Origin of the sequence: uncultured Selenomonas sp. (assembly GCA_905372355.1) — a bacterium.
In the GTDB taxonomy this organism is placed as follows: domain Bacteria; phylum Bacillota; class Negativicutes; order Selenomonadales; family Selenomonadaceae; genus Selenomonas.
The window spans coordinates 1-56,011 of record CAJPOT010000006.1; the positions used below are offsets into that span (position 1 = coordinate 1).

56 protein-coding genes, 1 other RNA gene, 1 pseudogene and 1 riboswitch are annotated in these 56,011 nt (G+C 55.1%); of the genes and pseudogenes, 24 read left to right on the forward strand and 34 right to left on the reverse strand.

Translation table 11 applies throughout. From position 1 onward, the window contains the following. Positions 1-243 precede the first annotated feature (243 nt). Positions 244-690, forward strand: a complete 447-nt coding sequence (locus QZ177_RS05125; RefSeq protein ID WP_294175750.1) for a hypothetical protein — start codon at positions 244-246, stop codon at positions 688-690. Next, positions 650-1,357 (forward strand): nucleotidyl transferase AbiEii/AbiGii toxin family protein, encoded by a 708-nt coding sequence (locus tag QZ177_RS05130; RefSeq protein ID WP_294175751.1) that lies wholly within the window; start codon positions 650-652, stop codon positions 1,355-1,357. The genes QZ177_RS05125 and QZ177_RS05130 overlap by 41 nt, the downstream gene beginning before the upstream one ends. Before the next feature lie 258 nt (positions 1,358-1,615). Here QZ177_RS05130 and alr read toward each other — a convergent pair whose 3' ends face one another. The 4 genes from alr to QZ177_RS05150 all read right to left on the reverse strand — a co-directional run bounded on the left by alr (position 1,616) and on the right by QZ177_RS05150 (position 5,136). Continuing rightward, complete coding sequence (gene alr, locus QZ177_RS05135; RefSeq protein ID WP_294175752.1) at positions 1,616-2,734, reverse strand: alanine racemase; 1,119 nt, start codon at positions 2,732-2,734, stop codon at positions 1,616-1,618. Between the two features lie 50 nt (positions 2,735-2,784). Next, the gene (gene serS / locus QZ177_RS05140) at positions 2,785-4,062 is read right to left on the reverse strand and encodes a serine--tRNA ligase (RefSeq protein ID WP_294175753.1); all 1,278 of its coding nucleotides are present in this window, start codon (positions 4,060-4,062) and stop codon (positions 2,785-2,787) included. Between the two features lie 158 nt (positions 4,063-4,220). After that, complete coding sequence (locus QZ177_RS05145) at positions 4,221-4,637, reverse strand: universal stress protein (RefSeq protein ID WP_006192601.1); 417 nt, start codon at positions 4,635-4,637, stop codon at positions 4,221-4,223. 61 nt (positions 4,638-4,698) lie between these two features. Next, positions 4,699-5,136, reverse strand: a complete 438-nt coding sequence (locus QZ177_RS05150) for a universal stress protein (RefSeq protein ID WP_009645881.1) — start codon at positions 5,134-5,136, stop codon at positions 4,699-4,701. 279 nt (positions 5,137-5,415) lie between these two features. On the opposite strand from QZ177_RS05150, the gene ilvA reads away from it, so the two are divergent. Together ilvA and QZ177_RS05160 are read left to right on the forward strand one after the other, a co-directional pair. After that, entirely contained in the window at positions 5,416-6,663 is a 1,248-nt protein-coding gene (gene ilvA / locus QZ177_RS05155) for a threonine ammonia-lyase (RefSeq protein ID WP_294175768.1), read from the forward strand. Between the two features lie 42 nt (positions 6,664-6,705). After that, positions 6,706-7,458, forward strand: a complete 753-nt coding sequence (locus tag QZ177_RS05160) for a sulfite exporter TauE/SafE family protein (RefSeq protein ID WP_294175770.1) — start codon at positions 6,706-6,708, stop codon at positions 7,456-7,458. A 58-nt stretch (positions 7,459-7,516) separates the two neighbouring features. On the opposite strand, the gene QZ177_RS05165 is transcribed toward QZ177_RS05160, so the two are convergent. The 7 genes from QZ177_RS05165 to QZ177_RS05195 form a co-directional block, all read right to left on the reverse strand. Beyond that, on the reverse strand, positions 7,517-7,903 hold the full coding sequence (locus QZ177_RS05165; protein ID WP_009645875.1) for a desulfoferrodoxin family protein: 387 nt from the start codon (positions 7,901-7,903) through the stop codon (positions 7,517-7,519). 79 nt (positions 7,904-7,982) lie between these two features. After that, positions 7,983-8,342 carry a cupin domain-containing protein gene (locus QZ177_RS05170; protein WP_006192606.1) on the reverse strand — a complete coding sequence of 120 codons (360 nt, stop codon included), beginning with the start codon at positions 8,340-8,342 and terminating at the stop codon, positions 7,983-7,985. A gap of 85 nt (positions 8,343-8,427) precedes the next feature. Beyond that, positions 8,428-8,787, reverse strand: coding sequence for a cupin domain-containing protein (locus QZ177_RS05175; protein WP_006192606.1), 360 nt, complete (start codon positions 8,785-8,787; stop codon positions 8,428-8,430). 106 nt (positions 8,788-8,893) lie between these two features. Beyond that, a complete protein-coding gene (locus tag QZ177_RS05180; protein WP_294175777.1) occupies positions 8,894-9,928 on the reverse strand; it encodes a M23 family metallopeptidase in 1,035 nt (344 codons plus the stop codon). 436 nt (positions 9,929-10,364) lie between these two features. Continuing rightward, entirely contained in the window at positions 10,365-10,877 is a 513-nt protein-coding gene (locus tag QZ177_RS05185; protein ID WP_294175779.1) for a DUF4446 family protein, read from the reverse strand. Between the two features lie 103 nt (positions 10,878-10,980). Beyond that, complete coding sequence (locus QZ177_RS05190; RefSeq protein WP_294175957.1) at positions 10,981-11,862, reverse strand: ParB/RepB/Spo0J family partition protein; 882 nt, start codon at positions 11,860-11,862, stop codon at positions 10,981-10,983. Positions 11,863-12,103: 241 nt separating this feature from the next. After that, positions 12,104-12,880 carry an AAA family ATPase gene (locus tag QZ177_RS05195; RefSeq protein WP_294175781.1) on the reverse strand — a complete coding sequence of 259 codons (777 nt, stop codon included), beginning with the start codon at positions 12,878-12,880 and terminating at the stop codon, positions 12,104-12,106. 107 nt (positions 12,881-12,987) lie between these two features. Between QZ177_RS05195 and QZ177_RS05200 the strand changes: the two genes are divergently transcribed. Next, positions 12,988-13,680, forward strand: coding sequence for a methionine synthase (locus tag QZ177_RS05200; RefSeq protein WP_294175782.1), 693 nt, complete (start codon positions 12,988-12,990; stop codon positions 13,678-13,680). An 83-nt stretch (positions 13,681-13,763) separates the two neighbouring features. Then, a complete protein-coding gene (locus QZ177_RS05205) occupies positions 13,764-16,136 on the forward strand; it encodes a homocysteine S-methyltransferase family protein (protein WP_294175784.1) in 2,373 nt (790 codons plus the stop codon). A gap of 144 nt (positions 16,137-16,280) precedes the next feature. Here QZ177_RS05205 and pfkA read toward each other — a convergent pair whose 3' ends face one another. Next, the gene (gene pfkA, locus QZ177_RS05210) at positions 16,281-17,243 is read right to left on the reverse strand and encodes a 6-phosphofructokinase (RefSeq protein ID WP_009645374.1); all 963 of its coding nucleotides are present in this window, start codon (positions 17,241-17,243) and stop codon (positions 16,281-16,283) included. Between the two features lie 134 nt (positions 17,244-17,377). Continuing rightward, positions 17,378-17,454, forward strand: a riboswitch (ZMP/ZTP riboswitch). A gap of 63 nt (positions 17,455-17,517) precedes the next feature. On the opposite strand from pfkA, the gene QZ177_RS05215 reads away from it, so the two are divergent. Beyond that, complete coding sequence (locus QZ177_RS05215) at positions 17,518-18,690, forward strand: phosphoribosylaminoimidazolecarboxamide formyltransferase (protein ID WP_294175786.1); 1,173 nt, start codon at positions 17,518-17,520, stop codon at positions 18,688-18,690. Between the two features lie 160 nt (positions 18,691-18,850). Here the strand turns inward: QZ177_RS05215 and QZ177_RS05220 are convergent, their stop codons facing one another. The 9 genes from QZ177_RS05220 to rpmH all read right to left on the reverse strand — a co-directional run bounded on the left by QZ177_RS05220 (position 18,851) and on the right by rpmH (position 26,434). Then, on the reverse strand, positions 18,851-19,756 hold the full coding sequence (locus QZ177_RS05220; RefSeq protein WP_294175788.1) for a head-tail adaptor protein: 906 nt from the start codon (positions 19,754-19,756) through the stop codon (positions 18,851-18,853). Between the two features lie 105 nt (positions 19,757-19,861). Continuing rightward, positions 19,862-20,578, reverse strand: a complete 717-nt coding sequence (gene rsmG / locus QZ177_RS05225) for a 16S rRNA (guanine(527)-N(7))-methyltransferase RsmG (RefSeq protein WP_294175790.1) — start codon at positions 20,576-20,578, stop codon at positions 19,862-19,864. Next, the gene (gene mnmG, locus QZ177_RS05230; protein ID WP_294175792.1) at positions 20,571-22,457 is read right to left on the reverse strand and encodes a tRNA uridine-5-carboxymethylaminomethyl(34) synthesis enzyme MnmG; all 1,887 of its coding nucleotides are present in this window, start codon (positions 22,455-22,457) and stop codon (positions 20,571-20,573) included. Before mnmG ends, rsmG begins: the two co-directional genes overlap by 8 nt. Before the next feature lie 11 nt (positions 22,458-22,468). Further along, positions 22,469-23,848, reverse strand: coding sequence for a tRNA uridine-5-carboxymethylaminomethyl(34) synthesis GTPase MnmE (mnmE, locus tag QZ177_RS05235; RefSeq protein WP_294175793.1), 1,380 nt, complete (start codon positions 23,846-23,848; stop codon positions 22,469-22,471). Between the two features lie 65 nt (positions 23,849-23,913). Further along, positions 23,914-24,939, reverse strand: coding sequence for an RNA-binding cell elongation regulator Jag/EloR (gene jag / locus QZ177_RS05240; RefSeq protein WP_294175795.1), 1,026 nt, complete (start codon positions 24,937-24,939; stop codon positions 23,914-23,916). Position 24,940: 1 nt separating this feature from the next. Beyond that, positions 24,941-25,609, reverse strand: coding sequence for a YidC/Oxa1 family membrane protein insertase (locus tag QZ177_RS05245; protein WP_264917879.1), 669 nt, complete (start codon positions 25,607-25,609; stop codon positions 24,941-24,943). Positions 25,610-25,629: 20 nt separating this feature from the next. Further along, positions 25,630-25,839, reverse strand: a complete 210-nt coding sequence (gene yidD, locus QZ177_RS05250; protein ID WP_009645307.1) for a membrane protein insertion efficiency factor YidD — start codon at positions 25,837-25,839, stop codon at positions 25,630-25,632. After that, positions 25,836-26,222, reverse strand: coding sequence for a ribonuclease P protein component (gene rnpA / locus QZ177_RS05255; protein WP_009645415.1), 387 nt, complete (start codon positions 26,220-26,222; stop codon positions 25,836-25,838). The genes yidD and rnpA overlap by 4 nt, the downstream gene beginning before the upstream one ends. Before the next feature lie 77 nt (positions 26,223-26,299). Beyond that, positions 26,300-26,434 (reverse strand): 50S ribosomal protein L34, encoded by a 135-nt coding sequence (gene rpmH / locus QZ177_RS05260; RefSeq protein ID WP_006192627.1) that lies wholly within the window; start codon positions 26,432-26,434, stop codon positions 26,300-26,302. A gap of 534 nt (positions 26,435-26,968) precedes the next feature. On the opposite strand from rpmH, the gene dnaA reads away from it, so the two are divergent. The 7 genes from dnaA to QZ177_RS05295 all read left to right on the forward strand — a co-directional run bounded on the left by dnaA (position 26,969) and on the right by QZ177_RS05295 (position 35,677). After that, positions 26,969-28,435, forward strand: a complete 1,467-nt coding sequence (gene dnaA / locus QZ177_RS05265) for a chromosomal replication initiator protein DnaA (protein ID WP_294175799.1) — start codon at positions 26,969-26,971, stop codon at positions 28,433-28,435. Positions 28,436-28,724: 289 nt separating this feature from the next. Further along, positions 28,725-29,837 carry a DNA polymerase III subunit beta gene (gene dnaN / locus QZ177_RS05270; RefSeq protein ID WP_009645285.1) on the forward strand — a complete coding sequence of 371 codons (1,113 nt, stop codon included), beginning with the start codon at positions 28,725-28,727 and terminating at the stop codon, positions 29,835-29,837. Positions 29,838-29,843: 6 nt separating this feature from the next. Beyond that, positions 29,844-30,953, forward strand: a complete 1,110-nt coding sequence (gene recF, locus QZ177_RS05275) for a DNA replication/repair protein RecF (protein WP_265070627.1) — start codon at positions 29,844-29,846, stop codon at positions 30,951-30,953. Positions 30,954-31,017: 64 nt separating this feature from the next. Beyond that, entirely contained in the window at positions 31,018-32,013 is a 996-nt protein-coding gene (locus QZ177_RS05280; RefSeq protein ID WP_294175807.1) for a DciA family protein, read from the forward strand. Beyond that, positions 31,991-32,257, forward strand: coding sequence for an extracellular matrix regulator RemB (gene remB, locus QZ177_RS05285; RefSeq protein ID WP_009645271.1), 267 nt, complete (start codon positions 31,991-31,993; stop codon positions 32,255-32,257). The genes QZ177_RS05280 and remB overlap by 23 nt, the downstream gene beginning before the upstream one ends. 187 nt (positions 32,258-32,444) lie before the next feature. Beyond that, the gene (gene gyrB / locus QZ177_RS05290; protein WP_232208171.1) at positions 32,445-34,364 is read left to right on the forward strand and encodes a DNA topoisomerase (ATP-hydrolyzing) subunit B; all 1,920 of its coding nucleotides are present in this window, start codon (positions 32,445-32,447) and stop codon (positions 34,362-34,364) included. 98 nt (positions 34,365-34,462) lie between these two features. Next, positions 34,463-35,677 carry an ATP-binding protein gene (locus tag QZ177_RS05295; protein WP_294175809.1) on the forward strand — a complete coding sequence of 405 codons (1,215 nt, stop codon included), beginning with the start codon at positions 34,463-34,465 and terminating at the stop codon, positions 35,675-35,677. 62 nt (positions 35,678-35,739) lie between these two features. Here the strand turns inward: QZ177_RS05295 and dhaM are convergent, their stop codons facing one another. The 8 genes from dhaM to QZ177_RS05335 all read right to left on the reverse strand — a co-directional run bounded on the left by dhaM (position 35,740) and on the right by QZ177_RS05335 (position 40,845). Beyond that, positions 35,740-36,126 (reverse strand): dihydroxyacetone kinase phosphoryl donor subunit DhaM, encoded by a 387-nt coding sequence (gene dhaM / locus QZ177_RS05300; protein WP_294175813.1) that lies wholly within the window; start codon positions 36,124-36,126, stop codon positions 35,740-35,742. Between the two features lie 13 nt (positions 36,127-36,139). Then, positions 36,140-36,760: a dihydroxyacetone kinase subunit DhaL gene (dhaL, locus tag QZ177_RS05305; RefSeq protein ID WP_009645315.1), complete on the reverse strand. Its 621-nt coding sequence runs from the start codon at positions 36,758-36,760 to the stop codon at positions 36,140-36,142. Positions 36,761-36,807: 47 nt separating this feature from the next. Next, on the reverse strand, positions 36,808-37,797 hold the full coding sequence (dhaK, locus tag QZ177_RS05310) for a dihydroxyacetone kinase subunit DhaK (protein ID WP_294175815.1): 990 nt from the start codon (positions 37,795-37,797) through the stop codon (positions 36,808-36,810). Positions 37,798-37,857: 60 nt separating this feature from the next. After that, complete coding sequence (locus tag QZ177_RS05315; RefSeq protein WP_294175817.1) at positions 37,858-39,369, reverse strand: phosphomannomutase/phosphoglucomutase; 1,512 nt, start codon at positions 39,367-39,369, stop codon at positions 37,858-37,860. 81 nt (positions 39,370-39,450) lie between these two features. Beyond that, on the reverse strand, positions 39,451-40,110 hold the full coding sequence (locus tag QZ177_RS05320; RefSeq protein ID WP_294175819.1) for an SIS domain-containing protein: 660 nt from the start codon (positions 40,108-40,110) through the stop codon (positions 39,451-39,453). A 15-nt stretch (positions 40,111-40,125) separates the two neighbouring features. Continuing rightward, complete coding sequence (locus tag QZ177_RS05325; RefSeq protein WP_294175821.1) at positions 40,126-40,449, reverse strand: hypothetical protein; 324 nt, start codon at positions 40,447-40,449, stop codon at positions 40,126-40,128. Between the two features lie 91 nt (positions 40,450-40,540). Then, complete coding sequence (locus tag QZ177_RS05330; protein WP_265070636.1) at positions 40,541-40,699, reverse strand: aminoglycoside phosphotransferase; 159 nt, start codon at positions 40,697-40,699, stop codon at positions 40,541-40,543. Beyond that, entirely contained in the window at positions 40,696-40,845 is a 150-nt protein-coding gene (locus tag QZ177_RS05335) for a hypothetical protein (protein WP_009645340.1), read from the reverse strand. The genes QZ177_RS05330 and QZ177_RS05335 overlap by 4 nt, the downstream gene beginning before the upstream one ends. Before the next feature lie 306 nt (positions 40,846-41,151). On the opposite strand from QZ177_RS05335, the gene ffs reads away from it, so the two are divergent. The 7 genes from ffs (at position 41,152) to QZ177_RS05370 (ending at position 47,333) form a co-directional block, all read left to right on the forward strand. Then, positions 41,152-41,356: signal recognition particle sRNA large type (ffs, locus tag QZ177_RS05340), an RNA gene on the forward strand. Between the two features lie 85 nt (positions 41,357-41,441). Beyond that, positions 41,442-43,436, forward strand: a complete 1,995-nt coding sequence (gene dnaX, locus QZ177_RS05345; RefSeq protein WP_294175827.1) for a DNA polymerase III subunit gamma/tau — start codon at positions 41,442-41,444, stop codon at positions 43,434-43,436. A gap of 74 nt (positions 43,437-43,510) precedes the next feature. Beyond that, positions 43,511-43,846 (forward strand): YbaB/EbfC family nucleoid-associated protein, encoded by a 336-nt coding sequence (locus tag QZ177_RS05350; protein WP_006192646.1) that lies wholly within the window; start codon positions 43,511-43,513, stop codon positions 43,844-43,846. A gap of 1 nt (position 43,847) precedes the next feature. After that, on the forward strand, positions 43,848-44,453 hold the full coding sequence (gene recR, locus QZ177_RS05355; protein ID WP_006192647.1) for a recombination mediator RecR: 606 nt from the start codon (positions 43,848-43,850) through the stop codon (positions 44,451-44,453). Position 44,454: 1 nt separating this feature from the next. After that, positions 44,455-44,697 carry a pro-sigmaK processing inhibitor BofA family protein gene (locus QZ177_RS05360; protein ID WP_006192648.1) on the forward strand — a complete coding sequence of 81 codons (243 nt, stop codon included), beginning with the start codon at positions 44,455-44,457 and terminating at the stop codon, positions 44,695-44,697. An 81-nt stretch (positions 44,698-44,778) separates the two neighbouring features. Beyond that, positions 44,779-45,951, forward strand: a complete 1,173-nt coding sequence (locus QZ177_RS05365) for an MFS transporter (RefSeq protein WP_294175831.1) — start codon at positions 44,779-44,781, stop codon at positions 45,949-45,951. A gap of 65 nt (positions 45,952-46,016) precedes the next feature. Then, complete coding sequence (locus QZ177_RS05370) at positions 46,017-47,333, forward strand: hypothetical protein (RefSeq protein WP_294175832.1); 1,317 nt, start codon at positions 46,017-46,019, stop codon at positions 47,331-47,333. A gap of 154 nt (positions 47,334-47,487) precedes the next feature. On the opposite strand, the gene QZ177_RS05375 is transcribed toward QZ177_RS05370, so the two are convergent. The 3 genes from QZ177_RS05375 to QZ177_RS05385 form a co-directional block, all read right to left on the reverse strand. After that, positions 47,488-48,327 carry a menaquinone biosynthesis protein gene (locus QZ177_RS05375; protein ID WP_294175833.1) on the reverse strand — a complete coding sequence of 280 codons (840 nt, stop codon included), beginning with the start codon at positions 48,325-48,327 and terminating at the stop codon, positions 47,488-47,490. Positions 48,328-48,368: 41 nt separating this feature from the next. After that, on the reverse strand, positions 48,369-49,160 hold the full coding sequence (gene thiD, locus QZ177_RS05380) for a bifunctional hydroxymethylpyrimidine kinase/phosphomethylpyrimidine kinase (protein WP_037369555.1): 792 nt from the start codon (positions 49,158-49,160) through the stop codon (positions 48,369-48,371). A gap of 86 nt (positions 49,161-49,246) precedes the next feature. After that, positions 49,247-49,960: a hypothetical protein gene (locus QZ177_RS05385; RefSeq protein WP_009645344.1), complete on the reverse strand. Its 714-nt coding sequence runs from the start codon at positions 49,958-49,960 to the stop codon at positions 49,247-49,249. Between the two features lie 297 nt (positions 49,961-50,257). Between QZ177_RS05385 and QZ177_RS05390 the strand changes: the two genes are divergently transcribed. From QZ177_RS05390 to QZ177_RS05400, 3 genes are all read left to right on the forward strand, one after another. Then, the gene (locus QZ177_RS05390; RefSeq protein ID WP_232208168.1) at positions 50,258-51,976 is read left to right on the forward strand and encodes a diguanylate cyclase; all 1,719 of its coding nucleotides are present in this window, start codon (positions 50,258-50,260) and stop codon (positions 51,974-51,976) included. Between the two features lie 183 nt (positions 51,977-52,159). Continuing rightward, a complete protein-coding gene (locus QZ177_RS05395; protein WP_009645363.1) occupies positions 52,160-53,572 on the forward strand; it encodes an amino acid permease in 1,413 nt (470 codons plus the stop codon). 135 nt (positions 53,573-53,707) lie between these two features. Next, positions 53,708-54,826 (forward strand): 5-methyltetrahydropteroyltriglutamate--homocysteine S-methyltransferase, encoded by a 1,119-nt coding sequence (locus QZ177_RS05400; RefSeq protein ID WP_294175840.1) that lies wholly within the window; start codon positions 53,708-53,710, stop codon positions 54,824-54,826. A 329-nt stretch (positions 54,827-55,155) separates the two neighbouring features. Here QZ177_RS05400 and QZ177_RS05405 read toward each other — a convergent pair whose 3' ends face one another. Together QZ177_RS05405 and QZ177_RS05410 are read right to left on the reverse strand one after the other, a co-directional pair. Beyond that, a complete protein-coding gene (locus QZ177_RS05405) occupies positions 55,156-55,575 on the reverse strand; it encodes a hypothetical protein (RefSeq protein ID WP_294175841.1) in 420 nt (139 codons plus the stop codon). A 32-nt stretch (positions 55,576-55,607) separates the two neighbouring features. Next, a pseudogene (locus tag QZ177_RS05410) lies at positions 55,608-55,982 on the reverse strand (CtkA family protein); the annotation flags it as partial. Between the last annotated feature and the right edge of the window lie 29 nt (positions 55,983-56,011).

A 56,011-nucleotide genomic window follows, 5' to 3' on the forward strand; every position in this document is an offset into this window, starting at 1 on the left:
GTTACCCAATCAGTCTGCGCCCTTCGGGCTTGACTTCTTGGACTTTCATAGTAAAGCCTCACTTCTTGGTACAATAGAAATACAATCTTTCTTTAGCAGAACGATGCGACAATTAAACTTGCAATCTTTCCATCCCCTTCTGTACAATCGAATGCCCAAAAGGCAACGAAGATGCTATAATATGAACAAGAAGAGAAGATATAGCACGCGCAGGGTCGCCCGCCATAGGAAAGGAGCGTTGTCATGAAATACATATCGGGGCTTCATGCGCTCAACATTCCGTGCCGTTTGGAAACGAGCGGCGATTGGCATACGCTGTCTTTGTCATGGGAAACCATTCCCTTATGGAATACGGAGAAATCGCCGTTTGGCACAGAAGGGATCGAACGGCATCAAAGTCTTATGGGCAAAAAAGGGACTTTCTACATTGCCAACCACATCCGAGCCTGCCTTGATCTGCTCTTGGCAGGAGACTTCTCCAATTTGCAAGGTATGCGCCGCGATTATATCTGCACGGATATTTATGACGCAGATATTTTTGCCGCTGTTTGGAAACTGCACAAGACAGCGCACTGGGCAGACATCGACCGATTCATGGAAAAAGAGTATCGAATGAAGTGGATTCTTTTCAGAAAGGAGCAAGAGGCGAATGAATACCGCACGAATGCGTCATATAGAAATCATGCGTAATTTCTTGACAGAACTCAACAAGGAAACCGATACGTTCATCTTGAAAGGCGGGACGAGCCTTCTTCTTGCTTATGGACTGGATCGTTTTTCCGAGGATATTGACTTGGATGGAGAGAAACGGCGTCTCAAGGGATTCATCGAGAGTTATTCCCAAAAGCATGGATTTTCTTTCCGTATCGCCAAGAATACGCCGACCGTCGAGCGATTCATGCTGGCATATGATCCATCCATACAGAAACCATTAAAAATCGAAATCTCCTATCGCAGCCGCAGCATTCCCGCGAATACGCATCATCGCGTGAACGGAATAGAAGTCTACACAATCGACCGAATTTGCCAGTTGAAAACAGGCGCGTACCAGGGACGGGATAAGATCCGCGATCTCTACGACATCTGCTTCATTTGCGATCGATACTTTGAGGACTTGTCGGAGTCTGCAAAGGAGCAGCTGAAGGACGCTTTGACCTATAAAGGCTTTGATTATTTTGATTATGTCACTTCCACGCAGGACGATGCACTGATCGATAAGGACACATTGGCAGGACTTTATTTGAAGATGTTTGAAAAGCTGGATCTTCTCTATTCGGAGGAAGAGGCGAAAACTCTTTCTGCAAAGGAAACAGATGCAGAAAAAGAGGACGATGAACAAGAGGAATGGAGTCGCTGATACCGACGGACAGAGGATCTCATGCCGCAGTTCTTTTCAGAAAGCGCTCCGATGCCGCAAAACCGCTTTATCTCGTGGGATAAGGCGGTTTTTCTGCTGTCGGGCGAGAAACCGCCTTATTTCAAGGGATGCAGCGGCTTCTTTCGCCTTTTCCGTGCCCTACACGTCAAGCCGATGCGTGATGTGGCTCTTTGTCAAACAAAAACGGCGTCCCATTTCAAGCGAAACGGGACGCCGCTGAATATATGTCCTGAAAGCTCAGATATAGACGCGCGGCACGCGCGATGCGATGAGACATGGGATCTCGTAGTTGATCGTGCCGATCCAATCGGCAACATCGTCGGCACTCAGCGTCGCCGAGCCGAAGAGCGTGACTTCCGTTCCTTCGGCGACTCCTTCGACGTCCGTGACGTCGATCATGCACTGATCCATGCAGATGCGCCCGACGACGGGAGCGGTCTTGCCGAGGATTTCGACGTGCGCCTTGTCCGAGAGAGCGCGGATGTAGCCGTCAGCATAGCCGAGGGGGAGCGTCGCGATGCGGCTCTTTCGCTTGGCGCACCAGGTGCAGCCGTAACCGATGGCAAAGCCTTCGGGCACGTTCTTGCGAAACAGCACGCGCGCCTTGAGCGCCATCGCGGGGCGAAGCGGCGACTTCTCGCGTACGTCGCGAGCGACTTCTTCGCTCGGGTACATGCCGTACTGGATGATGCCCGCACGCACCATGTCGAGATGCGCTTCGGGCATTTGGAGGATCGCCGCGCTCTCGGCGATATGGCGCAGCTTCAGATGAACGCCCGCCTCTTCTATGGCTTCTGCGGCACGTAGGAAGAGCGCAAGCTGTCCTCTTGCGTGCGCCTTGTCTCGAACGTCTGCCATGGCGAAGTGGGAGAACGCGCCTTCCAGCTCGATATTCGGCAGGGCAGCGATGTCACGCGCGAGTGCAGGAGCTTCTTCGCTCGTACAGCCGATGCGCCCCATGCCCGTGTCGATGGCGAGGTGCAGCTTCGCCGTCTTTTCCTGACGCATGGCTTCGGTGGAAATGGCTTTGGCGAGCGCGAGATTCGCGACGGTCTGCGTCACATCGAGGGCGACAGCTTCGGCGGCTTCAAGAGGGTCGATGAGTCCGAGGACGAGAAGCGGCGTCCCAATCCCCGCGCGGCGAAGCTCGGCAGCTTCCGAGAGCGTGGCAACGGCGAGGTACGCCGCGCCCGCCGCGATCGCCTCCTTCGCGACGGTGAGAGCGCCATGCCCGTAAGCGTTCGCCTTGACGACGGCGCAGAGTTTTGCGCCGCCACAGAGCGCCTCGCCGATCACGCGGTAATTGTGCCGGATCGCTTCGAGACTGATTTCAGTCCAGACGGCACGCTTGCTCATGGGAAAGCCCCCTTCGCTTTGATGGGCGTGATTTTCGCATACGTTTACTTTCACGGCTTTTCGATGACTTCCACGCCGCCCATGTAGGGGACGAGCGCCTTGGGCACGCGCACGGAGCCGTCTTCCTGCTGATAGTTTTCGAGGATCGCCGCGACCGTGCGCCCGACGGCAAGCCCCGAGCCGTTGAGCGTGTGGCAGAACTCGGGCTTCGCCTTCGGCTCGCGGCGGAACTTGATGTTCGCGCGGCGCGCCTGATAGTCGAGGCAATTCGAGCACGAGGAGATCTCGCGGTAGGTGTTCTGTGCGGGCATCCAGACTTCGATGTCGTATGTCTTTGCCGACGTGAAGCTCATGTCGCCCGTGCAAAGGAGCACGACGTGATAGGGAATCTCCAAAATACGCAGCACGTCTTCCGCCGCATCGACCATGCTTTCGAGCTCGTCCCACGATTCTTCGGGCTTCGTGAACTTGATCAGCTCGACCTTGTTGAACTGGTGCTGGCGGATGAGGCCGCGCGTGTCGCGCCCCGCGCTGCCGGCTTCTGCGCGGAAGCATGCCGTGTAGCTCGTGTAGCGCTCGGGCAGTTTCCTGCCGTCGAGGATTTCGTCGCGGTGATAGTTCGTCGTCGGCACTTCCGCCGTCGGCACGAGGTAGTAGTCGAGGCCTTCGAGCTTGAACATGTCCTCGGCGAATTTCGGCAGCTGTCCCGTGCCGATCATGCTCGCCTCGTTCGCGATGTAGGGCGCGAGCATTTCCGTGTAGCCGTGCTTCGTCGCGTGCAGATCCATCATGAAATTGATGCAGGCGCGTTCGAGCCGCGCACCGAGTCCCTTGTAGAAGGTGAAGCGTGCGCCCGTGACCTTCGCCGCACGCTCGGCGTCGAGGATGTCGAGATCGGCGCCGAGATCCCAGTGCGCCTTCGGCTCGAAGGTGAACTTTCGCGGCTCGCCCCAGCGGCGCACTTCGGGGTTCTCCGTGTCGTCCTTGCCGACGGGCACGTCGTCCTTCGGCATGTTCGGGATATTCAGGAGGATGGTGTGCAGCTCGTCTTCCACCTCGCGCGTCCGAGCGTCGAGATCGGCAATCTTTTTGCCGACCTCGCGCATTTCGGCAGAGATCGCCGTGACGTCCTCGCCCTGCTTCTTCTTCGCGCCGATCTCCTTCGACACGCTGTTGCGCCGCGCTTTGAGTTCTTCCGCCTCCTGCAGGAGCGTGCGGCGCTTCTCCTCAAGCTCCTTGAAGCCGCTCAGTTTCAGCGGGTTACAGCGCTTTTCGAGCATCGCCTGCACCTCGTCGATATGATCCCTGACAAATTTGATGTCCAGCATGTCGAATCCTCCCATTGGCAGAAAATATCTGCCACAAATCGTTTTATCTTCGTATTATAGCACAGGCGGGGCGCTTACGGCAAAGTTCCTATGACGACAAAAGGAGCTATGGGGAAAATACTTTCGCATTTCCCCACAGCCCCTTGGAAAATCAGCCGCTATTTGACGACGAGCACAGGGCACTTCGCCTGCTCGACGATGTACTGGCTCACGCTGCCGAGAAGCACGCCCTTGACAACACCGAGGCCGCGGCTTCCCATGACGATGAGATCCGTGCCGCTGTGCTCCGCGAAATCGAGGATGGCGACGGCGGGCGAACCCGTCTCCGAGAACGCTTCCTTCTTGATGCCCGACGGCACCATCTGCATGGCGCGATCGAGAATCACGTTGCCCGCCTTCGTGACCGCTTCAAGCACCACGTCGGACAAGCAGGCATTGATCGCGAGCTGGTTGATATTCGCGATGTAGAGGAAGTTCAGCTTCGCCTCGCAAACCTCCGCGAGCTTGATCGCCTCCGCTACGGCGCGATCCGAGCCTTCCGAACCGTCAATGGGGACGAGAATGTTCTTCAACATGGTATAAACCCTCCTTCTACCAATAGCCTTTGTCAAAGCTGCGCCATGCGCCGCCCTTGACTCATTTGGCAATGAGGACGGCGCATTTCGCCTCCTCCATGACCTCCTGGCTCACGCTGCCCAGCAGGAAACCTGTGACAGGAGAAAGCCCCCGGCCACCCATGATGATGAGATCGTGCCCGTTTGCCGCCGCGAATTCCACAATCTTGCGGGACGGCATGCCGACCACCACATGACTCTCGGCATCCAAGCCCGCGGGCAATTCCTTCCGCGCTTCTTCCAAGACCTCCTCGGCGGAAGATACGCCTTTCGCCATCACGCTCAAAGGAAGCCACGACGGATGATCGGGGTCGCCGTCGGTCTCCCTCTCGAAATAGGACACGAAGAGGATGTCGATATGCGCTCCGACCGGCTCTGCGAGCTTCACCGCCATCTCCAACGCCTTCTTGGAATGCAGCGAGCCGTCCACCGGCACGAGGAACTTCATCTTATCCTTCACCTTGGCACCTCCTTCCACCATGGTCTGTCTTTCTACCTGTATAGTTCGTGAAAGAGAAGGAAAATCCTCTCCCTTTTTAGAAATTTTTTGGAAATTTTTCGTTGATTTTCGCTGATTTTCCTCTACACTCCAAAGCAAAAACCTGCCAATCGCACCCTTCGCGTGATATAATAGAAACGCAGACAAACGCGCTGATCCGGGGGAATGCGTTGCATGAAACGCCCTTGCCCTTGACCATGCGCAGAACATGCGATTGAGCATGAATCTAGGAGGAATTCCATGAAGAAGAACTCACCGGCGAACGATATTTCCGCCATCCTGCAGGAAACGACCATTGCCGGCGTATATGAGGCGGCACGCACCCTGGACGGCGTGACGAAGAAAACGCAGCTCCTCGACAGCCCCTTTTTTTCCGCATTGAGCCAAAACGACGTCTATCTGAAGCCCGAGAATCTTCAGAACACCGGCTCGTTCAAGGTGCGCGGCGCCTACAACAAGATCGCTCATCTGACGGATGAGGAACGCTCCAAGGGCGTCATCACCTCGTCCGCCGGCAATCACGCGCAGGGCGTCGCGCTCGCTGCCCAGCGACTCGGCGTCAAAGCCGTCATCTGTATGCCCGCTACGACGCCTCTCCTCAAGGTCGAGGCGACGCGCTCCTACGGCGCTGAAGTCGTGCTTGCAGGCGACACCTTCGATGACGCCTACAAGCGCTCGCTCGAACTGCAGGCGGAGAAGGGCTATGTTTACGTCCATCCATTCAACGACCGCGACGTGCTCTTGGGGCAGGGAACGACGGCGCTCGAAATCATCGACGAACTCAAGGACGTAGACGCCATCCTCGTGCCCATCGGCGGCGGCGGCTTCGCCTCGGGCGTGGCTTTCGCGACGAAGTCCGTGCGCCCCGAGGTCAAAGTCATCGGCGTCGAGCCTATGGGCGCCGCCTGCATGGCCGCCTCCTTCAGCCGAGGGCACGTCTCGACGCTGCCCTCTGTCGAGACGGTCGCCGACGGATGCGCCGTGAAGACGCCGGGCGACCTGACCTTTGCCTTCTGCCGCAAGTATCTCGACGACATCATCACCGTCTCCGAGATGGAGATCATGAGCGCCCTGCTCTTCCTCATCGAAAAGCACAAGCTCATCGCCGAAGGCGCGGGCGTCCTCTCGCTCGCGGCGCTCACACGGCTGCCCTTCCAAGGCAAGAAGGTCGTGTCCATCCTCTCGGGCGGCAACATCGACATCTCGACCATATCGGCGCTCATCAGCAAGTCCCTCATCGCGCGCGGCCGCATCTTCTGCTTCGCCGTGCAGCTGCCCGACAAGCCCGGCCAGCTCCTCAAAGTGGCAGAAATCGTCGCGCGTGAGCACGCCAACGTCATCAAACTCGTCCACAACCAGGCGAGCGTCACCGACAGCTTCCAGCAGGTGCAGCTCGAAGTCACCGTGGAGACGCACAACCGCGAGCATATCGAAAGACTGACCGCCGCCTTGGAAAAAGAGGGGCTGCCCGTCACAAAGATCTATTGACGCAGCTCCTGTGCGTGTAGCTTATAAAGGAGACTTTGCCTTATGGAAAATTACCTTGCGGCGCTCGCGACCCATACAGGCCCCCTGCTCGCCATCTTTTTCGCCGCCTTCCTGCAGGCGATCACGGGTTTCGGACTCGTCATCGTGGCGGCGCCCCTCTTGATGTTCTTCTACGATCCGAAGATCGTCGTGCCCGTCATGCTGCTTCTCGCATGTTCAGGCAATACCGTGCAGGCCTATTTGATGCGCAAGAAGGCGAACCTTCCTCTGATCGGTCACCTCGTGATCGGCGTCGTGCTCGGCATCCCCATCGGTTTTTTCGTCTTCGACTATGTGTCGAGCGACACCTTGAAGGTCTGGATCAGCACCGTCGTCTTCCTCTCGCTCCTCATCATGCAGATCTCCCATCGTCACATCCCGGAATCAAGGCGCAACACGATCATCACGGGCATGTGCTCGGGCTTCTCCTCCATGACGACGGGCATGGCGGGACCGCCGTTCCTCATCTACCTCGCCTACACGAAAATGAGCGCCGAAACCTTCCGCGCCACATGCTTCGTCTTCTTCCTTTGCTGCAACTCAACGTCGCTCATCGGCTACCTGATCGGCGGACACCCGCTGACGTCTGCCGTCCACGAGTTCATCTACCTCCTTCCCGCCCTCGCCGCAGGACTTTCCCTCGGGCACGCGCTCGCGCGCTTCATCCCCACGAGCCTCTTGCGCCGCTTGATCTTCTTCGTCCTCTATGCCACTTGCATTTACACGATCTGGAGCGTCGTATCGAAGGGGTGGTAGTCAAACGAAAAAAGAGCCGAGTTTTGACTCGACTCTTTTTTTGTTTACAGCTCAGAAATCAGAGATCTGCTTTCCAAAGGCCGTGCAAATTGCAGTACTCGTAGACCGCGACCGGCTCATCTCCCTCGGCGAGGAAGAAGACCGCCTCGGGCTTGTCCTCAGGCGTCAGATGACAGATCTGCGCTCCCTTCTTCGTCTCAAGGTGAATCCACGAGATCAGATGCTCAGGCGTCATCGGATGCGCGACCGATCCGACGACGACCGTGACCTTACGCGCCGCCTTGTCATACGTCGCTACGGGCACATGCTTCTCCTGCGCCGCATCCGTCGTATTCGCCTTCAGTTCCTTCAGATCCTCGCCGCAGCAAGACAGCTTGCCGCCGCCGTCATGAATCAGACCGACGATGTCTCCAGACTCCTTGCAAATGAAAAATCTCTTTGCCACAATATCTCCTCCTTCAAGATAAAAAATCCTGTTTATATTGTAGCATATCTCATCTTCTACGGCTATATTTTTCTTGCATTCACAATTCCTTGTATCCAGGCGGTACTGGTGCGACGATGCTCACGAAGATGAAATCTTCCTCGCCCGTATTGCGCAGGCCGTGACACGTTCCCTTCCCCGTGATGATGAGGTCGCCTTTCTCGACGGGAACCTCCTTGCCAAGCTCCGGAAAGAATATACCCTTCCCCTGGATACAGACCCAGAAGTCATCACCAGCCGGATGCTCATGCGCCTTGACCTCCTGTCCAGGCTTCACAAGCCAGACCGAACCGCTCGTCGAATCCGTTGTATAGAAGACCGTCTTTGTCGCCTTGTCGCCTGCCTTCGCCACCTCGTGAATCTTCCAATGGCGCGTAGAAAAATCCTTGGTTACTTCCATCCTTTCCGAACCTCCTCTTTCTGCATAAAAAATCCTGTTTATATTGTAGCATATCTCATCTTCTACGGCTATATTTTTCTTGCATTCACAATTCCTTGTATCCAGGCGGTACTGGTGCGACGATGCTCACGAAGATGAAATCTTCCTCGCCCGTATTGCGCAGGCCGTGACACGTTCCCTTCCCCGTGATGATGAGGTCGCCTTTCTCGACGGGAACCTCCTTGCCAAGCTCCGGAAAGAATATACCCTTCCCCTGGATACAGACCCAGAAGTCATCACCAGCCGGATGCTCATGCGCCTTGACCTCCTGTCCAGGCTTCACAAGCCAGACCGAACCGCTCGTCGAATCCGTTGTATAGAAGACCGTCTTTGTCGCCTTGTCGCCTGCCTTCGCCACCTCGTGAATCTTCCAATGGCGCGTAGAAAAATCCTTGGTTACTTCCATCCTTTCCGAACCTCCTCTTTCTGCTTAAATAATCCTTCTATGTTTGGTATCGCTACAGATATAAACTGTCTTGATACAAAAATGAATACGCTCACTGCAATGCCCTCTATAGATACGGCGCCGGATTCACAGGTTCACCGTGGATGCGGACTTCATAATGCACATGCGGCCCTGTAGAAAATCCCGTGCTGCCCATATAGGCGATGATCTGGCCGCGCCGCACATGCTGACCTGTGCGCACGACGATGGATTGCGCGTGTCCGTAACGCGTCATGATACCATTCCCATGATCGATGTCGACCTTGTTGCCATAGCCGCCAGCATTCCAACCGGCGTCTGTCACCACGCCGTCAGCTGTCGCTACGATCGGCGTGCCGAAGTCGTTGGCAATGTCGATACCCGGATGGAAATCCGAACCATTCCAACGCAGGCCAAAGGGCGAACTAACCTCGCCGCGTGCAGGCCAGATGGAAGGAATCGTAACGGAGACGCCGGTCAAGGCATAGGGTGTATTGCCATAAGGCAGAAGCGCGGCCATCTCCTGCTGCTGCGCCTCCAAAATCTGCTTGAGCTGCTGCAGGCTGGCGCGGCGAACAGCCACGCGCTTTTCGATATTTTCAAGCGCCGCATCGACATTTTCCGCCTGCAGCTTTGTAATTGGTCCGCCCTGCCCGTCCTGTGTCCCTGCTGCAGCATCCGCTCCATCTGCAGGCGCTCCCGCCGTATCGGGCGCGGCAACTGTCCCCGACATGCGCCGCAAGTCGTTCTCCATCTGCGTCAATTCATCCAATTCCTGCTGCAGACCATCCGCTTTCTTGGAAAGCTGCAAAAGCTGCTCCTGCTGCATATTGCTGATCTGACGCATCTTTTCCAATTCGGCGTCATCGCCCTTGACGAAAAATGTCGTATAGAGCGAATAGGAAAGCGTCACACAGGAAATCAGCAAAACGACGACGAAAGAGATGATACCAATCTTCGCCATCTTTGCAGAAAGATGTATCGTATGAATGGTATCAGAAACATCGGGCACAATCTTGATGGTGAACCCATTTTCCTTATGCAAAAGCCCATCTCCAAACTGCACGGAAGAATCTTCTTCCATTGAACAAACTACACGCACAAACGTCCACTTTGTGGACATTGTGCGCCGCCCTTACATGAAAGAACCAATCAGTCTGCGCCCTCTGGGCTTGACTTCTTGGACTTTCATGGTAAACTTTCAGGACACATGTTCAGCCGTGAAGCAAAGCGGCAGGACTTGCTTCCACCGCCGCTTCTGACAACGGTGTCATCAAGGAGTCTCGCTGTACATATGTCCTCACGCCTTACAGAAGCCTAGCCGATCGGTCTGCGCCTTCGGCTTGACCTCTCGGGGCTTCATGGTAAACTTTCAGGACATATGTTCAGCCGTCATGCGAAGCGGCATGCGTTGCTTCACACCCGTTTCCTGCGACAGTTTCATCAAGGCGGCACGCTGTACATATGTCCTCACGCCTTACAGAAGCCTAGCCAATCGGTCTGCGCCTTCAGCTTGACCTCTTGGGGCTTCATGGTAAAACTTCCCTTCTGCGCTATCGCTACTCCGGCCGCACGCTCATCGCCTTTTCGAGCGCTTCCGCCTCCTCGCGCGTGAGTTTGTAGCTGGAGCGTCCCGCCTCGATGGGCTTGACGTAGCTGCGCGAGTCCTCACGAGCGAAAATACTGGAGAAAATCACGCCGTTGTTATGCGAGTCCAACATGGCAACAGCATAGCTGAGATCGCTTCCCATATCCGCAAAAGCGCTGAAGCGCACGATACCAATGCGCGTCGTAGCCGTCTGCAGCAGCGCATCCAAGCGCTTGTTTTCCTCCTTAAGCTTTCGGCTTTGCTCAGCGACACCCTTCATTTCCTTGATATGTGCGAGCAGCATACTTTCAAGGTTCGCACCTTCGACCCCCCGCATCATTTCCTGGTAGCGGCTCTTCATGCGCGATACGCTGTAAATCTGATAAATAACCAAAACCAAAAGTACAATGACCAAAACCAAAAGAAAAATCACCAGGAACGTCTCGTTGTTGCCCAAGAGTTCCGCCAGTTGTTTTGTATTCATCCCAATCATTTCTCCTCTATCCGCACGGGAAGGCTGAACCTCCCATCGTCTCTGCAGCTTTCGCCACGCCAAACAAAAGATGTTTCACGTGAAACATGATGCATCAGACCGTGAATCTTTCTCCTGCAGAAAACTGACGCAAGGCCGCTTTCTTGTCCTCCAGCAGCCGGCTCTTCTTCTCCAACAAGGAATCAAGGATGCGATTCAAGTCTTCTTCCGAGGAAAAATCGATCTCTATGCGATTCTTCTTGCCTTGCGAACGAATGCGCACCTGCGTGCCAAAAAACATCTTGAGCTTGTCTTCCGCTTCCCGCAGGAAGATCTTTTCTGTCTCCCCAGGCGATTCTGCTTCCTTCGCTTCTGCTTTTTCTTCCGCATTTTTCTGCAGACGCTTCACTAGCTCTTCAGCCTGACGCGCCGAACATTCGCGCGCCATGATGATGTCCGCCGCCTCCCGCTGCAATGCAGCATTCGTCAGGACGACGAGCGGCCTTGCCTGCCCCATGCTCAGACTGCCGTTTGCCAAGTATTCCTGCACATGTACGTCGAGCTTCAAGAGCCGCATCATATTCGTAATATGGGAACGGCTTCTTCCCACGCGCTCCGCCAAAGCTTCCTGTGTAAGCCCGAAGTTCTGCAAAAGATTGCGATAGGCATTGGCCTCTTCAATCGCATTGAGATCCTCACGCTGCAAATTTTCAATCAGCGCAATCTCCGTGCTTGCCGCATCGCTCAAAGGACGGACAAGAGCCGGCACCGTTTCAAGACCGGCCAGTCTTGAAGCGCGAAAGCGACGCTCACCCGCAACAAGCTCATATCCCTTTCCTGCTGGAAGCTGTCGCACGAGAATCGGCTGCAGCACGCCATGCTGCACAATGGATTCTTTCAACTCTTCCAAAGCGCTTTCATCAAACTCATGACGGGGTTGATACCGATTGGCTTGTATCTCATGCAAAGGAATTTGCTGCACAGCGATACCATTCATTTCTTTTGGTATCACATCACTTGCTTCATCATCTTCTATGGCAGCTTGCTGTATTCTCCCGCTTCCTTGCGGATTCTCGTTTCCTGCACTTCTTTTTTCCGCTTCCTGTGGAGCTTCCGTACGCTTCTTTTCCTCAGCATCGGTATCAGATACTTGCGGGGGTTCTTGCTGCGATGCTTCGGGGGTTTTCAATTCTGTGGGAAAGAGTGCACCAAGCCCCTTGCCCAATGCCTGATGCTTCCTAGCTGTCACGCTCTATGACCTCCTTTGCCAAATCCATATAGACGATGGCTCCCTTGCAGTTTCTGTCATAGGCAATGATGGGCTGCCCATAGGACGGCGCCTCGCTCAAGCGCACGGTGCGCGGTATGACCGTCCGATACACCTTGCTGCCGAAATGCGTGCGCACCTCTTCAGCGACCTGAACCGAAAGATTGGTTCTTGAATCGAACATTGTCAGAAGAACGCCCTCGACTTCCAATGCAGGATTCAGATTGGTCTGAACCAATGTCATCGTATTCATCAACTGCGCCAAGCCCTCCAGAGCATAAAACTCGCATTGGATCGGCATCAAAACGGTATCTGCTGCTGTCAAAGCATTGAGAGTCAAGAGCCCCAAGGAAGGCGGGCAGTCGATCAAAATAAAGTCATACTGATCGCGCACAGCATCGACCGATCGCTTCAGACGATTCTCGCGTGAGATAGCAGCAACAAGCTCGATCTCCGCCCCTGCCAGTTCGATATTGGCCGGCAGAAGATCGACCTCGTAACCCGTATGAAGAACTGCCTTCTCTATGGCAAGGTTGTCAATCAACACTTGATATATCGTAATCGTTAAATCCGACTTATTGATACCAAATCCGCTCGTCGCATTCCCCTGCGGATCGGAGTCAATGAGCAATACACGTTTGCCGAGTATGGCAAGACCGGCGCTCAAATTTACCGATGTTGTCGTCTTTCCTACGCCGCCCTTTTGATTGGCGACTGCTATGATTTTCGCCACATTCTTTTCCTCCATAAGCTTTTCTTTTCCTATTATAGCATGATATACTGATGGGGGGAAGTTCTGCCCCATGAATAACTTCGATGTTTCACGTGAAACATTGGCTAGGAAGAAGGAATCTTATGCCCGTTTACAATAGCGTTTTGCTTGATATTGATGCAAAGGAAACGCGTCGCTATGCAGGATTGAACAAAGCCAAGGATTTCGATGAAAAACTCATCGAAGAAGCCTGCCTGGAAGCGCGTCTTCTCGCTGAGCCGCGCGGTATATGGCAAATGTACGACTATGATGCAGCCACTCAGACGGTACTCGCCGATCCGCCCTTCACCATGAAGGGGAAACTCATTGGCAAGCATCTCGCCAAAGCACAGAAGGTCATCGTACTGTCGGCGAGCGTCGGCGATGCCATCGAGGAGCATGTGACGAAATACTTCGCCGATGGGCGCTACGCCTACTCCGTCATTCTCGATGCTGCCGCCACGGCGGCTGTCGAACAGGTAGCCGACGCGATGGAAAAAGCCATCGAGCCGAAGGTTGCGAAGGAAGGCTATACGATGCGCTGGCGTTTCAGCCCAGGCTACGGCGATTGGCCACTCGATCAGCAGCCCGAAATGGTACGTCTCGCCGAAAGTGAGAAAATCGGTGTACATCTCAGCGACGCCTCCATGCTCGTACCGCGCAAATCCATCACTGCCATCATCGGCCTCGTACCGCAGCAAAAAGAGAAGGAAGCGCATACACCGAACGGCTGCGCTGCCTGCGATAAGTTCGACTGCCCTTCGAGAAAAGTTCCTGCTGGCGAAAGCAAGAACTGAACCATATACCAGAGACAATATCTTGTTAATACCAAACATCAAATAGGATAAAAATCTATGATACCAAACCAAGGAGGATATTGATGATCCATATTTTTGACGGCGCGATGGGAACGATGCTGCAGGAAGGAGGCTTGAAGCCCGGCGGCTGCCCCGAGCTCATGAATCTCGAACAGCCCGATGTCGTGCAAAAGATCCACGAAGCCTATATCGAAGCTGGCGCCACGATGATCGAGACGAACACCTTCGGTGCTTCCGCTTTGAAGCTCGATCACTACGGTCTGGAAGACCGCGTAAAGGAAATCAATGAAGCGGCCGTAAAGATCGCACACGAAGCTTCCAAAGGGCGTGCCAAGATCGTCGGCTCGTTGGGGCCTACAGGGCGCTTCATCGTCCCTCTCGGCGATCTCGAATTTGAGGAGGCCTACCGAGCCTTCTACGAACAAGCGAAAGCGCTTGCCGATGCGGGCGCCGACTATCTGCTCTTTGAAACGTGCATTGACATACAGGAAATGCGTGCAGGCCTTCTGGCGGCAAAAGATGCGACAAGCCTTCCCATCATCTGCCAGCTCTCTTACAGCGAGGACGGGCGCACCGTCACGGGCACTGACCCGCAAACGGCCGCCATCACCTTGGAAGCACTCGGCGCCGACATCATCGGCGTAAACTGCTCGCTCGGCCCGCAGGAGCTCGTCCCCATCGTCAAGACTCTGGCAGAGAACTGCTCCGTTCCTATCAGCGTACTGCCCAACGCCGGTATGCCGCGATTGGAAAACGGCAGAACCATCTTCCCCATGGGTCCTGAGGAGTTCGCTTCATGGGGCGCAAAGCTCGTCGCTGCCGGTGCAACGTATCTTGGCGGCTGCTGCGGCACGACGCCCGCGCATATCAAAGCGCTCGCCACTGCTGTCAAGGACCTGCCTCTCACCGAGCGCAAGAGCCCGGACAATCGCCTGCGCCTCACGAGTCGCAGCAAGACTGTCATCATCGACAAAGATCTCGCGACCACGCTGATCGGCGAGCGCATCAATCCGACGGGACGCAAGAAGCTCGCCGAAGAAATCAAGAATGGTTCACTCTTCTCCGTCAAGCGCGAGGCCATCGATCAGGTGCGTGCGGGAGCGCGCCTTCTCGATGTCAACATGGGTGTCGGCGGCATCGACCAAGTCAAGGCAATGCATGATGCCATTCGCGAAGTGTCCCAAATCACCGATGCACCTCTCGCGATTGATACCAGTGATACCAAAACACTGGAAGCCGGACTCCGAGCATATCCGGGACGCGCTCTCATCAATTCCGTCAGTGCCGAAAAAGAGCGCATCGAAGAGTTCCTTCCGCTGGCGAAGAAGTACGGCGCGGCCATTCTCTGCCTGCCTATCACAGAGGACGGCGTGCCGAAGACAGCGGAAGATCGCATCAATGTCATCAATGGTATCATCAAAGAGGCAAAAAAGAATGGTCTCAAGGATGGGGACTTCCTGCTTGACGCCCTCGTCATGACCATATCGGCCGATCAAAATGCCTGCCTAGAAGTATTAAATACCTTACGTCTCTACCGCAAGCATTTCGGCTATCCGGCAACGATGGGGCTTTCCAACATTTCTTTTGGACTGCCGAACCGTCCTCTGATCAACAGCACCTTCTTCGCCATGTGCCTTGCTGCAGGGCTCGACGCGCCGATCATGAATCCCTATGACGAGAAGATGCAGGAAGCCCTGATGGCGAGCGCAGCGCTCATAGGAAAAGATCCGCGCGGCATCGACTTCAGTCGCAACGAAGTGAACCTAAAGACGCCGAAGAAGGCAGCCGAAGCCAAGCCTATGGAAGGTGATGTTCTAGCTGCCATCAAGCAAGCGGTCATCGACGGCGCTTCTGAGAGCATCGCCATGCTGACTGAGCGAGCGATCCGCGAAGGCCATTCCTCGAATGAGATCACAGAGAAGGCTCTGACGGCCGCCATGAACGATATCGGTATTGACTTCGGAGCAGGACGCGTCTTTCTGCCGCAAGTTCTTCTATCCGCCGAAGCAATGCGTGCTTCCTTCCAGAAGATCAAGGAACTTCTGCCCGCACAGCAGGAGGCGGACAGAGGAACAGTCGTCATGGCGACGGTCAAGGGCGATGTTCATGATCTCGGCAAAAACATCGTCTCCGCGCTCCTTTCAAACAGCGGCTTTAAGCTCATCGACCTCGGCAAGGATGTCGATGCTGATACCATTGTGCGCACAGCGCTCGAAAAGGAAGCCGACATCGTAGGGCTGAGCGCCTTGATGACAACGACCATGACACAGATTGACAAGGTCATCAAGAAACTGCGTGAAGCCGGTTCAGAGGCGAGAGTCATCGTCGGCGGCGCCGCCGTGACCGAAGACTATGCCACGAGCGCTGGCGCTGACGCCTATGCCAACGACGGTGTAAGCGCGGTCCAAATTGCCAAGGACTTCGTCGGCGAATAGAACGAGCATGTTTCACGTGAAACATGCAGCTATGGAAAAAGCACGATATTCCTGAACAATCAAATGCAAAGAAATCGATGTTTCACGTGAAACATCAAATACAAAAGAAGAAGCCTCCCGCAAAGGAGGCTTCTTCTTTTGTATTTATGCCAAAACCTTGGCAAGGCGCATGTATTCGGGATCGAGCTTCTTCTTGTTCGTCACGGCATCGTGCAAGTCGATGGCGACGACGTTGCCGCGATGGAAGCCGAAGACGACGTTAGAAAGACCCGAGAGAATCGCCAGAGCCGCCTTCTCGCCAAGCTGGCTCGCCTTCACGCGGTCGATGACGGACGGCGTACCGCCGCGCTGAATATGACCGAGAACCGAAACGCGCGTCTCAATATCCGTGTGCTCGGCGATAAAGTTGCCGACCTCTATGCCGCTTCCTGCACCCTCGGCGACGACGACGAGGATGTAACGCTTGCCCTTCTTATAAGCTTCCTTGATCTCGTTACTGATTTCTTCAAGATCAAAATCCTCTTCGGGCACGAGGATGTACTCAGCACCGCCCGAAATACCGCTCATCAGCGCGAGCCAACCGCAATGCCGGCCCATGACCTCAAGGACAACGACGCGCCGATGTGCCGAAGCCGTATCGCGCAGCTTGTTGATGGCATCAATGATCGTATTCGCCGCCGTATCGCTGCCGATCGTATAGTCTGTACCCCAGACATCATTGTCAATCGTCCCCGGCAGCCCCACGATGGGAATGCCGTGTTCTTCGCTCAAGAGCGACGCGCCGCGCAGACTGCCGTCGCCGCCGATGATGACGAGTCCTTCTATGCCCCTCGCCTTGAGCTTCTCATACGCCTCTGCACGACCTTCAGGCGTCATGAAACGATGGCAACGAGCCGTGCCGAGGAACGTGCCGCCGCGCTGGATGATGTCACCAACATCCTTTCGTTCCATCTTGAACATCTCACCGTCCAAGATGCCGCGATACCCGTTATGTATACCCCACACTTCTGCACCTTCAAAGAGCGCCGTGCGCACGACGGCGCGAGTCGTCGCATTCATGCCGGGGCTGTCGCCGCCGCTCGTCAAAACGCCGATACAATTCAACATCGTAAAATCCCTCCCATACCCATGACGAAGAAGCCTCGCTTCCTCAATCAAAGTGAAACCTTTTCTACATCATACCACATTAGAGCTAGGAAATAAACGTACTTGACAAAAAAGAAAAGGAATGATACATTGAAAATGAGCTGCATAACTGACGGAAGTGGATGACCACAAGGGAGTGCAGCAGGAAAAGCCGACCGTCTGGGCAGCCGCAATGGCTCACTATGCCCACGGTCTTTTTTGATTGCACAACAACTCATACAAAGGAGAGAATCTGATGAAAGAACTCGAATTGAAATACGGCTGCAATCCGAACCAGAAACCCTCTCGTGTTTATATGGAAAGCGGCGAACTTCCGTTCAAGGTCTTAAACGGAAAGCCCGGCTACATCAATCTGCTCGATGCCATGAACAGCTGGCAGCTCGTGCAGGAACTCAAGGAAGCGACCGGCCTTCCTGCAGCGGCATCCTTCAAGCATGTGAGCCCTGCAGGCGCCGCCGTCGCCGTTCCCCTGTCCGATGCACTGAAGCAAGCATACTTTGTCGAAGGGATCGAATTGTCTCCCGTTGCGACCGCCTACATCCGTGCGCGCGGCGCTGACCGCATGTCGTCGTACGGCGATTTCGTCGCTCTCTCCGACCCATGCGACGCCCAGACAGCTTCCTTCCTGCAGCGCGAGGTTTCCGACGGCATCATCGCGCCCGCCTATTCCGAAGCCGCCTTGGAGATTCTCAAGACGAAGCGCAAGGGAAGCTACCTCGTCATACAGATGGATCCTTCCTACGTTCCTGCAGAAAAGGAAACGAAGACCGTCTTCGGCGTGACCTTCGAGCAAAAGCGCAACGATGTCGCCATCACCGAAGACTGCCTGAAGGACGTCGTCACGAAAAATAAGGATCTGCCCGAAGAAGCCAAACGTGACCTTCTGCTCTCCCTCATCACCTTGAAGTACACCCAGTCCAACTCCGTTTGCTATGCCAAGGATGGGCAGGCAATTGGTATCGGCGCCGGCCAACAGTCACGCGTCCATTGCACGCGCCTCGCAGGAAACAAGGCCGATATTTGGTATCTGAGACAGAGCCCACAGGCTCTCTCCCTTCCCTTCAAAAGCGATGTGCGCCGCCCCGACCGCGACAATGCCATCGACGTCTATTTGTCCGACGAGTGCATGGATCTCCTCGGAACAGATGAATGGAAACGCATCTTTAGGGAGAAACCTCCTGTATTCCTGTCCGATGAAAAAGCCAAGTGGCTCAAGACGGCAACGGGCGTCGCACTCGGTTCGGACGCTTTCTTCCCCTTCGGTGACAACATCGAACGCGCACATAAGAGCGGCGTTACCTACGTCGCCCAGAGCGGCGGATCAATTCGCGATGACAATGTCATTGAGACGGCAGATAAATACGGCATGTTCATGGCAATGACGCATATCCGCCTTTTCCATCATTGATACCAATACGAACCAAAGTATGCGAAAAGGCTGCTGCATGATGCAACAGCCTTTTCTTATGCCATCTATGGAATTTTACGCAACTTATCCACATTTTTATCCACATATGAACCAATTCATAGCGTATTTTGTGGATAAGTCTATATTAATCCCACAAGGCTCACAGTCCAATATTCAGCATATCAAGAACATCCGACGCAGAAGGAATCGCTACACCGCCGATGCTCGAAGAGCTTTTCGCCTTTTTCACAACAGCATGGTATATGTCATCTTCGACACTGCCCGGCACGAGATTTTCCCAATTCTGCGAGCTGTAAGGACGCTCCTTGATGGCGTTCGACGGCCTGCCTGTGACCTCTAACTCGCAGAGGAACTGAATCTGCTTGCTCTTTGGATTGAGGTAATAATGCTCCAAATAGTACTTCCCCGCCTTGGCATCCTCCTCATCGGAGAAACTGTTCGGCTTGAGCTTCACCCAGACATCGATCATGCGATCCTGACGATTCGGGATAGGAACATTGCGCACGCTTCGCGTGTCCATATAGTAAATGAACGATTCGTCGCGGAAGATTTCCTGGAAGCGATCCTTCTCCTTACTCTTCTTGTTCTTCGTCTTGACAGCGTCCTTGTTTGCCTGCACCGGCGCTTCCATCTTTTTTCCCTGCAAAGGAACTTTTGATTCATCGGCTTTCTTCTGTACGGACGGTTTCGTCTCCTCTTTCTTCTTGTTCGAGACAAGCGGCTTCTGCTCTTCCTCCCTCTTCTGTGGAACGGGTGTCACCGATGCTTTAGCCGCTTCTTCTATGGTTTTCTTAGTGTCGCTGTTCTCTGCTTTTTTATCCTCCTTTTTTACGGAGGTTTCCGCCTTCTTCTCCTGGAAGTCCTTTACCTCTTTCTTCTTTTCATCCTTCGCATTGCCATGCTCCTTGGCATTTTCCGCCTTCTTTTCCTGCTTCTCACCGGAATCTGCTGCTTTTTCTTGTGCGGCAAGATCCTCCATGCCGACATTGATGATATATGCCGAAGCTGTCGATCCAAACGTCAGACTGCCTGCTAAAAAAGTCATGCTTAGAGCAGCTGCCACCTTCTTCTTCCACACCGTAGAGCACCATCCTTTCAGAATCCTTCTCTTCTTATATCGTCTTTTTTCCTGTGTATCTTTAACGGCAACTCAAAGCAATGGTTCTTTCGCCGGCTTTCCTGCTTTGCGCGGATACGCTTTCGGCGTAGGCCTCTCCTTCTTTATGACGAGAACTGCACGCTTGTCCGAAAGGCCGGGCAAGGCGACAGGAATCGACTCTATCGCTCTTCCGCCAAGAATCTTGACGGCTCTTTTCGCCTCTTTTGCTTCCTCTTCCGAATGAAGCCCCTTGAGGGCGATCGCTGTGCCGCCGATGCGCACGAAGGGAAGAAGATATTCGGCAAGGACGGGCAGACGCGCCACGGCGCGAGAGGCGGCGATGTCGAAGCGCTCGCGCAAAGCGCTTTGCCGCGCCGCTTCCTCCGCGCGTCCATGCAGGCACTCTACGCCTTCCAAGCCCAACGTCTCGACAACAGTTTCGAGAAAATGCACGCGCTTCTTCAAGGAATCGAGAAGCGTCAGCTGCAAATCGGGACGGACGATCTTCAGAGGAATTCCGGGAAATCCCGCGCCCGTGCCGACATCGATCAGACGCAGGGAATCCCTTTCCTCGATACCTCGAAGCGCCGTCAGGGAATCAACGATGTGCTTGACGGCGACTTCCCGCGGTTCAGTAATCGCCGTGAGGTTCATCTTCGCGTTCCATTCGATGAGTAAACGATAGTAGATGCCGAACTTCTCAATCTGCTTTGCATCGAGCGGCAGTCCATAGAGAGCAGACGCTCTTTCCAACTCCTGCTCAAACATCGTCTTCTCTCCTCCTGCGGCGTTCCTGCTCCAGCCAGATCAATAAGACCGATATATCCGCAGGCGACACGCCCGATATGCGGCTCGCCTGCCCCACGGAAAGCGGACGGACGGCAGCGAGCTTCTCTCGCGCTTCGTCCCTTAGGCTCGGCACGAGAGCGTAGTCGAGATCGACGGGCAGGCGACGAGACTCCAGATGTTCCAAGCGCTCGACCTGTTCCTGCTGTTTCTTGATATATCCTTCATAGCGAATGGTGACTTCCAGCTGCTCCTCGACCTCAGGCGCAAGGCGCTCCAAGCCAAAGAGCGAAGCCAACTTCGCATAATCCATCTCCGGACGGCGCAAAAAATCGGCAAGCGACGTTGACGTGCGTATGGGCGCAAGTCCCGCCGATTCAAGACGAGCAAGATTTTCAACCGACGGATGAAGGACGGTATTCTCAAGTGTCTTCCTCGCCTCGATGATACCATTCTTCTTTTTCAGGAACTTATGCCATCGATCCTCTTTGACAAGACCGACGGCGCGTCCCTTTTCCGTCAGGCGCAAATCAGCATTGTCCTGGCGAAGCAGCAGGCGATATTCGGCGCGAGACGTCATCATGCGGTACGGCTCCTCCGTCCCCTTCGTCACGAGATCGTCGATGAGAACGCCGATATAGGCCTCCGCGCGACTCAAGACGAAAGGAGCTTTGCCGCGGATATAATGCACAGCGTTAATGCCCGCCATCAAGCCCTGCGCCGCCGCTTCTTCGTAGCCCGACGTGCCGTTCGACTGTCCCGCCGAGAAGAGTCCGCGAATCTTCTTGAACATGAGGCTCGGCAGAAGCTGCAGCGGATCGATGCAGTCATACTCGATCGCGTAGCCCGGGCGCATGATGCGCGCCTTCTCCAAGCCCGGAATCGTATGCAGGAAAGCCTCCTGCACATCGATGGGAAGGCTCGTCGACATGCCTTGCACATAGACTTCCTGTGTATGCCATCCTTCCGGCTCCAAGAAAAGCTGGTGGCGATCCTTGTCGGGGAAGCGGAGGATCTTTGACTCGATGGATGGACAATAGCGCGGGCCGATCCCTTCGATGATACCATTCGCCATCGGCGCCCGATCGATGTTCGCACGAATGATCTCATGCGTCTTCTCGTTCGTGTACGTCAAATAGCATGGAAGCTGCTCACGCGTCCTTTCCTCCGTCATGAAGGAAAAGCTCTGCGCCCCCTCGTCCCCGGGCTGCAGCTGCATCTTCGCATAGTCAAGGGAACGTGCATCAAGACGCGCAGGCGTCCCCGTCTTGAAGCGCATGATCTTGATACCATTCTCTGCGAGAGAGCGCGACAATTCCCCTGCGGCTCGCTGCCCATTCGGCCCGCCGCTCGTCGTATGCTCACCGATGACGATGCGCCCTTTGAGATACGTGCCCGTCGCGAGAATGACAGCACGCGCGAGATACGCTTCCCCCGTCTCTGCCACTATGCCTCTCGCCTCTTTATCCTCGATGAGGATCTTTTCTGCCAGAAGCTGCCGGACTTCCAGCCCTTCCTGCTGCTCGCAGCGCTCCTTCATGCGAAACTGATAGGCTTTCTTATCCTCCTGCGCGCGCAAAGCATGGACAGCAGGGCCTTTTCCCGTATTCAAAAGACGATACTGCAGAGCCGCCTCATCGGCATTGATCGCCATGGCGCCGCCAAGCGCATCGATCTCACGCACGAGATGGCTCTTTGCGGGGCCGCCGATCGAGGGATTGCAGGGCATGAGTGCGATATTGTCCAAAGAAAGCGTCGCCAGAAGCGTGCGGCAGCCGAGATTCGCTGCAGCGAGCGCCGCTTCGACGCCCGCATGCCCCGCACCGAGGACGATGATATCATATTCACCGGCAATAAACAAAGAAGGCCACCTCACTTGCCGACGCAGAAGCGCGAAAATATTTCATCCAATACATCATCTCCCACCGTTTTCCCCGTGATCTCCCCGAGTTTTTCCAAAGAAGAGCGCAGATCGATGGAGATGAAATCCAGCCCCAGTCCCTGATCCATCGTGGAAATTGCAGCGCTAAGATGATCTGCCGCCGCTTCCAAAAGATTCTTCGTGCGCAGGTCGGCAACGAACGAGCCTTCTCCCGACCTTTCCTCACCGTCATAAACCTTTTCCAAAATGGCGGCCGTCAAAGGAGAAAGCCCTTCTTCCTCCTTCGTCGTGATTTCAATCAGAGGAAGATGTACCAAGTTTTGCAGCCGTTCGATATCAAGAACGCGCGGCAGATCGCTTTTCGTCACGACGATGAGCGCATCCTTTCCCTCAAGCAAGGCGAGGATCTCCTCATCCTCCGCCTCCAGAGGCCGAGAACCGTCAAAGAGGGCGAGCACGAGCGCGGCGCTTTTCACATAAGCACGCGCCTTATCCACGCCGATGCGCTCGACGGCATCCTCCGTCGCCCGTATACCTGCCGTGTCGATGATTCGCAAAGGCACGCCGCCAATATCGGCATACTCCTCAATGGTATCACGCGTCGTTCCCGGGACGTCGGTGACAATAGCGCGATCTTCGCGCAGCAGGGCATTCAAGAGGCTCGACTTTCCCACATTCGGTCTTCCGACAATCGCCGTTTCCAAGCCGTCGCGCAGGATGCGTCCCGTATGTGCCGTCTGCAGGATGCGGCGCAGCGACGCATAGAGAGCCGACACCTTTTCCCGCGCCTCTTCTACGACAATTTCATCGACGCCCTCCTCAGGAAAATCAATGACAGCTTCCAAATGAGCAAGAAGAGCCAAAATATCTTCACGCATCGAGCGTATACGCTCCGAGAAATGACCGGCCAGATGCCCAACCGCCATTTCCAGCCCCTTTTCCGTCTTCGCCTGCACCACGTCCATGACGGCCTGCGCCTCGGCAAGATCGAGCCTGCCGTTCAAGAAGGCTCGTTTTGTGAACTCGCCTCGTTCCGCAGCCCGCGCTCCGTGACGATACGTCAATGCCAGAACCTCGCGCAGGGAAACAGATCCGCCGTGGCATTGCAATTCCACAACGTCTTCCTTCGTATAAGAATGGGGCGCACGCATGACGAGGCAAAGAGCCTCATCGACGAGGCGGCCATCCTCTCGCACGATTGTACCGTAGAGAAGATCTCTCGCACCTGCGTCGGCGAGCTTCCTGCCGCCCGCAGCACAAAACATGCGCGAGGCCGTCTCTATGGCAGAAGCACCAGAAAGGCGCACGATGCCGACGCCGCCTTCCCCGGCCGCTGTCGCAATGGCGCTGATCGTATCTGCCTGCTGCAATTCGTTCCCCCCTGCAAGGAAAGAAAAAGGCTGTCGCTCGCTGCAACAGCCCGATTTCAATCCAATCAATAATCCTCTTCACGCATAGAACCGTCCATACGCGAAACGCGATGCTTCGGCTCAATGACGACCTTGCGAAAAGGCTCATCGCCCGCGCTGTAAGTCAAAACGCGATGATTCTCCTGCAGTGCAAGGTGAATGATCTTGCGCTCATGGCGGTTCATCGGCTCCAAGACGACGCGCTGGTTCGTGCGGCAGCAGCGCTCCGCCAAGCGCGCCGCCAGACGGTAAAGCGTCTCCTCGCGGCGCTCGCGGTAATCTTCAATATCGAGGATGATGCGCACGCGCTCCTCCGTCAATCCCTGGTTGGCCGCAAGATTGACGAGATATTGCAAAGCATCGAGCGTCTGCCCGTGCTTGCCGATGAGTATGCCGAGATTGTGTCCTGAGAGATTCAGCTCGATCGAATGAGGCCGATCCTTTCTCTCGATGGCAACTTCAAGATCCATCGTTCGAAAAATCTGCTGCAGGAAATCCTCCGCCTTTTTGATCGGCACTGCAGCATCTGCAGGACTCAAGAAATTGCGAACCTTCTCCTCACGAAAGCGCCCGGTAGCCGAATCGGATGCGTAGGAACGTCTGCCCGAAGAGAAACGCTCGCGGCGTGGCTCTGAATAAGAACGATTCTCCCTCGGGGGAGAGTAGGAAAAGCCGCGATCTACAATGGTTTCCCGCCTGCCCGGCGTCGTATCATGGGAGACGATGGGCGCACTTTCGGACGCCTCCTTCGTCAAAACAGGCGCCTCTTCCTTCTCCTCCGCACGCTCTTCTTCCCGTTCCTCACGGCGCTCCTCAAGAGCTTCTTCCTGCTCTTCTTTTTGCGGCAAAGACTCCTGCGGCTGCGGCAAAGGCTCTTCCTTCGCCGTCACGCGCACTTTCGCCGCACGCTTTCCAATCAAGCCAAAGAAGCCGTTCGACGGTTCTTCAATGACCTCCACCGTGCAGCGATCTTTCGGGAGACGCAGGGCGAAGAGTGCAGCTTCAATCGCTTCTTCCACCGTCTTTCCGGTTCTTTCCACGAAATCCGCCATATCAGGCAACTCCTTTCTTTCCCATGCCGTCCTCGTTTCGGTACATCCACCACTGCTGCACGATCTGCACGAGATTCATCGTCACCCAATAGAGAACAAGTCCCGAAGCGAAATTCAAGCTGATCCAGCCGATGAAGATCGGCATGACGATCATCATGATCTTCATCTGTTGATTTGTTTCCGTCGAAGTCTGTTTCTGCACGAACCACGTCGAAAGTGCGGAAAGCACTGGCAATATATAGTGTGGATCGGGCTCAGAAAGAGACGCGAGCCACAGAAAGGACGGCGTCCCCGAATACGCGTAACCCTGCAGCGCATAAAACATGCCCATGAGAATCGGCATCTGTATGAGGAGCGGCAGGCATCCCGCGAGAGGATTCACGCCGGCTTCTTTATACAGCTCGCCGATCTTCTGCTGCATCATCTGCGGATTGTCTTTATACTTTTCCTGCAGTTTCTTCATCTTCGGCTGCAGTTCCTGCATGCCCTTCATCGAGCGAACCTGCTTGACCGTCAGAGGATAAAGGCATACCTTGATGAGGATCGTCAGCAAAATAATGGCAATCCCGTAATTTTCAAAACCGAAAAGACCTGTAAACGCATACAGATTCTCCAACATAAACTGAATCACCGCAATGACGGGATGAAACAGCGACGATAAAAACTCCAAATCACCACATCCTAATTTTCCTATGGTACAGGGTCGTAGCCACCCTTATGAAAAGGATGGCAGCGCAGAATCCTCTTGATGGCAAGGAAACTGCCCTTTGCCGCCCCATATTTTTCAACAGCAATCATTGCATACTCCGAGCATGTCGGAATATAGCGGCACGAAGGCGGCTTCAAAGGAGAAAGAAAACCGCGATAAAAGCGAATGAGCAGCAGAATCACGACTTTCATCTGCCGCGCCTTCTCTCTCTTTTAGAAACCTCTTTGTCTCCTGCCATGATTCCGGCTTTCCTTCCCAAAGCGAGGAAAGCTTTTTCCAAGTCCTGGCATTTGATGTCGAGAGCCGCCTTCCTGCCCACGAGCAGGAGGGAAAAACCCTCCTCGATTTCAACCTGATGCAGACGATAAGACTCGCGGAGCAATCTCTTGACCCGATTGCGCTTCACGGCATTGCCGAGCTTCTTGCCTGCGGCAAAACCGACTTTTCCTTGGAGTCCATGCGAACGAAAGACATAAAGCACGAGAAATCTGTTTGAATACGATTTTCCGCGGGAATAAACAGCCTGAAAATCCTTCCTCTTTTTCAAGATGCGGCTTCTAGGCAGACCCAACATGCAAGAACCCTTTCATTAAAAATCAAAATGCTTTGTCATTTCATGAAAAAAGGTCACCGGAGTGACCTAGCGAGTGCTTACGCAGACAATTTCTTTCTGCCCTTTGCGCGCCTTCTCTTCAGGACGAGACGGCCGCCTTTCGTCTTCATACGCTCGCGGAAACCATGCGTCTTCTTGCGCCAATGGTTATTCGGCTGATACGTCATCTTCATTCAGATCCACCTCCCAAAAGAATTCTATAAATCGTCGATACATCGAGCGATTCATTCAGTCAAAATGCAAAAGAGCACAAAATGCCCCTACTATCGCTTTTAACTACGCTAAATTATAGCCCAGAGACAATCGAGTGTCAAGGATTTTCCATGGTTTGCGCGGAGAAGCCGTGCATTTTCCTGTCCTTCTTGTGGATAAACGAGCCTTTCCTCTTTTTAGGAACGAATTGCCTGTTGATAACTCTTTTGCAGTCTGCTAAGATATTCATAGCCGACTGACCATTTATACACAGAGATATGCACATTATCCACAGGCAGAGGAGATATTTCCACAAGAGTTTTTATCCATTTCCTTCATTATATAAAGGGAAATATTTTTTCCGCCTGATTGCACGTCGTTCCTGCCATTTCCCCTGCGTGCGCCTTTCCTCGTTTTTTTACATCTTATCCACAGTATGTGAATAAAGATGTGGATAAGATGCACGTAAATTATACACATGTGCATGAAATTTGTTGACAAGAAAGGACAGATCCATGGAACAATCCGAACTGCAGGCAATTTGGGAGCAAATCCTGCAGAAAGTTCTCGAACAGCGCTCATTGACGGAACTTGCTCTCAACGACTGGCTGCGCCCAGTAAAGCCGCTTTCCCTTTCCGACACCACCCTCGTACTCGGCGCACCGACATCGCTCGCCAGAGAATGGATTGTAAAACGTTACATCCCTTTTCTGGAAGACGCCGTACTCGATATTGCAAAGAAAAAACTCAAGATCGAAATAAAAAACCTCAACATCGAACCTGCCCCAAATTCTCCTCCTGTTCAGGAAACGCTTCTGACGGAAACAGACACGAATCCATCCTCGCAGGAAGTCAAGGATGCGAAAAAAATTCCCGTTCCGTCACAAAATACAGAGCAAAAAAAAGAAGACGTCAGCCGCGCCTATGAAACGCCAGGCATGATTGCTCCCGGCGACGCCTCGTCCTTGAACTCGCACTACACCTTCGACACCTTCGTCACGGGCAATTCCAACCGATTCGCCCATGCGGCTGCGCTCGCCGTCGCCGAATCGCCGGGCAGAGTATACAATCCCTTCTTCATGTACGGCGGCGTAGGACTCGGCAAAACGCATCTCATGCACGCCATCGGACACAAGATCCTCGAAAAATTTCCCCAGATGCGCGTCCTCTACATTTCGAGCGAAAAGTTCACGAATGAACTCATCAACTCCATCCGAGACGGCAATCCCGAATCCTTCCGCCAAAAATACCGCAATATCGACGTCCTGCTCGTCGACGACATCCAATTCCTCTCGAAGAAGGAGCACACGCAGGAAGAATTCTTCCATACGTTCAACACACTGCACGACGCCAACAAACACATCATCCTGTCGAGTGACCGCCATCCGCGAGAGATTCAGACGCTTGAAGATCGTCTGCGCTCACGCTTTGAATGGGGTCTCATCACGGACATCCAGGCGCCCGATCTCGAAACGCGCATAGCGATTCTCCGAAAGAAAGCCGCACTTGAGCACCTCGACGTGCCGAACGATGTGATGTTCTCCATCGCCAACCGCATCGACAACAACATCCGAGAGCTGGAAGGCGCATTGACGAGGGTCGTCGCCTACGCCTCACTGACACAGCAGCCCGTTACGACGACCCTCGTCAACGAATCTCTCGCCAATATCTTCCCGGATGAAAAGACGCGCGAAGTGACCATGGAACTCATCCAGGAAGTCGTCGCTTCCTACTTCAAGCTGCGCCTCGATGACCTGCACGGAAAAAAACGAACGAGAAACCTCGCCATGCCGCGCCAGATCGCCATGTACTTGTGCCGCGAGCTGACGGGCAACTCCCTGCCACAAATCGGCAATTCCTTCGGCGGACGCGACCACACGACGGTCATCCATGCCTGCGAAAAGATCGGCAAAGAGCGAAAAGAGGACAGCAAACTTGACCGCACGATCGAGCAGCTAATGCAGCGCATCGAAAGCCTCTGAATCATTCCCTTCCCCATCCGTGCATAACCCTGTGGAAAAGCACCGTGAGATCCTGTGTCTAATATGTGCACAATTCCTATTTTCGTTTTCCTCTGTGGAAATGTGGATATTCCAGTACACCTTATCAACATCTTTCCCACAAGGCTTCTCCATTGGTATCAAAAGCAGCAGAAGCCTTTTCCACATTTCCACAGCCCCTACTACTATTACGGCTATGCTTTTTTATATTCTTGTACTATAAGTCAATAAGGTGCATCCCATAAAACGACTCATCAAAAAGGAGAATCCCATGAAATTTACCTGCCATAAGAATGAACTCGCCCAAGCGATTCAACTCGTTTCCAAAGCCATTGCCAACAAACCTCAGACACCGATTCTCTCAGGCATATATATGGAGGCCACAAACAATCAAGTGGAACTTCATGCCACAGACAATGAAATGGGCATCATCAGCATCATCCCTTCCGAAGTGGAACAGGAGGGAAAACTTGTCCTATCGGGACGCTACATGCAGGAGGTCATTCGACGCCTGCCTGGAGAAACCGTCACAATCTCCCAAGAAATCGACGAAAACATCAGCAAGATCCAATCGGCTGCTTCCAACTTCACACTTCTTTCCATGCCGGCCAATGACTTTCCGACGGTAAAGCGTCTGGAAGACGGCATCCGTTTCAAAATTCAGGACAACGTGCTTCGAGATATCATCAAGAAGACGGTCTTCGCCTGCTCGACAGATGAAGCGCGTCCTGTCTTTACCGGCTGCCAGATGGAAATCAACGGAGAAACTCTGAAGATGGCGGCGACGAACACGCATCGTCTCTCTGTAAAAAAAGAAGTGATTGCAAACCTTTCGGGCGATCTTCATATCATCATTCCCGCAAAAATACTCAATGAGCTTTTGCGCGCCTTGAATTCCGACATGCCCATCGAGGTTGACGTCTGCTGCTCATCGAACCAAGCGAGCTTCCAGTTCGAGAACGTCGTATTGATGTCCCGTCTGATCGAAGGGCAATTCCCAAATTATGACAGCGTCATACCGAAAAACTTCGCTACGACGGTAACGCTCGACACGGAAGACTTCCTTGCCGCTGTCGACCGCGTATCCTTGATCTCGCGCTCCGCCGACTACAATATCATTCGCCTGGAATTTGGCGGAAATCAAGTTCATATCTCGTCGAACAGCCCTGATATAGGAAAGGCCGATGAAATCGTCGCTGCTTCCATCGATGGCCCTGATGTCAATATCGCCTTCAATGCGAAATATGTCACTGACGTTTTGAAGAACATCAATAGCAAAAACTTTCGTTTTCTCTTGAATCAAAGCCTGCAGGCGGCAGCTGTGCGCGAGGAGGACAATCCTACTTTCGTTTACATCGTTACGCCTGTGCGCACGCAGAATTGATGTGCGATGAAAGCAAAGAGCCTCCGTCTGAAATGTTTTCGCAACTATGAAGAGCTTGACCTCAGTCTGTCTCCCAATATCAACGTCTTTCTTGGCGAAAACGCGCAGGGAAAGACGAATATTGCGGAGGCTCTTTACTATGCGGCGATCGGTCGTTCGCATCGAACGAATGCAGATGCCGATCTCATCGCTTGGGATGCTCCTGCAGCGAAAATTGAGCTTCTTTTTGAGCGTCTTGACGTGGAAAATACGCTGGAATTTCAATTTCAACGCGGCAGACGCCGTTCCATCCGCAAGAATGGCGAGCCGATCAAAACGAAGGAGCTTTTCGGCGTATTCAATGCCGTCCTCTTCTCCCCCGAGGATCTCTTTCTGATCAAGGGGGCGCCCGCTGAGAGAAGACGCTTCCTCGACGGGGAAATCTCCCAGGCAAGCCCCGCCTACGGCCATGAACTGATGCAGTATACGCGGATTCTCACGCAAAGGAACAGCCTGTTGAAGAAGATTCGGGAGCGCCGTGCGGGAAAGGAAATGCTTTCCCTCTGGGATGAGCAGCTTGCCAAAAGTGCCGCGCATATCGTCGAGAAGCGTTTTCTCGCCGTCAAAAAGCTCAACATGCTGGCAAACCTCATGCAAAGGCGTATTTCTGCAGGGAAAGAGAATCTTTCCCTTTCATATGAGCTTTGCGGTGCAGAGGAAGAGCCGCCTTGCGTGACAGAGGAGCTTGTTCCATGGTATAATAAGAAGTTGGAGGAGTCCTTGGATCTTGACATTCTGCGCGGCTCGACGAGCGTCGGCCCGCAGAGGGATGATATCCGGCTTGAAGTGAACGGCGTCAACCTTCGCTCTTTCGGTTCGCAGGGGCAGCAGCGCACGGGCGTCCTCGCCCTGAAGCTTTCTGAATTGGAGTTTCTTCGCTCAGAGACGGGAGAATATCCAGTGCTTCTGCTCGATGACGTCATGAGCGAGCTGGATGGCACGCGCAGGGAGAAACTCCTGGACTTCATCGGCAGAGAGCATATACAGACCTTGCTCACGGCGACGGATGCCGCATATTTGCCGGAAAAATTTATGGGAAATATCTTCCATGTGCGAGCAGGAAAGATATTTTTTTGATATTGTATAGAATATATTTCCATATAGTATCAGAAAAAATCCTTACTTTTGGGAAAGGCAGACCATGAAACGCTCCTATCGCCGCAATCCCGGCATGGAAAAAATCAATCAGGTGATACCAAAAAGCATCCATGCGCTGGGCAAGAAGATCGAGCGCACCTATCAGGAGCGCTTCGTCCTCGCGCGTTGGCCGGAAATCGTCGGCAAAGGCATCGCCGCGCACGTCCAGCCGATTGGCATAGAAGGCGAAAAGCTCCTGCTCCATGCCTCTGTGCCCGCCTGGCGCAACGAGATCACGCTCATGCAGATGACAATACTCGCGCGCTTCAATACCTTCGCAGGTTTCGAGATGGTGAAGGAACTCGCCTTTTCCTGGAAAAAAGACGACGTCGCCTTCTTTCAGGCTTCGGGGCGTGTGCAGGCAGAAGAAGCCGACGAGCAGGAAGCATACCGAAAGGCTCTGCAGGAGATGACATTGACCGAGGAGGAGCAGGAGGCATGCGAAAGAAGCGTTTCTCTCGTCAGCGAGGAACGTCTGCGAAGGAAACTTCGGCATATATCTCAGCGGCGAAAGAAGCGTGAGAAAGCGCTGCGTGCGCTCGGTGAGAAGCCTTGCCCTCAATGCGGCAAGTTGTTTTCCGGCGAAGGCGTGTGTCCTTCCTGCACCTGCAGGGAGCGGCGCGAAAGACGACGCTCGATCCGCCGCCATTTGCTCGATCTTCCGTGGGCGCGCTATGCAGATATCAAAGATCATCTTCGTTGCACGCCCGCCATGGTCGCTTCCGAGCGTACGCGTCTCGTGCAGGAGCTCGCCCGCCGCATCGAATTCGGCGATTGGGAGAGTCTGGAGGCGAAGACGCTCGTCATGCTCTACCGCTCGCTGCGGCCAGAGCAGCTCACGGAAGACATCGTGCGCCGCACGCTTTACGATCTTCGCCGCGAGATGGCAGAAGGAACGGTGTTCCGTCCCTTCCCCAAGCGTTCGGAGGTCATGAAAAAGACGGCAAAAAGGGGAGCGAAGAGCGGGGAGGGATTCCATGTATCTGCACCTAGGCGATGACAGCTTGGTTGCCGTTTCCAGCATATTGGCGATTCTTGACATAGAGATATATCGAGAGGCGTCCGGAAATTCTCTCTGGAAGAAGGATATTGCGAAGAGTGCCGCGATGAGAAAAGAGCCGCGTTCCGTCATCGTTACGGATGAAGGGCTTTATTTCTCGGTGATTTCCGCGCAGTCCTTGAAAAGGCGTATACAATCACCCGCTTATGGAGTGAACCTGCATGATTTTGCAGTGCAGGCATAGATGTTTTGAGGAATGATGGAGGGACAATATAGAGATGGAAAAAGAGAAGGATGCGCTCCAAAAAGCACTCGACCGCGCCGAGCAGGATGCGGCCGAGGAGAAGCTGCGCGAAGAGCAAGCGGCGAAGTTTGCCGAGGAAGTGCGCGACGATGACCTTGATTTGGAAAACGTCGAAATCCACAAGGATATGGACAGCGCTGACGTCACGGCGGTTGACGGCGACTACGGCGCCAATCAGATTCAGATTTTGGAAGGCCTGGAAGCCGTAAGAAAGCGCCCGGGCATGTACATCGGCAGCACGTCGGAGCGCGGCCTGCATCATCTCGTCTACGAGGTGGTCGACAACTCGATCGATGAGGCTCTGGCCGGCTATTGCGACCATATTGACGTGACGATCGAAAAGGACAACAGCATCACCGTTGTCGACAATGGGCGAGGCATCCCCGTTGACATGCACGAGAGCGGCAAGCCTGCGGTCGAGGTCGTCCTGACCGTCCTGCACGCGGGCGGCAAGTTCGGCGGCGAAGGATACAAGGTGTCGGGCGGTCTGCACGGTGTCGGCGTCTCCGTCGTCAATGCGCTCTCCACGTCGATGGACGTCGAAGTCAAGCGCGACGGCAAGATCCACAGCATACGTTTCGAGCAGGGCGTGACAGCCGCTCCTTTGACGGTCATTGGCGAGACGGAAAAGACGGGAACGAAGGTTCACTTCGTCCCCGACCCTGAGATCTTCACGGTGACACAGTACAGCTTTGACACCTTGAAGCATCGTCTGCGCGAGCTGGCTTTTCTGAATCAGGGCATCACGATCCGTCTCATGGACAAGCGCGGCGAGGGGCGCGAGGAGTCGTACTTCTATGAGGGCGGCATTCGCTCCTTCGTTGAGCATCTGAACCGCAAGAAGGAAGTCATTCATCCGACGCCGATCTACTTCAATGGTATCAAGGATGATACCGTTGTGGAAATCGCCATGCAGTACAACGACAGCTACATGGAGAATATCTACAGCTTTGTCAACAATATCAACACCGAGGAAGGCGGCACACATCTCGCGGGCTTCAAGATCGCTCTGACGCGCGCGGCGAACGACTTCGCGCGAAAGCAGGGGATATTGAAGGACAAGGACGGCAATCTCTCGGGTGAGGACGTCAGAGAAGGCTTGACCTGCGTCATCAGTCTCAAGATACATGAGCCGCAGTTCGAGGGGCAGACGAAGACGAAGCTCGGCAATTCCGAGGTGCGCGGCATTGTCGATTCCATCGTGACCGAGGGACTGACCGAGTATTTCGAGGAAAATCCCGCCATCACGAAGAAGGTCATCGAGAAGGCGATCATGGCGTCTCGCGCGAGGGAAGCCGCGCGAAAGGCGCGTGAGCTGACACGGCGCAAGAATGCGCTCGAAGTGTCGAGCCTGCCCGGAAAGCTCGCGGACTGCTCGATCAAAGATCCCGAGCAGGCGGAAATCTACCTCGTCGAGGGCGACAGCGCCGGCGGCTCGGCGAAGCAGGGACGTGACCGCCGCTTCCAGGCAATCCTGCCCTTGCGCGGCAAGATCCTGAACGTCGAGAAGGCGCGTCTTGACAAGATCTTCGCCAATGCCGAGATTCGCACGATGATCACGGCGTTCGGCACGGGCATCAGCGACGACTTTGACATCGCGAAGCGTCGCTACGGCAAGATCATCATCATGACCGATGCCGACGTCGACGGATCGCATATCCGCACGCTCCTTCTGACCTTCTTCTACCGCTACATGAAGCCGCTCATTGAGCGCGGCCACGTCTACATCGCGCAGCCGCCACTCTACCAGATTCGCAAGGGCAAGAAGCACTGGTACACCTACAGCGACGACGAGCTGGCGCAGAAGCTCAACGAAGTCGGCAGGGACAACGCGACCGTGCAGCGCTACAAGGGTCTCGGCGAGATGAATCCCGAGCAGCTTTGGGAAACGACGATGGATCCCGAAGGCAGGACGATGCTCCAAGTGCGCATGGAGGACGCTGAAGAAGCTGACGAGCTTTTCACGATCCTCATGGGCGACAAGGTGGAGCCGCGCCGCCAGTTCATCGAAGAGCACGCCAAGCATGTGAGAAATCTCGATATTTAAGAGTGTATAGAGAAAAAACGGAATCTATTCCTCTGAAATCATGATATAATGATGAAGAAGGAATAGATTCCGTTTTTTATTATCACAAGGAGAATATCATGAAACTGATCGAGCGTGCATCTTATATGGATTTCCTGCAGCGCAATCGTGAGCGTCCTATCATCAAGGTGGTATCGGGCGTGCGCCGCTGCGGTAAATCCACGTTGTTTTCCCTCTACCAGCATCATTTGCTGCAAGACGGCGTGACAGAAGAGCAGATTCATGTCATCAACTTCGAGAATCTGGAATTTGAAGACCTGCAGGAGTATCATGCTCTGTACCGCTATGTATGCGAAAGGCTCGTGCCAGGAAAGTGGAATTACGTCTTTCTCGATGAGATACAACATGTGCCGCAGTTTGAAAAGGCCGTGGACAGTCTTTTTATCAAGGAAAAAGTGGATATCTATATCACGGGATCGAACGCTTATTTCATGTCGAGCGATCTGGCAACCTTGCTTTCCGGCCGCTATGTGGAGCTTCGTATGCTTCCTTTGTCCTTTCGTGAATTCTGCAGCCGCGAGATGCTGCAAGAAAAATTCAGTCTGTGGGAGCTGTACGAAAAGTATACGAGAGGAAGTTCCTTTCCCTATGCCATGCAGCTTGACGGACGAGAGAAGGACATCAACGAGTACATGCAAGGCATATACAGCACGATTCTTTTGAAAGATATCGTGGCGCGTCTGCGCATTGCTGACGCCAAGATGCTCGAAAGCGTTACGAAGTATCTCTTCCTTCATGTAGGAAGCCTGCTTTCTCCCAAGAGGATAGCGGATTCCATGACGAGTGTGGGAAGAAAGATCGACGCCAAGACGGTGGAGCGATACTTGCAGGGCCTGCAGGACGGACTTCTCGTCTATCAGGCCGACCGCTTCAACCTTGTCGGCAAGGAAGTGCTGCGCATCAATTCAAAATACTATGTGGTCGACGCTGCCATGCGCTTTTTCCTCATCGGCAGGAAGGGGCAGGATACGGGGCATGTACTGGAAAATATCGTCTATTTGGAGCTTCTGCGGCGTGGTTATCGCGTCTACGTCGGTGCTCTGCCGAGCGGCGAAGTCGACTTCGTAGCGCAGAATGAAAAAGGTCATGTCTACATCCAAGTGGCAGAATCGACCCAGCAGCCGGAGGTCTTGGAACGTGAGCTGAAATCCTTGCGCTCGATCAAGGATAATTATCCCAAATATCTTCTGACCTTGGACGAAGTGAATGCGACGGCGGATTACGACGGCATAAAGAAGAGGAATGTCCTGCGCTGGTTATTGGAAGAGGACTGAAATAGGGCTGTTCCGACATCTCCACGACGTCGGAACAGCCCTATTTGCTGGATAACTCTTCCCTATATCTCGATCTTGTGCATATCTCTCGCCTGCTGCATCTTTCCCGCCAGGTCTTCGAGCGCGGTTCCTGAAGCAGCTTCGACGGCGGCGAGGACGACGCCCTCGACGAGCGGAGCGTCGATGAGCTTCAGGCGGCGGTCTGACATGGATTCGAGGACCATTTCCGCCGTCATGACGGCGCTTCCCATATCCATGAAGAGGGCGACGCCGTCGTCCGTATAGGACTTGTCGATGGCGGCGGCGATCTTCTCATAGCTTGTGCCGAGGCTGCCGTCCTCCGTGCCGCCGGCAGCGACGATCGTTACATCGCGTGCCATCATTTTGGCGACTTCGGCGACGCCTTCCGCAAGTTTTTTGCTGTGGGAAACAACGACGATGCTGAACATGATGCTCGCCCCCTTACATGGCGTCTGCCATGGCACGCAGCATGAAGGAGGAAGATACAGCGCCCGGATCTCTGTGGCCGAGACTGCGCTCGCCGAGGTAACTCGCGCGTCCCTTGGTGGCGACGAGATCCTTCGTGCGCTCCGCGCCCTTTTCGGCGGCGACGGCGGCGGCTTCCAAGGCTTCCTTGAGTGTCTTCTTCGCTTCTATGGCTTCACGCATGGCACGTTCGGCAGGGCAAAGGGCGTCGAGCATGGTCTTCTCCCCGATGGTCGATTTACCGCGCATCTTTATGCCCGCGACGGAGGCGGAAAATGCTGTGAGAAAGTCTTCGGCGGAAAGATCCATCTTTCCCTTGAGCGCATCGCCCGCCTTCATGAAAGCCGTGCCGTAGAGGGGGCCTGAAGCTCCGCCGACACTCGATACGATGGCCATGCCGATGCCCTTGAATATGGCGCCGCTGTCCTTTCCGATGAGCGAAGGAAGTTTTTCCATCACGGTTTTTGCGCCGCGCGCCATATTGATGCCGTGATCTCCATCGCCGATGGCGCTGTCGAGCTCGGTCAGGACATCCTTTTCCGCTTCGATTTTTTCGGAGATCGCTTTCATGATTTCCAGCAGCTTTTTCGTATCCATACATTGCCCCTTCATTCTTTGTTCCGTTTCAAAGAGTTGTTTCCAGTTTATTTTTTCCAGGCAAGCGTATCGGCTTTGGCGTCGTAGAGGCGCTTCATATCCTCGTCAAGACGCAGGAGCGTCAGGGAGAATCCCGCCATCTCAATGGCTGTCATATAGTTGCCGACCATCGTGTCGTATACCTTGACGCCCTTTTCCTTCAAGTAATCCTGCACGAAGTTGTTGATGATGTAAAGTTCCATCAAGGGGGTTGCACCCATGCCGTTGACGAGGACGACGACCTCCTTGCCGGAGTAGTCAAGGTCGGCAAGGATGGGATCAAGGAGTCTTTTCGCCGCTTCGTTGGCCGAGAGCATCTTCTCACGGCTCGTGCCCGGCTCACCATGGATGCCGATGCCGATCTCAACTTCGTCTTCTGCGAGCGTAAAGCCGTGCTTTCCGGCAGCGGGAACGGTGCACGGGGCGATCGCCATGCCCATCGAGCGGACGTTCTTGATGACATTTTCGGCACACGCTTTGACTTCGGTGAGGGAGGCGCCCTCTTCGGCACGCGCCCCTGCGATCTTATGGACAAAGATCGTCCCGGCGACGCCGCGCCTGCCTGTCGTATAGAGGCTGTCCTTGACGGCGACATCGTCGTTGACGATGACGTAGTCGGCGTTGACACCTTCATCCTTCGCCATGTCAATCGCCATTTCGAAGTTCAGAACATCGCCCGTATAATTCTTGACGATCGCGAGGACTCCCGCCTCGGTGGCGACGGCCTTGATTCCCTCATAAATCTGATCGGGCGTCGGCGAGGTGAATACAGATCCTGCCACGGCGCAGTCGAGCATGCCATTGCCGACGTAGCCGCCATGCGCCGGCTCATGACCGCTGCCGCCGCCGGAGACGAGCGCGACCTTGCCTTCCTTTTTCGGTGTGCGCACGATGATGTTTCCTTCGTCGAGCTTCCGGAGCTTTTTCGGTGCTGCCTTGGCGAGGCCTTCGATCATCTCGCGCTCGACATCGTCCACCTTGTTGATGAGCTTTTTCATCCATGTACCGCCTTTCTCTCTTGTCATTCTATATTGCAAAGCCGATATGGTTCGTATCGATCATCTTTGAAATGCACTGCAATCAAGCGAAGCAAAGCCGTCAAGCAAGCTTCTGACCTTTTCGGCGATGATGCGAACACCGTCCTTTTTGCGGCTCTCGATGTTCAGCGGCATGTTCGGGTCGTGCAGCGACATGCGCAGGAGCGCCCAGCCGTCGGGGAATACGAGCCGCACGCCTTCGTAGGACGGTTCGGCCATCTTGATACCGTTCTCCTTGGCGCGTCGGGCGACGGATTCAAGCACATCTGCCGCATAACTGCGGGCATCTTCGACTCCTACGATCTTCAAGCGATATTCGCGCGCTTCCAACGGGTGCGCGAGCTTTTCAATGAGCGAGTGAAGCGTGCGCCCATCTCTCTTCGCTTTGGCCGCTGCGATGAGGAGTTTCACGGCGAGGTACGCGCCGTCGTCGAGATAGTAGTTCTCGGAAAGTGCGCCATGCCCCGAGGTCTCGATGGCAAGCGGTGATACCGTTCCTTCTTCGTTGAGGCGCATACATTCGTTGATGACGTTCTTGTAGCCGCGTTTGAAGCGATGGTGACGGAGGTGAAGCTCGTTTTCCAGAAAGTCGGTCAGTTCGTCGGAAGTGATCGAATCCGTGACGATCGTTGACTTTGGATAGTCGGGCGCTAGGATGGCCGCCATCATGGCGATGAGCGCATTGCGGTTGATTTCCTCGCCCGTGGGCAGGACGGCGCTCATGCGGTCGACATCGGTATCAAAGATCAGGCCGAGATCAGCATGGTTTTCGAGGACGGCTTCCTTGATGGCGGCCATCGCTTCGCGGTTCTCGGGGTTCGGGATATGGTTCGGGAACATGCCGTCCGGCTCTAAGTAGCGGCTGCCCGTAGTGTCTGCTCCCAGCGGGGCGAGCACCTTCGTGGCAAAGAAGCCGCCGCTGCCGTTGCCGGCGTCGACTGCGATGCGCATGCCGGCAAGAGGTTTCTCCTCGGGCGCGGCAGAAAGCCCCTCGCAAATCTTCTTCTGCAGATGGTTGGCATAGACGGAGATGAGGTCAAACTTCTCGGCTTCTTTTTCGTCTCCTTGAACCAGGGGATTCTTCGAGGCATAGGAAAGAACCTTCTTGATGTCACTCGCTTCGAGTCCGCCTTTCTCCGTGAAGAATTTCATGCCGTTTCGGTTGTAGGGCAGATGGCTCGCCGTGATCATGATGGAGCCGTCGGCCCTTGTCTCATCGAAGAGGATGGACATGAACATCGCGGGCGTGGAAGAAAGGCCGCAGTCGAGCGCTCGGACGCCGCGGGAAAGAAGAGCGGCGAGTATGGCACGCTTCAAGCAGGGAGCGGAAATGCGCGAGTCGTGTCCGACGGCGATCGTCATTTCCTGCGCTTTCCTGCCGATCTTCTCTTCAAGGAAATCTACGAAGCCGTTCGCGATGCGGCCTGCGGCCTCTTCCGTCAGATTGACGGGCTCGTCGGCGACGCCGGATACGGCAACGCCGCGCACGTCGCTGCCGTTCTGCAATTTCATCCATTGTTTTTCCGCAATCATGGCAATCCCCCCATGGTGCATTCCATTTTCTTCAGGGTATATTATACCATATTTTTGGAATAATTTGCGTTTTTTATTCTGTCATTTATCATTCGTACCAAAAAATTCTTCTTCGGCCGCTATGCAAAGAGCATGATAAATCGGCAGATGAAGTTCCTGTATGCGGTATGTTTCCTTGTCGGGAACGGCGAGGAGAATGTCGGTCAGAGCGCGCAGCTTGCCGCCGCCCATGCCCGTCAGAGAGATGACGGAGATGCCGAAAGCGCGTGCGACCTGCGCGGCATAGAGAACATTCTGCGAATTGCCTGACGTGCTGATGGCGAGAAGGACGTCGCCTTTCCTGCCAAGACCGAATACCTGCTGGGCGAAGACGAGGTCGGGCGCCTGGTCGTTGGCAAACGCCGTACCGAGGGCAATTTGGTTGACGAGGGAAAGAGCGGGCAGGGCTTCCTGCAGGTTCTCGATGAGGTACGCTGCATCTTCGGGGCAGGCGTCCATGAGCTTCTGCCTCTTGTCCTCGCCTAAGCGGCGCGGCAGAAGGAAGCCCTTCATCAGCTCTCCCGTGATGTGCTCGGCGTCGGCTGCGCTGCCGCCGTTGCCGCAGATGAGCAGTTTGCCGCCTTTTCTGTAGCAGTTGACAATCGTTTCGACAGCGGCTTTCAGCGGTTCTTCCATGGGAGCGAGCACAGGATAGCGCTCAATCAGATGGTCGATCGTGGCGAGTGTCGTTTCTTTGGCCATGTTTAGACCCCTTCTCTATGCGTTTTTCTTCTTGTGGAAATGCTTCCAGCCGATTCGTGCAAGGAAAACGACGGCGACGAGCAGGGCGATTCTCCAAGCGGCCTTGAAAATATTGTCGCTCACGCTTTCTGTCGCGTCTGCCGCCTTGTCCTCACTGTCGTCTCGTGCCGCCTCCTGATAGCGCTTCGTCGGCGTAGGGCAAGACGCTGCGTGTGCGACGGAGACCGTGGAAATACATGCTGTGTTTGCGCCCGCAACAAAGATAGGAGCCATGCCGCCGGCAAAAGCTCCCATCATGAGTGCAGCAATGATTTTTTTTCGGGAAGGAATAAAATTCATGATTCTCTCTTCTTTTCTAGAGGAGCGCTGAAATATCAATGCGCATCCCTTGCATAAGCAAAAACCGCAAAAGACAGACTTCAAGAGAGCCTCAAGGCTTGAATTTTTCCTGGTCGAGCACCTTTTGCAGGGTACGAACCAGAAAAAGATGCGTCTCATAGTCGAGATCGTTCGCATCATAGAGCATGCGCTTCTTGAGGGCGTCGATCTGCTTTTGCAGTTTTTGCCGCGTCTCATCCGTCAGACTCATGCGTTGTGTCCGTTTTCTTCCAACATCATCTGTTGTTGGGCACGACTATCCCAGCCCTCTTCCTGCAGCTTTTCGGGCGCAGGGGAGAGCCTGTCGAGGATTTCCTGAGTCTCCGGATCCATCTCATCAAAATCCGCTTTATTCATTTTGACCAGCCACCTTTATACTTCATATTCTACTCGTGAAACCCCAAGAGGTCAAGCCCAAAGGGCACAGGCTGATTGGCTAGGTTTTTGTAAGGACGCAGGTACAATCGGATATGAAGGAAGCGCTGATAAAATGAGGTCGCCCAGATTTGCACAGATGCGCTGTATCTATCGAGGAGACAAACCGCAGGCGTAGCGGTGCTACGTCGAGGATTTGTCGACGACGAGAGGACAGCGCAGATGTGTGAAGATGGGCGGCTGAATTTATCAGTGATTCCTGAACAGCGGTTGACGGCTTCTGCCTGTCTATGCTACAATCAAAGAACGCAATGGGCGTTTTCTATGCTGCTCTTTTGAGAAGCCTTTTCCAGTTCGGAGCGCGGCGCCTTGGTCTTGCGCAATGGAGTCTCGTGAACCCCGTCAGGTCCGGAAGGAAGCAGCGGTAAGCGAACCGCTTCATGTGCCGCGAGGGCGCCTGGGAGTCGCGCCCCGAAGTGGAAAAGGAGTATTTGCTGCTGTGCGGAGTTTCGGCTTGGTGCGGCAGCTTTTTTCTATGGATTCGTTTGCAGTTTTCTATGCGTTCAAGGAGGGAAGATATGGCGTACATCGCGCTCTACCGCCAATGGCGGCCGGGGAGCTTCAAGGATCTCGTGGGGCAGACGATCGTATCGAGGACGCTTTCCCATGCGATTTCCTCAGGACGCATCGCTCATGCCTATCTCTTTTCCGGCCCGCGCGGCACGGGCAAGACGAGCACGGCGAAGATCCTCGCGAAGTCGCTGAATTGTGAGAAGGGGCCGACGCCCGAGCCTTGCGGCGTCTGCAAAAATTGCACGAAGATCGCGGACGGCACGGCGCTCGACGTCTTTGAGATCGACGCGGCGTCAAACCGCGGCATCGACGAGATGCGGGACTTGCGCGAGAAGGTGAAATTCACGCCCGCCGAAGGGCGCTACAAGGTCTACATCATCGACGAAGTGCACATGTTGACGACGGAGGCATTCAATGCGCTTTTGAAGACGCTCGAAGAGCCGCCGGCACATGTCGTCTTCATCCTCGCGACGACAGAGCCGCACAAGGTGCCGGCAACGATCCAGTCGCGCTGCCAGCGCTTCGACTTTCGGCGCATTACGGTCGAGGAGATCGAAGCGAGGCTCGCCTATGTGGCGCAGGAGATGAAGATCCCGTGCGAGAAGGAAGCGCTTCGCCTCATCGCGCGGCAGGCGGACGGCGGCATGAGGGATGCGCTGTCGCTGCTTGACCAGTGCGCGAGCCTGGACGGCGATACATTGACGGCGGCATGCGTCGAGGAGAACCTCGGCCTCATCGGGCATGAGCCGATCTATCGCCTGACGAAGGCGATCGGCGAGCGCGCGAAGGGCGAGGTCTTGGAAACGATCGCAGAGCTTCTCGCGCTCGGCAAAGATCCGATGCAGCTCTTGGCGGAATTGACGCTTCATCTGCGCAGTCTCATGATCTACGAGGCGGCGGGCGCTCTTGCAGCGCTCAATCTCGCGGATGACACCGGAGCTGCGCTCGAAGAGCAGAAGGCGCTTTTCACGCAGGCGCAGATCATGGCGATGATCGCGCGTCTGCACGAGGCGATGGCGGAGCTTCGCTGGACGCCGCAGCCGCGCATCACGCTTGAGGTCGCGCTGCTTTCGCTCTGCCGTGAGAATGTGGAAGATAGTGCAGAAGGTGCACCAGTGCCAACCCCCGCCGCAGCGTCCTCCCCCGCCGAAGCGGCGCGCATCGCCCGCCTTGAGGCGGAGCTTGCCGCCCTCAAGGCGCAGCTTTCGGCGCAGCCTGCGAGAGCAGCCGCGCCTGCAGCATCTCCTCTTCCAACCGCGAGAAGACGGGCGGCAAGTCGCACGAACGAAGCGGCTTCTTCCGGCACGCCGGCACGCAATAGCGCACCGCTTGCCTCTTCCGCTCCTGCCGCACAGGCCACGCCGAATCCCGAGGGAGAGAAGATCTACGCCGAACTTCTCTCCCGCCTGCAGGAGAAGCAGCGCATCTCCGTGCTCGCGTGCCTCAAGGGCGCCTCTTTCGCCGGAAACGGCGCGGGCACGTTTCGCCTGCATTTTTCAAGTCCTTTGCTCGCGCGGCGCACAATGCGCGACGACTACCGAAAGATCATCGAAGAATTGCTCGCCGAGATCTCAGGCACACCGCTTGCAATCTCGTGCGAAGCGCAAGCTGTGCCGCCTGCCGCGCCGCCTCCTGCGCCGAAGAAAAAGCCGCCGTTGGCGGCGCTCGACGAGATCGAGCCGCGAGGGCTTTCACCGAAGCCGCTGGAGATCGACGAGAACGAGCTTTCGCCCGAAGAGCGAAGTCGTCTGCAAAATGCCGTTTCGCTCCTCGGCGGACATCTCGTCGACCTGCCCGAAGAGCAGCGCATCGCGGCCCTCGCCGCGAGCGGCAAGGCAGTCGCCAAGTCCGTGGCCGAGACGGCAGAAGGCAAGGACGCGCCGCCGCTCGATGACGCGCCGGTGTTTGATGACATTTCGCTGCCCGATGATGCGCCGGTGCCTGATGACGTGCCGCCGCCGGATGATGGCGATGCGCCGCCATCTGAGGAAAACAGTTGACCTAAGAGCCGCTTTGCGGCTATAATCGAAGGAAAAGCGCAGGCGAAGCGCCTGCTTTTGAAAGGAGAAACGCAATGTTTGGTGGAATGGGAAACATGGGTAATATGCAGGGTATGATGAAGAAGGTGCAGAAGCTTCAAAATGACATGAAGAAGATGCAGGAGGAGCTGAAGAAGAAGACCGTCGAGGTGTCGGCGGGCGGCGGCGCCGTCAAGATCGTCATGAATGGCGAGAAGGAAGTGCAGTCGCTTCATATCGATCCCGCCGCCGTCGATCCCGAGGATGTCGAGATGCTGCAGGATCTCCTCTCGGCCGCCTTCAACGAGTCGGTCAAGAAGGTCGACGACATGATGGCGGGCGAGATGGGCAAGCTCACGGGCGGCCTCGGTCTTCCTCCGGGCATGTTCTGAGATGCAGTACATCGCACCGCTGGCAAAACTCATTGAACACTTTCGCGCACTGCCGGGCATTGGCTCCAAGACGGCAGTGCGTCTTGCTTATCATGTCCTCGACATGGATGCAGCGAAGGCGCGGGCGCTCGCTGAGGCGATCGTCGAAGCGCGGGAGAAGATCGGCTTTTGCAGCGTCTGCTGCAACCTCTCAGACCAGGATCCTTGTGCGATCTGCGCATCGGAAAAGCGCGACCGCTCGAAGATCTGCGTCGTCGAGCAGCCGCAGGATGTCGCCGCCGTCGAGCGCATGAAGGACTACAAGGGTCTTTACCATGTGCTGCACGGCTCGCTTTCGCCGCTCTCGGGCGTAGGCCCTGAGAACCTTCGCGTGAAGGAGCTTCTGCATCGGCTGGAAGGAGAGGCGGGCGCTGAGGTGCAGGAGATCATCATGGCGACGAATCCCACGGTCGAGGGCGAGGCCACGGCGATGTACCTCGCGCGGCTTTTGAAGCCCGCAGGACTCAAGGTCACGCGCATCGCGCACGGCCTGCCCATCGGCGGCGATCTCGAATACGCTGACGAAGTCACGCTCGCCAAGGCGCTCGAAAACAGAAAGGAAATCTAATATGCTCGAAATCATCGCGTCGCTCGCCGTCGGCATTCTGCTTCTTTCTATTGCGGCGAAGCTCCTAGACTTGCCCTTGCGCCTTTTGAAGAAATTCATCGTCAACAGCGTTGTCGGCGCGGTGCTGCTCTCCATCGTCAAACTTCTGGGCTTTCATGTGACGATCAACATCTTCACGTCGCTCGCTGCAGGAATCTTCGGCGTCCCCGGCGTGCTCATGGTGCTCGCGTGGAGCTATTTGTAAGAAAAAGTACATTGGGCAGACGGCACTTCTGGGTGTATTCGTGTTTTCTAAACATCTTGAAACAATAAAGAAGGCAAGATATTGAACGAAGAAAAAGCAAGGAATGTGGAAACGCTCTGGACGGCGGAATTCATCGGCATGAGCGCCACGAACTTTTTTCACCTCATGGCGCAGTACATCCTCATCGTCGGACTGCCCATCTACATCATGAACGAGATGAAGGGAGGCGAGCTGGAAGCGGGGCTTGCCATGACCTTCTTCCAGATCGGCGCCGTCTCCTCACGCCCGTTTGCCGGCCGGCTCATCGACAGCCTGCACAAGGGCAGACTGCTCCTTGGCGCGACGCTCGCCTTCTTCGCCATCATGCTCGCCTTCTGCTTCGCGCATACGGAAGAAGCGATCTACACGCTGCGGCTTCTGCAGGGCATCGAATTTGCGCTCGGCACGACGGCGGCGGCCACCTTGGCGGCGCTCGTCCTTCCCGCGGCGAAGAAGGGAACGGGCATCGGCTACTTCGCGCTCTCGACGAATCTCGCGATGGTCGTCGGGCCTCTTACAGGCCTCCTCATCATACGCTCCTTCGGCATGATGGCACTCTTCGTCTTCCTTGCGGCGAGCGCCCTTTTCACGCTCTGGCTCGCAAACCGCAGGAAGCTTCCCGATGAGATCGTTGTGCCAAAAGAGAAAAAAGGCCGGGGATTCTCCCTCGTCGAGCGGCAGGCGCTTCCTGCGGCTCTCATTGGCGGACTCATGTTCTTCGCTTACGGCGGCGTCCTGACCTTCATCCCGCTCTATGCGCGCACGCTCGGCATGGAAGAGGACGTCAGCGCCTTCTTTGCCATATTCGCGCTCATCATCGTCGTGACGCGCCCCTTCATCGGCCGCATCTTCGATCAGCGCGGTGCCGACTATACGGTTTATCCGGGACTTCTCCTCTTCTTCCTCGGTTTCCTGTGCTTTGCCGCAGCCGAGTCGTCTGCGGCCTTTCTTGCTTCCGCCGCGATTCTAGGCGCGGGCTTCGGCGCTGCAAGCCCCGCCTTGCAGACGCTCGCCGTCGCGAGCGTCGCGCCTGAGCGCGCGGGACTTGCGACGGCGACCTACTTCTGGGCGCTCGACATCAGCGTCGGCCTTTCTGCCGCGACCTTGGGACTCGTCGCCGCCCGCTTCGGCTATGCGGCGCTCTACGGCCTCCTCTGCCCTGCCGTCCTCGTCCTCGCCGTCCTCTTCTATACGATTTGGCGCAGGAGACGATAGGATTTTTTCCTTTTGCGACGAATACAAAGATTTAGGATATTTCGTCAATATAAAGGAGGCGCGTCATGTTTCACAAAAAGAAATTTTTCATTCTTCTTTTCCTCGTCATCTCCGTCATGGCGAGCGGCTGCTTTCGCATCAGCAGCGATACCGCCATCCACAAGGATGGCAGTGTGGATATAAAAAACACGATGGTCGGCGTGCCTCTTCTTGCGGAGCAGATCCAAGAGGCGCGTGAATCGGCAAAGAAGAATCATCCGAACGCTTCGCTCAAGGACGTTCAGGACGGCAATATGTCTGGGATCGAGGAAACGACGCATTACAAGACGATCGACGAGATGGCGAAGGCCGACGGCAATATGTTCAAGACCGTCGAGGGCAAGGCGAAGGGCGTGCAGCAAAAGAAGGGCTGGCTCTACGACACCTATGCGGTCGATGTGCTCTTTGAAGGAAAGAAGGACACGCAGGCAAATATGGATCAGGATGAGCGCGCCATGATGCAGGCGATGCTCTCTTCCGTGCGTGCCGACGTTTCCCTGTCTCTTCCCTATGCACCTGAGAGTCACAATGCGGACAAGGTAACGGATGGCGGAACGACCTTGGTCTGGGATCTCGCTTCTGCCTTGATGAATGGAGGCGACAAGTCCATACAGGCGACGTTTCGCATCTGGAATATGACGCATATCTACATCACGATTGGCATCGCTGTCGTACTCACGCTTGTTTTCTTGGGCTGCTTGATCGGCGGTTTTTTCTGCCGCAAGGGATCGCCGCTTCAATTCGGCGTCTTCGGATTGGGACTCATCGCCCTCCTCGCGCTTCTGGGCATTGGCGGATTTTCTCTCTATTCCGTCACGAATCTGCCTGCGCTGAAGGATCAGGACATCGTATCTGCAACGGCCGCCAAGTCTTCTATCAATCAGCTGCAGGATGCACTCGGCTCTTCCGCGAACGATCAGGCATTGTCCAAGGCGAAGAAGGGCGCCCTGTCGAATTCTTCTTCTGCCAAGACGAAGGCACAGACGCCGGCCGCTCCGAATCCTGCGCCCGCGTCCTCTGGTTCTCAGGATGCTGTTCGGACATTCGAAAACTTTCATCGCAATATCACGAATCGCAATCTGCGCGCCGCTTACAATACATTGGGTTCTGAGATGCAGTCGCAAATGACCTACGAGGGATGGGCGCCGGGCTTCAATACGACGGTCAGCAGCACGCCGCTCAACGTCGAAGTGCAGAGCGCCACGCAGGATCGTGTCGCCGTGACCTATACGCTGCGTGCAGTCGACAACCCCGGCGGCACGCGCTATTTCAACGGCAGAGCCGTTCTCACCAGACACGGTTCGGTCTGGAAGATCGACGAGATCGTCAACAAGCCGAAGTGATGTAATCTACAAAAAAGGAAAAGGCTGTGCATAAGTCGAAGCCATCGACTTTTGCACAGCCTTTTCCCATGTATGTGATTTTACTATGAAAGTCCAAGAAGTCAAGCCCGAAGGGCGCAAACTGATTGGGTAACTTTCATTAAGTGCGCGTAGTTTATATTCTCTTTACATCGGCGAAGCAGAGCTTTGGCACATGGTTGATGAGGTTCCATTCATGCGCCTTTCGATAGAACAATTCCAGACCTTCAAGATGCTCGTCCTTCAAATCCCAACGGATGACCTGCAGGTATTCTTCAAGCTGCTGGAAGGTGAAGTCCTTTTCTTCACGCACGGATTCGATCGTCGCGTACTTGTTGGCGACTCCTTCCGCCATGCCTCGGACGAGACGCTCGTAGACGAGCTGCAGCTTTTCGGGCGATTCCCTCGCGAAGGTGCGGTTCGCTGTCCAAAGAGAATAGACCATGCCGAGTCCCGTGAGCTTGTGCCACTCGGCGCCGAGATCGTAGTAGTGGAGGTCTTCGCGGCGGTGGTGGTAGAGCCAGAGTGCATCGTCGCCGATGAAGAGCGAGCCTGCCGCGTCGTCGGGCACAGGATTCTGCGGCACGATGTGGTGCACATAGTAGTTGGGGCTTGCGTCGTATCCTTCCTTGAGGATGATCTTCAAGAGGCAGTGGCTCGTCGCGGATTTCGCCGTGAGGATGATGCGGTCATCCTTGATTTCTTCCAGAGGCTTTTTCGTCACGAGGAGGATGCTCGTGACCTCCTTGTCCGTGCGCACGCAGATGTCGGGCAGGATGACAAGGCTTTCGTCGCCCTGTGCATAGATGATGGATGATATGCCGCTCACATCGAGCCTGCCCGCCAGAAGTTCGCGGTTCAGCTCCGCCGGCACGCCCGGCACGAGGTGCAGCTCTCGATTTCCACCGTGCGCGAAGCTCCAGGTGAGAGGCAGGATATTGAGAAAATGGATGTGCCCGACCCTTGGCTCTGCCATAAACGTCTCCTTTCGGAAGAATGAAAAGATTCAGCGCTTCCTTACATATACTCCCACATGTGAAGCAAAGGACCGCGCCCTTTGCCAATATCGAGTCCTGCGCGGATGGCGCCCGTGATGTACGCCTTGGCGTCCTCAACGGCGATGGTCAGGGGTTTTCCCTCTGCAAGGCCGCAGGCGATTGCCGTCGAGAGCGCACAGCCCGTGCCATGCGTATTCTCGTTGTCGATGCGCGTCTGCTTGTACCAACGCGCCTTGCCGTCTGCATAGAGCAGATCGTCGGCGCTCTCTACGAGGTGGCCGCCCTTGATGAGCACGGCGATCGGAAACCTCTCGGTCAGGACTTTGGCGGCCTTGAGCATGGAATCTTCGTCGGTGATGGCGACGCCCGTGATGGCTGCAGCCTCGGGCAAATTCGGCGTGACGATGTCGACGAGCGGCAGAAGCTCGTCGACCATCGCGAAGAGCGTGTCGCTCGTGATCAGATCGCAGCCGCTCGTCGAGGCGATGACGGGATCGAGCACGATGTTCTTCGCGTCCTTTTCCCTCAGTTTATCGGCGATCGTACGCACGATTGCGTCGTTTGCCACCATGCCGACCTTGACGGCGTCGGGACGGATGTCATCGTAGAGGGCGTCAAGCTGCGCCGCGATGAAGTCTGGAGGAATGACGAAGGTATCGCGGATTCCCGTCGTATTCTGTACAGTGAGTGCCGTCGAGATATTCATCGCGTACATCTTGTGTGCCGTGATGGTCTTGATGTCCGCCTGTATGCCTGCGCCGCCGCTCGGATCCGAGCCTGCGATCGTCAGAACCTTTCGGATGTCCTTCATGCTGCATTCCTCCCAAAGGAAGACCGAATGGATGGAGTCTTCCAAAGATACTCATATTACTATATATCTATAGTATACCATAAAGATTAAGGTTCTTGCCACAAATCGTATAGGGCGATCATGTTCCTGAGGCGTCGCTTCTCCTCGCTCGTCAGCGTATGGCTGATGGATTTTCCCTCCGCCTTCGACCAGTAGATGAAACGCGCTGTGCGGGCATTTGACGCACGGCGAAGGATAAAAGACCCCTCTTCGCCCAAGGCGATCTGGGAGCGTTCCGTCAGAAACTCGACGTCCTTGTCGAGATGGTCGCGTCGTTTCTTTTCCTCGATCTCCCAAGTGCGTCGCTCTCCGTCCGCCTCGATGGCGAAATGGTCGCCGAAGATCCAGCCGCGCATGCTGCTTTCGTGCATCGAATAGTAGTAAAGGATGTTGCAGCGAAACGTCGAGTCCCGATTGTGCCCGAGGAGCGGCTGGACGTAGAGACCTCCTGTGAGCTTCTTTTCCTCTGGATACCTGTACCACGTATATGCTCCCGAGTCTACGCGTTCCATGCCCTCCTTGAGCTTTTCGATGCGAGCCTCACGCTCTTTTCTTCGCGCCTCTTCGGCAAGACGTTCTGCCTCGCGTGCTTCGCGCTGCGCCGCTTCCTGCTCTCTTTCTTCAGGCGAAAGCGTTTCCTCTTCGAGGAGTGCGAGCACTGACTGCGTTTCATCGCGGTGCGTGCTGCTGTAATAGAGCATCGCACCCGTAAAGAGGGCGACGAGCACGCAGAACAAGATCGCATAGCGGACAATTCTCACGCTGCTGACTCCTTTTCACAAGGTGATTTTCCTTGACTTGTTGATTCTTTCTATTATACACGGAATCCGCTTCATTTGCACAAAAAAATTGTGTAGTTTATCCCGTGCATACTTGACAATAGGTCTATGGAATTATATGATACTTGTGTAATTTCATATCGCAAATTTGCTGAATCTATATAGCATCTGTGATTTTTGGAACAAAGTGCTCTTTGATTTTTATCGAAAAGAAAGGAATGATACGCCTTGAAGCAATTCTCCTTCTTGCTTTATAAGGAAGAGGATCTTGCTCTGTGTTTGCAGGAGGCAAAGGATGTTGTCGCCTCCATGGCGCACATTTCCGATCTTCTCGTGACGCTTTTCGCCTCGGAACTTTCCGTTCATACGATGGAGGATTTCAAACGAGCGACAAGGAAAATTTTCCCTCAGGCGAAAGTCGTGGGGCTTGCGGCGGAATGCGGCTTTGCCAAAGGCAAGATGTGGAGCGGCGAGGACGATTTGCCCGATGCGGCGAGCGCCGTCGTCACCTTTACTTTTTTCTCCTCTTCACGTGTCATTCCCCTGGCGTTCGATGAGCAGTCCGACATATCGGCTGCGGCGAAGGGACTTGTTCAGACGATCTCGCAGGAAAAAGCGACGAAGGCTGTCGGTCTGTTCTTCGCGGCGCAGGTGCCGGGCATCATGAATCTTCTGGACGCCCTTTCGGATGTGGATGAGGAGATCGTGCTCTTCGGCGGCCTTCTTTCCGATCAGATGGACGAGAGACGCATTGTCATCGATCTCGCGGGACACAGGATGTCGCGCGGCTTTCTTGCCGTCGTCTTTGTCGGCGAGGAGCTTCACGCCAAGGCACAGATTTCATTCGGCTGGAAGCCCTTCGGCCCTGAAGTGCAGATTACGCGCATGGCAGATGAGCGCACGATCGTCGAACTCGACGAAAAGCCCGCGAGTGAATTCTTCTCCCACTATCTCGGCATACGCCATTGCTGGGAATCGCTTGCGAGCGTCGAGACCTTCCCCATGTGCCTGAAGCGAAACGGCGCGACGCTGGCACGCCGCCTCATGGACATTCATGCTGACGGCTGCGTCTATGTCAGCGCCGACCTTCGAGAGGGAGAGCGTCTGCGCATCGCGTCGGGCGATCCCATCGCCATCATCAGCGAAGCGCAGAGGACGCATGCGGAACTTTGCGAATTCTCACCCGAAGCCGTCTTCATCGTCAACTGCATGGGGCATTACGTCATGCTGCAGAAGAATAATATTTACGAATATGCTGCTATCTCGCGTGCCGTGCCCACGCATGGATTCTATTCCTACGCGGAGTTTTTCCGCAGCAGGGGCAAGTTCATGAAGACGAACCTCATGATGGTCAGCGTCGGCTTCCGCGAGGGCGAGCCGAAAGAAACGTCGATCTACAAGCCTGTGTCGCCGCAGTTCGGCGAGCAGACTTCGATCATTGCCCACCTCGTACACTTCGTTGACGCCATGACGAAAGAGTGGGAGTCGGCGCACAGCAAGCTCGTCGTCCTCGCCGAGCGCGATGCCCTCACGGGTCTGATGAACCGTCGCGCTATGGAGCGCTCTTTCAAGGACATCCTGCACGATGCGCTCGCCTCGGATATTCCGTTTGCCGTCATGATGCTTGACATGGACGACTTCAAGGGCATCAACGATACCTTTGGCCATGCCATGGGCGATGAGGCGCTCGTGGCGCTCGCCGACATCCTGCGCTCGTCGGTGCGCAGCGTGGACATCGTGTCGCGCTGGGGCGGAGACGAGTTCTTCGTCATCCTGACGCATGCCAACCGTGCAGCAGCTGAGCGCGTGGTCGAGCGAATCCATCGCGGTGCATCTTCGCTCTCTCTCTTGATGCCCGACAAAAGATCCGTCGGCTTGAGCATCGGCGTGACGCTCTCAAGTGCGCACGATACGCCGGAAAGCGTCTTTCAGCGCGCCGATGCGGCTCTCTACGAATCGAAGCGAACGGCGGGCAAGAACAAGGTCACCTTTCGCTGAAATCCATCGCAGTCGACATCATATCGGATATGCGGCTCCCCAGATTGATTGTCTGGGGAGTTTTTGTTGTCCAGTTTTCGTGACAGCGGACGTTTTTCGCTGTATAATATCTTCCATACCACTTCTGGGTGCTGCGAATAAATTTTTCAGCGCTCAAATTCTTTGCAAGGGAAGAAAAATATCATGGATCTCTTTCGCAGGAAAAGCATCGACGAGCTGCAGGCTGCGGCTGCGGCCTCGGGCATGCTCAAAAACCTCGCCGCCGTCGACCTCCTGATGCTCGGCATCGGCGCTGTCATCGGCACGGGCATCTTCGTGCTCACGGGCGTCGCTGCCGCCAAGTACGCAGGGCCTGCCGTGCCGCTTTCGTTCATCCTCTCGGGGCTCACGTGTGCGCTCGCGGGTCTCGCCTACGCGGAGTTTGCCTCCATCGTGCCCGCTTCGGGAAGCGCTTACACCTACGCCTATGCGTCCTTAGGTGAGTTCATCGCCTTCATCGTCGGCTGGAATCTCATTCTCGAATACACGGTGACGTCGAGCGCCGTCGCCGTCGGCTGGTCGGGCTACGTTGTCGGCCTCTTCGCCTCGGCGGGACTCGTGCTGCCGCATGAACTCGTCGTCGCGCCAGCAGAAGGCGGCATCTTCAACCTGCCCGCCGTCCTCATCACGCTCTTTTTGTCGTTTCTCCTCGTGCGCGGTACGAAGGAGAGCGTCAAGCTCAACCGCATCCTTGTCTTCGTCAAGCTCGCTGCGATCTTCCTCTTCCTCGTGCTCGCTGCACCGCATGTCGACGCCACGAATTGGGAGCCGTTTTTGCCGTTCGGCTATAGCGGCGTCGTCTCGGGCGCGGCCATCGTCTTCTTCGCCTACATCGGCTTCGATGCCGTCGCGACGACGGCGGAAGAGTGCCGCAACGCCGCAAGGGATCTGCCCGTCGGCATCATCGGATCGCTCTTTATCTGTACGCTGCTCTATGCCGTCGTCGCCGCCGTCCTCACGGGCGTCGTGCCGTATTCGATGCTCGACACGGCGGAGCCTGTCGCCTTCGCGCTGCGCCACATCGGCTACAATGTCGGCTCTGCCATCGTCGCCGTCGGCGCGATCTGCGGCATCACGACGGTGCTGCTCGTGCTCCTCTACGGCCAGTCGCGCATCTTCTTCGCGATGAGCCGCGACGGCATGGTGCCGGCGAACGTCTGCAAGATCCACCGCCGCTTTCATACGCCGTACCGCGTGACGATCCTCGGCGCGATTTTCGTCTCCGTCATCGCGGGCGTCTTCCCCATCGGCATGATTGCAGAGATGGCAAACATCGGCACGCTCTCCGCCTTCCTCATCGCCTCCATCGGCGTCATGGTGCTCCGAAAGACCGAGCCTGACCTCAAGCGCAATTTCAAATGCCCCGCCGTCTGGCTCATCGCGCCGCTCGCCGTCCTCTCGTGCGGCTACCTCATGGCAAATCTGCCGCTCGCCACTTGGCACCGCTTCGGCTTCTGGATTCTCTTCGGTCTTTGCGTCTACTTCGGCTACAGCCGCGCCCACAGCGTCATCGGCCGCCGTGCGGCAGAGGAAGCGGCAAGGGCAGAAAAGCGGTAAACCGCCTTGCAAAATGGGCGGACTTGCTCTTACAGGAATAAGGAGAAGGTTGCTAAATATATAAATCCTATTGATTTTCTATAATAAAGGTATTATGATGGAAACATCACTGGGAAATTAGGAGGAGGATTTCTTATGGCAAATGCAAAAAATCGACCGCCGTTCCGTTACGATATCGTGGGCAGTTTCCTACGCCCTGAAGCGCTGAAAGAAAAGCGCGAGGCATTCGCTGCCGGAAAAGCTGCGGCAGAGGAGCTGAAAGAAGCTGAGGATGCGGCGATCCGCGATCTCGTGGCGAAGGAGAAGGAAGTCGGACTCAAGGCGGTGACGGACGGCGAATTCCGCCGTCGCTATTGGCATCTCGACTTTCTCGCCGCCTTGGAGGGCATCGAAGAAGTCGGAGCAGAGCATTGGTCCGTGGCGTTCAAGGGCGCACAGCCGAAGGCGGCGACGGTGAAGATCGTGGACAAGGTGGATTTCGGCGATCATCCGTTTATCGAGCACTTCTGCTATCTGCAGTCTCTTGCGGGCGACACGCTCGCGAAGATGACGATCCCTTCGCCGAGCATGCTGCATCTCATCTGCTGTGTGCGTGCGACGGACTATGTGCCGATCGAGCACTATAAGGACGAAGCGCGTCTTTTCGAGGACATTGCGCTCGCTTATCAGAAGGCCGTTCGTGCCTTCTACGAGGCAGGCTGCCGCTATCTCCAGCTCGACGATACGTCGTGGGGCGAGTTCTGCGACCCCGAGAAGCGCAAGGCATACGAGGCGCGCGGTTTCGATCTCGACAAGATCGAACGTGCCTATGTGACGATGATCAATCGCGTGCTGGAAGCGAAGCCCGCGGACATGACGATCACGATGCACATCTGCCGCGGCAACTTCCGCTCAACATGGTTCTCCTCGGGCGGTTACGAGCCTGTCGCCGAAATCCTCTTCGGCGGCTGCCATGTCGACGGCTTCTTCCTCGAATACGATTCCGACCGTGCCGGCGGCTTCGAACCCTTGAAGCACATCAAGGATCAGCGCGTCGTGCTCGGCCTCGTGACGTCCAAGACGGCGGATCTTGAAAACAAGGACGACATAAAGAAGCGCATCGAAGAGGCGGCAAAGTTCGTGCCGCTCGATCAGCTCTGCCTTAGCCCGCAGTGCGGCTTCTCTTCGACGGAAGAGGGCAATATCCTGACAGAGGACGATCAGTGGAAAAAACTGCGCCTGATCCGCGAGATCGCTGAGGCGGTCTGGCAGTAAGGGGTCTCGGCTCGATGCATCTCGCTTGATGTTGTTCCTATGAAGATAATATGAAGATAAGAAGCGACGTCTCTCGCCTGCAGTTGACTCTCGTCAGCCGGCCGGGCATTGAAAGGGCGTCGCTTTTTTGTTTATCTATAATGAACAGAACATCCGTATTATCAAATTTTGTCGATTATAGTCGACAGAATTTACAAAATCTTATGGATTGTCGGTTATTCTTGAAGAGCCAAGGCCAGATTCATTGCGCCTTTGAAGATAATAGGCGCTTTGGCGATTGCAAGTTCTGCCATAACCTTCATCATAAGAGCTTCATTTTCATTCATGCTTCATGCTTCATCATAGTATTCCATTGCCCAAATCTTGTACTTCTCAAAACGCGGGAGAAGCTCTTCCTCAATCTGTAAGGAATCAAAAGATTCTCCATTGGAAAAGTATACGTCGGCCAAGCTTTCCTGTATGACCTGATTATCGCCGTCAGCACGCAGGAGATCGTTGATGGTTTGATTGACGGTCGTACAGAGAAGTCCGTTGCGCATTTCATGTTCCACTGTATCAAAAGAAGGTACGAGATGCTCTCTTGTTCCATCTATGTGCAAGGGCGACAGTACATAGATATGGGCAGCTTCATGAAAGCTGCTCCCATTGGAAAGCCCCAGATAATCCGCAGCCGTATCGTAGGCGAGGATGCAGGGCGCATCCTTTAAGAGATCGCGCAGATAGTCGTTATAGGTGTATATGCTGCTCATCGGACTGTTCCTTTCCGATCCCGCCATTTGTGTCAACGGCTGAAGCCGCGGCTTTCCCCATCCTCGCGAGCCTGACGCTCCTGCGCTTTCTTCAATGCCGGAAGCAGTATCTGATTCAGGCGCATGGCGAGGGATTTCTTCATATAGGTTTTGGAAATGTCGGTCATTCCCTCCGTCGCATCAATCAGCGCGTCAATGCGCGGTGCCGCGAACTTGATTCTTGGAACGATCTCCAAAATTGATCGATGCAGGTCATCAGGAGGCGTTTTCAAGATTTCATGGTAGAAGATTCGCTTTCCTTGATGACGATAGACAGAACACAAGTTATACTCTTCTATCTTCATCAAATTTTCATCTTTAAGTAGTAAATCCTTTCGCTCGTCCGATGATAACGGAGATAACGATGATATATTTATGCAGTAAATGATACAATTTA

What these genes read in the sequence shown, in the direction of transcription:
- QZ177_RS05125 (WP_294175750.1), top strand. Translation starts at nt 244, where the DNA reads ATGAAATACATATCGGGGCTTCATGCGCTCAACATTCCGTGCCGTTTG.
- QZ177_RS05130 (WP_294175751.1), top strand. Translation starts at nt 650, where the DNA reads ATGAATACCGCACGAATGCGTCATATAGAAATCATGCGTAATTTCTTG.
- alr (WP_294175752.1), bottom strand. Translation starts at nt 2,734, where the DNA reads ATGAGCAAGCGTGCCGTCTGGACTGAAATCAGTCTCGAAGCGATCCGG.
- serS (WP_294175753.1), bottom strand. Translation starts at nt 4,062, where the DNA reads ATGCTGGACATCAAATTTGTCAGGGATCATATCGACGAGGTGCAGGCG.
- QZ177_RS05145 (WP_006192601.1), bottom strand. Translation starts at nt 4,637, where the DNA reads ATGTTGAAGAACATTCTCGTCCCCATTGACGGTTCGGAAGGCTCGGAT.
- ilvA (WP_294175768.1), top strand. Translation starts at nt 5,416, where the DNA reads ATGAAGAAGAACTCACCGGCGAACGATATTTCCGCCATCCTGCAGGAA.
- QZ177_RS05160 (WP_294175770.1), top strand. Translation starts at nt 6,706, where the DNA reads ATGGAAAATTACCTTGCGGCGCTCGCGACCCATACAGGCCCCCTGCTC.
- QZ177_RS05170 (WP_006192606.1), bottom strand. Translation starts at nt 8,342, where the DNA reads ATGGAAGTAACCAAGGATTTTTCTACGCGCCATTGGAAGATTCACGAG.
- QZ177_RS05175 (WP_006192606.1), bottom strand. Translation starts at nt 8,787, where the DNA reads ATGGAAGTAACCAAGGATTTTTCTACGCGCCATTGGAAGATTCACGAG.
- QZ177_RS05180 (WP_294175777.1), bottom strand. Translation starts at nt 9,928, where the DNA reads ATGTCCACAAAGTGGACGTTTGTGCGTGTAGTTTGTTCAATGGAAGAA.
- QZ177_RS05185 (WP_294175779.1), bottom strand. Translation starts at nt 10,877, where the DNA reads ATGAATACAAAACAACTGGCGGAACTCTTGGGCAACAACGAGACGTTC.
- QZ177_RS05190 (WP_294175957.1), bottom strand. Translation starts at nt 11,862, where the DNA reads ATGAATGGTATCGCTGTGCAGCAAATTCCTTTGCATGAGATACAAGCC.
- QZ177_RS05195 (WP_294175781.1), bottom strand. Translation starts at nt 12,880, where the DNA reads ATGGAGGAAAAGAATGTGGCGAAAATCATAGCAGTCGCCAATCAAAAG.
- QZ177_RS05200 (WP_294175782.1), top strand. Translation starts at nt 12,988, where the DNA reads ATGCCCGTTTACAATAGCGTTTTGCTTGATATTGATGCAAAGGAAACG.
- QZ177_RS05205 (WP_294175784.1), top strand. Translation starts at nt 13,764, where the DNA reads ATGATCCATATTTTTGACGGCGCGATGGGAACGATGCTGCAGGAAGGA.
- pfkA (WP_009645374.1), bottom strand. Translation starts at nt 17,243, where the DNA reads ATGTTGAATTGTATCGGCGTTTTGACGAGCGGCGGCGACAGCCCCGGC.
- QZ177_RS05215 (WP_294175786.1), top strand. Translation starts at nt 17,518, where the DNA reads ATGAAAGAACTCGAATTGAAATACGGCTGCAATCCGAACCAGAAACCC.
- QZ177_RS05220 (WP_294175788.1), bottom strand. Translation starts at nt 19,756, where the DNA reads ATGACTTTTTTAGCAGGCAGTCTGACGTTTGGATCGACAGCTTCGGCA.
- rsmG (WP_294175790.1), bottom strand. Translation starts at nt 20,578, where the DNA reads ATGTTTGAGCAGGAGTTGGAAAGAGCGTCTGCTCTCTATGGACTGCCG.
- jag (WP_294175795.1), bottom strand. Translation starts at nt 24,939, where the DNA reads ATGGCGGATTTCGTGGAAAGAACCGGAAAGACGGTGGAAGAAGCGATT.
- yidD (WP_009645307.1), bottom strand. Translation starts at nt 25,839, where the DNA reads ATGAAAGTCGTGATTCTGCTGCTCATTCGCTTTTATCGCGGTTTTCTT.
- rnpA (WP_009645415.1), bottom strand. Translation starts at nt 26,222, where the DNA reads ATGTTGGGTCTGCCTAGAAGCCGCATCTTGAAAAAGAGGAAGGATTTT.
- rpmH (WP_006192627.1), bottom strand. Translation starts at nt 26,434, where the DNA reads ATGAAGATGACGTATCAGCCGAATAACCATTGGCGCAAGAAGACGCAT.
- dnaA (WP_294175799.1), top strand. Translation starts at nt 26,969, where the DNA reads ATGGAACAATCCGAACTGCAGGCAATTTGGGAGCAAATCCTGCAGAAA.
- dnaN (WP_009645285.1), top strand. Translation starts at nt 28,725, where the DNA reads ATGAAATTTACCTGCCATAAGAATGAACTCGCCCAAGCGATTCAACTC.
- recF (WP_265070627.1), top strand. Translation starts at nt 29,844, where the DNA reads ATGAAAGCAAAGAGCCTCCGTCTGAAATGTTTTCGCAACTATGAAGAG.
- QZ177_RS05280 (WP_294175807.1), top strand. Translation starts at nt 31,018, where the DNA reads ATGAAACGCTCCTATCGCCGCAATCCCGGCATGGAAAAAATCAATCAG.
- remB (WP_009645271.1), top strand. Translation starts at nt 31,991, where the DNA reads ATGTATCTGCACCTAGGCGATGACAGCTTGGTTGCCGTTTCCAGCATA.
- gyrB (WP_232208171.1), top strand. Translation starts at nt 32,445, where the DNA reads ATGGACAGCGCTGACGTCACGGCGGTTGACGGCGACTACGGCGCCAAT.
- QZ177_RS05295 (WP_294175809.1), top strand. Translation starts at nt 34,463, where the DNA reads ATGAAACTGATCGAGCGTGCATCTTATATGGATTTCCTGCAGCGCAAT.
- dhaM (WP_294175813.1), bottom strand. Translation starts at nt 36,126, where the DNA reads ATGTTCAGCATCGTCGTTGTTTCCCACAGCAAAAAACTTGCGGAAGGC.
- dhaL (WP_009645315.1), bottom strand. Translation starts at nt 36,760, where the DNA reads ATGGATACGAAAAAGCTGCTGGAAATCATGAAAGCGATCTCCGAAAAA.
- dhaK (WP_294175815.1), bottom strand. Translation starts at nt 37,797, where the DNA reads ATGAAAAAGCTCATCAACAAGGTGGACGATGTCGAGCGCGAGATGATC.
- QZ177_RS05315 (WP_294175817.1), bottom strand. Translation starts at nt 39,369, where the DNA reads ATGATTGCGGAAAAACAATGGATGAAATTGCAGAACGGCAGCGACGTG.
- QZ177_RS05320 (WP_294175819.1), bottom strand. Translation starts at nt 40,110, where the DNA reads ATGGCCAAAGAAACGACACTCGCCACGATCGACCATCTGATTGAGCGC.
- QZ177_RS05325 (WP_294175821.1), bottom strand. Translation starts at nt 40,449, where the DNA reads ATGAATTTTATTCCTTCCCGAAAAAAAATCATTGCTGCACTCATGATG.
- QZ177_RS05330 (WP_265070636.1), bottom strand. Translation starts at nt 40,699, where the DNA reads ATGAGTCTGACGGATGAGACGCGGCAAAAACTGCAAAAGCAGATCGAC.
- QZ177_RS05335 (WP_009645340.1), bottom strand. Translation starts at nt 40,845, where the DNA reads ATGAATAAAGCGGATTTTGATGAGATGGATCCGGAGACTCAGGAAATC.
- dnaX (WP_294175827.1), top strand. Translation starts at nt 41,442, where the DNA reads ATGGCGTACATCGCGCTCTACCGCCAATGGCGGCCGGGGAGCTTCAAG.
- QZ177_RS05350 (WP_006192646.1), top strand. Translation starts at nt 43,511, where the DNA reads ATGTTTGGTGGAATGGGAAACATGGGTAATATGCAGGGTATGATGAAG.
- recR (WP_006192647.1), top strand. Translation starts at nt 43,848, where the DNA reads ATGCAGTACATCGCACCGCTGGCAAAACTCATTGAACACTTTCGCGCA.
- QZ177_RS05360 (WP_006192648.1), top strand. Translation starts at nt 44,455, where the DNA reads ATGCTCGAAATCATCGCGTCGCTCGCCGTCGGCATTCTGCTTCTTTCT.
- QZ177_RS05370 (WP_294175832.1), top strand. Translation starts at nt 46,017, where the DNA reads ATGTTTCACAAAAAGAAATTTTTCATTCTTCTTTTCCTCGTCATCTCC.
- QZ177_RS05375 (WP_294175833.1), bottom strand. Translation starts at nt 48,327, where the DNA reads ATGGCAGAGCCAAGGGTCGGGCACATCCATTTTCTCAATATCCTGCCT.
- thiD (WP_037369555.1), bottom strand. Translation starts at nt 49,160, where the DNA reads ATGAAGGACATCCGAAAGGTTCTGACGATCGCAGGCTCGGATCCGAGC.
- QZ177_RS05395 (WP_009645363.1), top strand. Translation starts at nt 52,160, where the DNA reads ATGGATCTCTTTCGCAGGAAAAGCATCGACGAGCTGCAGGCTGCGGCT.
- QZ177_RS05400 (WP_294175840.1), top strand. Translation starts at nt 53,708, where the DNA reads ATGGCAAATGCAAAAAATCGACCGCCGTTCCGTTACGATATCGTGGGC.
- QZ177_RS05405 (WP_294175841.1), bottom strand. Translation starts at nt 55,575, where the DNA reads ATGAGCAGCATATACACCTATAACGACTATCTGCGCGATCTCTTAAAG.